We start from the raw sequence: 40,486 nt of genomic DNA, 5'->3' as shown, positions 1-40,486 counted from the left end.
GCTGAAGCTAGCCAAATAAAAGCGTAAGCGCATTGCTCATCGACGTACAAACTTTTGTGTTAAGGATGAACGGCTAAAGGCGCGCCGTCCTGGCGCAACGCCGTTCTGACCAACATCCTGTTGGCCCGAGATAAAGGAAACACGGCGAAGCATGAGCTGATGTTGACTTATCGTAGGAAGAAGCGTAGAAGTTTGCTAGTCGATATGCGCTGAAGCTAGCCAAATAAAAGCGTAAGGCGACGTTTAGCGACGTACAAACTTCTATGTTAAGGATGAACGGCTAAAAACGCGCCGTCCTGGCGCAACGCCGTTCTGACCAACATCCTGTTGGCCCGAGATAAAGGAAACACGGCGAGGCACGAGCCGATGTTGACTTATCGTAGGAAGAAGCTGAAAGTTTGCTAGTCGCTGGAGCCTGAAGCTAAACAAAAGAATAAAAGCTATCTAAGGCCGGTTGAAGAATGGATCAACCGGCCTTTTACGTTGTGATTATTCGACAAAATTCGGGGCGTGCCGGGCACTTAAAGCTTTTCCTTGGCCATTTTAATCATTTCTTTTACCATGTTACCACCAATAGGCCCACCGATTTTTCCGGCTTGTTCCGAGGTAAGCTTTCCATTGTATCCCTTTTGTAAGGGGATACCTTGCTCCTTCGCAATTTCATATTTCACATCATCTGGTTTGCTAGGGTTAACGTTATATCCCTTGTCCCTCATAACATTCACTTTAAGTTGATCAAGCTGAGCGCGTGCTTCAGGTACTAAGATTTTATTGTTTTTTCCCATTACGATTCCTCCCTTTCAAGAATAGGATTTGTTTAATTGATAAAATTCAATCGGGAATTTTATCCCATCCTTTAGACCTGCGGTAATATGTCAAGCACAAAATAATTAGTTATTTGGTTATCAAGGATCAAATATCTGAAAAAAGGCAGCACTAAACTAGACCAGTAAATTTTTGGTATTTACTGGAATTAGAGAAAGGATTTATTAGCGCATATGCGTCATATATTTACGCTCCTTTTCGGCGTGTAAATTTGGTGATTGCGTAGTAGCGCATCGACCAAACGTACAAATTTTCTTGCGGTTAGAACGAGTGCCCTTTTGTGCTGATGTTTCGGTACTTCTTTGTATTTCTTCGCGTAGTATTCTTGATACTCGGGAATGTGCCTTCTTACTGAGTTGGCGGCTTCAACTAAGTAATATCTTAGGTATTGATTTCCGTTGCGCGAAAGGGAAGTATCATCCGCAGTAAAACGTCCAGATTGATGTTTTCGCCAGTACAGACCTGCATATTTGGCTATTTTCGTTTCATCTTCAAAACGGTCAATTTGACCGATCTCAGCGATAATACCAGCTGTGAATACAGGTCCTACACCAGGGATGGATTGAAGGGTCTGAGTCTCTTCTAAGCCAGCCATGATGCGTTCAATGGCCTTTTCAATCTCCTTTACTTGCTTTTGAAGCGTTCTAATCACTTCAATGGATGTACCAAGGAGAACGTCGATTGAATCTTCGACTACCTTATCTAGGCGATACGAAGAACGGACGGCCCTTTGGATGGATTTCGCTACACATTCTGCGTCATTGAATCGGTTTTTTCCTTTTTCCTGAAGGAAACCGGCTAAATCTTCTAATGGCATTTGTGCTAGTTCATCTAGGCTAAATTTTTCTGAGAACATTTCCATCATGGCGTTCCCGAAAACGGACGAATCCACCTCTTGAGAAAAGGTATTACATTTAAAACTTAGGTGCTGTAAGAAATGTTGTTTCTCTTTCGTCACTTGATGGATGAGTTGGTAACGGGAACGAGTCAATTGTTGTAAGGCAATATACTGTTCTTCCTTTACCACGGACATGGAATTACGCCCAAAGCGAAGATAGTCAGCTATCACAAAAGCATCAATCTCATCTGTCTTATCCATATCCGTATAGCTTTTCTTAAAATTGGCAATCTGTTTGGGATTCATGACAAAAACCTTTGCGCCAAGACCTTTTAGTGATTCATCGTTATGCAAAAACATGGAAGGGTGAAAACTATAGACAGACGTAGATTCTAAACCGATTTTTAATGCTTGAATATTATTGTTTGTGGTGCAATCTAGAATACGGTCTCGTAGTTGTATGGCACCTGGAAGATCGTTAGAGACGGTAAAGGATGTAAGCTTTTCTCCTTCATCGCCTAAGATACAAACTTTTATATCAAAAGAACTAATATCTAAACCAACAAATAATTTCATGGGTTGTCCCCTCCTTTCAAATTAGAATCATTGGTATTATTCTTGGATGCCCTGAGATATCTCTAGTGTGAACGCCGACCAGCAACCTCGTGTATCAGAACTTACCCTGATTCGAAAGCCGCCCTAGAGCTACTATCCTCTAGGTTCGAGATTCAGGGAGAACAGCCTGCGAGTAGGAAGCACCGCACGTACACTGAGAAACAGTCTAAAAATGTGGTTAAACCCACAGGAGGAAAAAGAATTGTCCCAAATGATCCTATTCTCATTATCTAGAAATATCTCGGGACATCCAAGAAATTTGAATAAATTATTACAGGAAAAATAGGAAATTATGGGCTCTTAAAAAGGAGCCTAAACATAATATACGAGAAAGGAAAGAATAAGAAAAACTCTCTGTGAAAAAATAAGGAGGAGATTAGAATCGTAAAGGAGAGTAAAAATGAAAAAGGTTTCTGCCGCATTTATAGTTTGGCTACTTGTCTTTACGACTTTTCTAGGCCATTCATCTGTTCAAGCTAAAGAAGCACACGTAAAAAATGTGATTTTTATGATTCCTGATGGATTTTCTACAGCCTATGCAACAAGTTATCGATGGTATAAGGGAGAAAAATCGTTAATGGATGAAATGCTAGTTGGAATGCACCGAACCTATTCAGCTAATTCGGCCGTTACCGATTCTGCAGCTGGAGGAACAGCTATGGCAACCGGTCAAAAAACGAATAATGGGATGATCGCGACAGCACCGACTGGCGAAAAGTTACCGACCATCTTGCAAGCTGCAAGAGCAAATGGAAAAGGTACAGGCTTAGTAACAACGACAACAATTACTTACGCAACTCCCGCAGCATTTGCTTCTCATGTGAAAAAACGTACAGATGAGGCTAATATCGCTCCGCAACTAATTAGTAATAAAGTTGATGTCTTACTAGGGGGCGGAAAGAAGTTTTTCTCGGAATCCTTACTCAAAAAAGCCCAAGAAGAAGGTTATCAATTAGTAACAGATCAAAATATGCTCCGTAAGACAAAGGTAGAGAAAAAGATTCTCGGTCTTTTCTCTGAAGAAGCACTTTCACCTGAATTGGATCGCCATTATACAGATCAACCAAGCTTAGCGGATATGACAATGAGAGCGATCGATCATTTAAAGAAAAAGAAGAAAGGCTTTTTCTTGATGGTGGAGGGGGGACAAATCGATTGGGCAGGTCATGCGAATGATCCAGTCTGGGCAATGAAAGACATTGAAGCCTTTGAAGAAGCTGTTAAAGTTGCTAAGCAGTTTGCCGAGGAAGATCAGAATACATTAATTGTTATTGCCGGCGATCATGATACAGGTGGATTTTCAGTAGGTGGATATAATCGATATGCAGCAAATGTAAAAGTTCTTCGAAAGGTTAAGGCGACAGGTCAATTTATCGCAAACCAGTTGAATCAGGATCGGAGTAATAGTAAAGAAGTGATGAAAAAATATACAGGTTTGAATTTAACAGCGCAAGAAATGAAAGAGATTCAAACATCTGCACAAGCAAAATTAGCCGTTAATAAAATAATATCCAAAAGGGCTCTAATCGGTTGGACAACTCATGAACATACAGGCGTTGATGTCCCAGTCTATGCTTTTGGGCCAGGCTCAGAACAATTTAGAGGATTACAGGAAAACACTGATCTGCCAAGAATTATGGCTAAATTAATGAATTTATCATATCCCTTTGAAAAAAACTCTTAATCAAACGTTTGATTAAGAGTTTTTGTACGTCTCATATTTCTTCTTTTCTAGATTTTCCCTATATGATAGCATGTATTTAGGAGGTTTTTAGATGTTTTGGAAAAATTGGGAGCAATATTCTTATTATGAAAACGTAAAGCTAACAGTTATTGCGATAGTTATCTTTTTATTGTTTATTTTTTTAAGAAAGATTTTCGCAAAATATGTATTTGCGATTTTATTACGATTAACACAAAAAGCGCCTGGTGAATTATTTACCTCCATTGTAAAAGCATTTGAAAAACCGATGCAATGGCTCTTTATTATTATCGGTATTTATATTGCAGCAGGTTACTTTCCATACTTTGAGAAAAGCAGTTTGCTGTTTCTTCATCTAGTACGATCGTCAATTATCTTTTTAATAGGATGGGGATTATTTAATTTATCTAGTTCAACTTCTTTATTTTTTGAAAAAGTGAACGAGAAAACGAATGTTAATATTGATAAAATACTCATTCCAATCCTTTCAAAAGCGGTAAGAGTCATTATTGTTGTAATCATTGTTGGAATCATTGCAGATGAATTTAATTACAACATAAATGGATTTGTGGCTGGCCTTGGTTTGGGAGGATTAGCCTTTGCACTTGCAGCTCAAAATGTATTAACAAATTTATTAGGTGGAGTTGTCATCATTACTGAAAAGCCGTTTACGATTGGTGATTGGATTTCAACAACTGTAGTCGAAGGAACAGTGGAAGATATAACGTTCCGGAGTACGAAAGTCCGCACCTTTGATCAAGGTCTTGTAACAGTACCTAACTCAACTTTAGCTAATAATCCTATCACAAATTGGAGTAAAATGGGGAAACGTAGAGTATCCTTTAATGTACGTTTACCTCACGATACCGATGTAGATAAGGTTCAATTTGTTATCGGTCAGATTAAAGAAATGCTCCAGAACCATCCAGGAGTTCACCACGAAAAAATCTATGTCATTTTTGATCAATTTAAAGAAAACGATTTGGATGTAAAGTTGGACTTTTTCACGAAAACAACAGAATGGGAAGAATACTTAAAGGTGAAGGAAGATATTAATTTACAGACTTTAAATATTCTTCAAATTGAAGAAGCAAAACAACAAACCGAAGAATCGGCAGGGAATTAGAAGAAGTGTGGTTAGTCGCCACGCTTTTTTTGTCCAGCTCCAGCGCCTATCGACTAGCAAATATCTACGCTTCTTCCGTCGATAAGTCATCATCGATTCGCCTGAAGGCTCATCGTGATTCCTTTATCTCGGTCAGAAGCTTCGATATTTGTACGTCGATGGACAGGCGCTTGCGCTTTTCTTTATCGACTGGAGAAAAGGGGGGATGTTCCACATGTTATCCACGATTCTTGCTCATAAAATAATAGATGAGGCGAAAAAATTAATCGATAAAGACCTCATTATTGTGAAAACGGATGGTAAAATCATTGCCAGTTCAGAAGAAAGTCGAATGGGGAATTTCCATGAGGGCGCGAAGATTTGTGTACAAGAAGAAAGTAAAATCATCATTACAGATGAGGACGCTTTGACATTAGAAGGTGTAAGGGCAGGAATTAATTTACCGATCATGTTCCACGGCAAAGTTATCGGTGTAATTGGTATCACAGGGGAACCTAATCAAATATTGCCTTTTGGAGAGCTATTGAGGAAAATGACAGAGTTATTAATTAGCGAAAGTTACTTCTCTGAACAGATCCAATTACGAATGAGGATGGTTGAATCCTTTGTGTTGGACTGGATTCAAGGGAACGAGTGGACGGCCGAGTTTTTGGAACGTGCTCACGTGTTAAAAATTGATTTAACCGTAAAGCGTTGGCCAATTTTTATAAAAGTGAATCAACAGCCAGCTATGCTTTTTGATAGCCTTCGCCAATTAGAACTTGTTTGGGGACAATCATCGGAGAAGGATATGATAGTTCAATGGGGAGATGGTCGTTTTTTACTCCTGCCTGAATATCAGAGTGTGGAAAAGACGGAACTTTATCAAAAACTAAAACAGGTTAAATCTTATTTGAAACAAAGATGGGATCTATCTGTCCTCATCGGAGTGGGACAAATTGTTGAAGGCAAAGAGTTGGGAAAAGGAGTCTCCCTTGCTGAAAAGGCATTATTAGTTTCTAAAAAATCCAATAGCATCGTATTTGAGGAGGATTTACGTTGGGAAATTTGTTTACAAGAGGTAAGGAACTCAACTAAGGACGAGTTTATTAAAAGAGTCATACAAAAACTGCTTGATCAAGAGGAATTGCTTATAACGCTGAAAGCTTATTTTGCAAATGAACTCTCTATTAAGAAAACAGCAGCATTTTTGCATATACATATTAATACACTGCATTATCGTATCAAGAAAATTGAAGAAAATACTCAACTTGATTTAAAAGTTGTCGATGATCTATTTAATCTTTATTTAGCTCTGCAATTTTTGGATGAATATACAAAGGATGATTAAAAAGGCAGACTGATTTTATATGTAAATCTATAGTAATAACCCCGCCATTTTTTTATGATGAAAGGGAGAGAATATAGCTTAATTGAAAGGTTGTTATAAATGATTTCAGATATGTTAAAAGAAGCATTTTCCTCCATTGTCGGTCAAGAAAATGTAATTGATTCGCAGGCTGGAAGACTTGTATATTCATACGATGCGACGCCGAATTATCAGTCCATGCCAGATATAGTCCTTGCACCAAGATCGACACAAGAAGTTGTGGAAATTGTAAACGTTTGCCGAGAAAACAAGATTCCCATTGTTCCACGTGGTTCAGGATCTAACTTATGTGCGGGAACTGTCCCTGTTCAGGGAGGCATTGTACTTTTATTTAAACATATGAACGAGATACTTGAAGTGGATGAGGAAAATTTAACGGTCACTGTTCAGCCGGGATTGATTACTCAGGACTTAATTCAAGCTGTTGAAAAACAGGGATTATTTTATCCGCCTGACCCGAGCTCTATGAAAATCTCAACGATTGGTGGAAATATTAGTGAGAATTCTGGAGGATTACGCGGATTAAAGTATGGGGTGACCGCAGATTATGTGATGGGGTTGGAGGCGGTTTTAGCCAATGGCGAGGTAATCCGCACAGGCGGAAAGCTTGCGAAGGATGTTGCAGGTTATAATTTAACCCAGTTGTTGGTCGGATCAGAAGGTACACTGGCGATTGTGACAGAAGCGACACTCAAACTTATTCCGATGCCAGAAACAAAAAAGACGATGCTAGCTTTATATCAAAATATTGATGCCGCAGCCCGTTCTGTATCAAAAATAATTGCTAATAAGATCATTCCAGCGACATTGGAATTTTTAGATCAGCCAACATTAAAAGCAGTTGAGGATTTTTCACAAATCGGACTGCCAACCGATGTTGAGGCCGTTCTCCTGATTGAACAGGATGGACCAGCAGAAGTGGTAGTACGTGATATTGAAAAAATGGCTACAATTTGTAAAGAAGAAGGAGCGGTGTCTGTTCAAATTGCTGCATCGCAACAGGAAGCAGAGGCTTTAACAACTGCACGCAGAGCGGCTTTATCCGCTTTAGCGAGGCTGAAACCGACGACAATTTTAGAAGATGCAACAGTACCGAGGTCGGAAATTGCTAATATGGTGAAAGCGATCAACGAAATCGCCGAACGCCATCAAGTAGATATTTGTACATTTGGTCATGCAGGCGATGGGAATCTTCATCCAACATGTCCAACAGATGTACGTGATGCAGATGAAATGGAAAGAGTAGAAGCAGCATTTGCTGATATTTTTGATAAAGCGATCGAGCTTGGTGGAACGATCACGGGTGAACATGGAATAGGTATGGTGAAAGCACCATACTTAGAATGGAAAATTGGAGCGCAGGGGATGGCTGTTATGAAAGGAATTAAGCATGCCTTCGATCCCGATAGTATTTTGAACCCTGGTAAGGTTTTTACGGAGAATGTTCGTAAACGACTGGTGGTGGCAAAATAATGGAGATGACAGCACGGGAACGAGCAATTCAAAAGGACTTTAGCGAAAGAATGGATGAGTCTGAGCTACTTAACTGTATGCGCTGCGGTTTTTGTTTGCCTGCTTGTCCGACCTATATCGAGACAGGATTTGATGAAACCCATTCTCCCCGGGGTCGGATTGCTTTAATGAAGGCCGTTCATGATGGGTTAATTTCTCCTGATGACGAAGTGGAAAATTCATTGAATGTCTGCCTTGGTTGCAGGGCCTGTGAACCTGTTTGTCCTGCAGGAGTTCAGTATGGGCATTTACTAGAAGAAGCGCGAGATATATTTAATGAGCATACTCATCATTCAATGCCCGTGAAAGCTGTCCGTAAGACCGTATTCGATGACCTTTTTCCACATCATAATCGCATGGTTAATACAGTAGGAATGCTGCGGTTTTATCAAAAGAGCGGCTTGCAAAAAGTCGCTCGTACAATCGGGTTTATGAAACTCTTTCCGGAAAATTTACGTGAGATGGAACGGGCTTTGCCAGAGGTGCCTAACCGCCGTTCAATGAAGAATCGTCCAACGAGTGCCCCGGCAGTTGGAAAAGTAAAAGCAAAAGTCGCCTTTTTTTCAGGCTGTCTCATGGATACAATGTTTTTAGAAACAAATAATGCAACGATTAAATTGTTACAACGCGCTGGCTGTGAGATCGTTATACCAAAGGAACAAGGATGTTGCGGAGCGTTACACGGACATAGTGGTGAAAAAGAAAAGGCAAAGGCGTTAGCAAAAAGAAACATTGAAGCATTTGATCAGTCGGAAGCTGACTATATTATTGTCAATGCTGGTGGTTGTGGTGCATTTTTAGTAGATTACGGACACTTGTTGAAGGATGACCCTGAGTATGCGGAAAGAGCAAGGGTGTTTAGCGCTAAAATGAAAGATATTACACAAATTTTATATGAGTTAGATTTTCATAAGCAAATTCCTCTTAAGGTAGATCCGCAAATTATTACGTACCAAGATTCTTGTCATCTACGGAATGTGATGAAAACTGCTTCAGCCCCGCGTGTATTAATGCAGGCGATCGAAGGAGCAGAATACCGAGAGATGGAAAAAGCCGATAGCTGCTGCGGCTCTGCTGGTATTTATAATATCGTTCAACCGGAAATGTCTATGAAAATATTGGATCATAAAATGGAAAAGGTAGTTGCAACAGACGCTCATACGATCGTCACAGCCAATCCTGGTTGTTTATTGCAGATGAAGTTAGGTATCGAGCGGGAGGGTCTAGGAGACCATGTTCGCGCTGTGCATATTGTCGATTTATTACTGGAAGCTTCTGAGTAGCGTAGTTCGCGCCGATCGCCCGTGGTGATCGGCGCGAACGGGTTTAAAACATCGCTCCTATAAACTACGCCTTCGCTCGCTTCGGCCAAATAAAATTAGAAAGAGCAATCAGGAAGTCAATTCCTAAAATAAGCGACCATAATTTCCAAAATCCATCTAATACTTCAGTTCGAGGAGCATCCTTGATTAAGAAAATAAGTCCAAGTAAAAAAAAGCTTCCAATCACATAGGCCAGTACATGCTGTCCCCAGCTTTTAAAATAGTGCCTTGCATAGTCCATCCCGTATAGTTTAAGCGGTTTGGGTCCTTGCTTGACGATATAATAGCGAAATCGTTCATCTGCCCATCGAATCATACTTTTTCCAAATGCCAATGATACACCAATATAAATCGCTGCAATTCCATGTGCTGAGGTTGCAGTAGCCCCATTGTATAAATCAATACTTGTCGTAGCTAGTAAAATTAAGTCAATCACTGGGGTTAAAGTGAGAAAGAAAAAGCCGAGTTTTTCCCTTTTTAATAGATACCTAGTGACAAATCCTAATAAAATGACAATCCAAAATCCAATCTCAGCCGCAATAATCATCCAAGCAACAAAATTCATTTTCCAGCCCCATTTCAATACACCTGTACTAATTAGGGTTAAAATATAACATGATTTTTATTTTAATACAACTGTATTTTTAAAATTGTCTCAGCCTATTTTTCTTGATAAAATAGGACTATGCCTAAAATTGTTGATCATGAAAAAAGAAAGCAAAATATAGCAGAAGCGACTTGGAGAGTCATTCTAGAGCAAGGCATGGAAGGAGCAACTGTACGAAATATCGCCAAAAAAGCGGGCTTGTCATTAGGAGCCTTGCGTTATTACTTTTCCACTCAAGATGAGTTGTTTGTTTATGCGATGAAGTTGGTAAAGGAAAATGCAACAGCTCGCATCAATGAGATTGCTCTAAGTGATGTGCCTCCATATGAAAAAGTATTTAATATCCTATTGGAAATTGTTCCGATTAATAAGGAAACAATGGCGGAAATGGAAGTTTGGTTCGCCTACGTTTTTTATACGAGACATAAGGAAGATGTATTTGATGCCAAGAAGAATGAGCTTTTTAGAGGGATGGAAAAGCTTATCGAATATTTGGATCAACATCAGATCTTGCGACCCAGCCTTGACAAAGTGTTGGAAGCTGAGCGATTGTATGCACTTATTGATGGACTTGCCTTACATGCACTTTTAGAACCACAAAGAATGAGCAAGGAGCGGATCGTGAATTTAATCGAATACCATTTAAAAATGATTTGTGTGAGGGAATTAAATGAACCGAAGAACAAATGACTTGTTCTTCGGTTTCCATTAACCATTATTTTTTCTTCACAATAATATCCCCAGTAGTCGTTTCAAGCTGAAAAAGAATGCCAGAATCACTATTATTGATGAATTGTTTCTTTTGACCAAAGATTAAAATATCACCATTGCGAGTAGCTGTATTGAACTGAATGTCTTCGGGGAAATTCTTTGCTTGAACAAAAATATCTCCCGTTGTTGTTTCGCCAGTCATTGAACCTTTAATCTCATCATTCTGGAGAGTGAGATCCCCAGTCCGTGTTTTCGCTTGAATATCCCCTAAAACCTTTCTCAACAGAATATCGCCTGTTGTTGTTTTGGCATTAACCATTGAACCATCTATATTGGTTAGGACGACGTCACCTGTGCGTGCTTCTGCTGATGTGTCTCCTTTTACTTCATCTAAAAGGATATCTCCAGTCGTAACTTTTACAGCGAGCTCGTTAGATGTAATGTTTTTTGCGACAATATCCCCCGTCGTTGTCGTTAGTTTAATGTTTTTTCCAGCCAATTTTTGAACATAAGTATCCGCTGTAGTTGCAGTAACATGAATCGATTCGTACTCTTTTTCTGGAATGAATACTTTTATTTTCGGAGAGGGATTAAATCCGAAGGAAATCCATTTTCTTTTCTGCTTGTCAGCCTTAATGGTTAAAGTCTCACCTTGACGGTCGATCGTAATCTGTTCATTTGTCTTTTCAGCGTTACGTCCAACTACCTCAATCTTAGCTTGTTCCTGAACTGGAATAAGTTCGATATCTGTATTGGTCACATCGATTTGGATAGAAGTAAACGAAATATCGTCTATTTCAGTTGTAATCGCTGCCGACTTTTTAGTCGTAGTTGCAAAAGTTGCAATACTTCCGATCACTCCGATCACGATTAGTAATAGTGCGACAATCGAGATCTTTTTAATCATGCTCATTTCCCGCCTTTCACAACAGAGACATTATATTTTAAATAACGAAACGTTAGATTTTTAAAGTTAATTGTGACGTAGTACATCCCAATTGAGATGAAAAAACCAAGCCCGCAAAGAGCAAGTGACATAAATAAGTCAAACCATTCGAATGTTCCAGGATTAAATATGGCATTAACGAATACGAGTAACGGACTAAAAGTAAAAGAAACTCCAATCGCCCAGCCTCCGAATAAAAGACCAATCAAGGCAAGAAATGGACCAAGAACAAGGACTAAATTGACAAAACCTAGCCCAATAACAGACCATACGGCGCGAAAAATACTACCTGTAGATTTGGATGTTTCCATTTTATCGATATGATAATCCGCTAATATTTCTTTAGCTAATTGTTTTGGTGAGCCTAACGAAGCGGCGATTTCATCTTCTGATTTGCCTTCTTCCATTCCAAAATCAAAGTGATCTTCATAATCTTGCATAATATCGCCTTTTTCAATAGCAGTTAATGGCCGTAAATGGCGACTGAATTCTAATAAAAACTGTTCTTTAGTCATGAGCCATCCCCTCCTCGATAATCTGATCGACTCCTTTAGTAAATTGTTTCCATTCTTGTACAAGTTTGTATAAATACTCTCGACCTAGATCTGTTAACTTATAATATTTCCTTGATGGACCTTCAGTTGATTCACGTAAATATGTTGTAAAATATCCTTCTTTCGTCAATCGTCTCAGTAGAGGATAGACAGAGCCCTCCGATATCTCAATTTGATTAGAAATATTTTGAACAAGTTCATAGCCATAGCGATCTTGCTTGTCGAGTAATACAAGAACACAAAGCTCCAACACACCTTTTTTAAATTGAACATTCAAATGTCGTCACCCCATTTATATTATAATCACTACTGTTTAATGAACAGTACCTGTTGTAATATAATATAACATCAAGTACTGTTCATTGCAAGGTACTAAAAAACTTTTTTTACGGTGCGATCATTTGCTTGCTATACTATTAAGAAAAAGGAATGAGAAGGTGAATGCGTGAGTAATCAATTATCTGATCAAGTGCAGAGATGGGTGGAACAATCGATTCATCCCCAAGCAAAAATTAAATCGACTCAGCGGCTAAAAGGGGGGATGTCCTCTGTCATTCAACTGGTCAAATTAGATATTGCTGGGCACGAAAGGGAAGTAGTTTTAAGACAAGTTCATAATGAGGAATGGTTAGCTGAGGAGCCAGATCTTGCGGCTCATGAAGCGGAAAGTCTTCAGCACACTCAAAAAATTAGAATTCCAACTCCTGAAATAATCAATTTTGATATAAAAGGAGAGGAGTGTGGTATTCCGACTGTGTTAATGTCTAAGCTCGAAGGCTCCGTCGTCCTGCAGCCAACAAATCATGAAAAATGGATTGAAGGATTAGCGAGAACGTTAGCGGTGATTCATGAAGTTGAGCCTGCGGGGTTTCCTTGGTCTTACTACACATACAAAAATGTGGATAGTCTGGATATTCCTAACTGGTCTGCCTATCCGGGGAAGTGGCGGATAATAAACGAAATAGCAAGCGGACCTCGACCCACAGTGAAGGACCGTTTTATTCACCGAGATTACCATGCTGCTAATGTTTTATGGTCAGGAGATTCTGTCAGTGGTGTTGTAGACTGGGTAAATGCATGTCGAGGGCCAGCAGGCATTGACGTAGGCCATTGTCGAGTTGATTTGGCTCAACTTTACGGATTGGAAGCTGCAGATGCATTCCTATCCGCTTATCAAAAGTTTGCTGGAGTAAATTTCCAGTATGATCCATATTGGGATGTTATTTCACTTGTAGATATTCTTTTTGGACAGCCCCAAGTATACACGGGATGGACGGATCTAGGCATGACTGGATTAACGAACCAATTAATGGAAATGCGGTTAGACGCTTATATGAATAGCTTGGTTGAAAAAATTTAATAAGATGCTGGGATTATCCAGCATCTTATTACGAGGAAAGTGGCGTCCGAATGATATTCTTTTTTAAAAACATGGCTAAAGACACTAAGACGAGTAATACACCTGTGAATAAAAAGCCGCCATTGGCAGTTAAGTTTAGTAATCCAGTTACCCCTGAGCCTAAAACAACGCCAATTGAGAAGAATGCGTAAAAATATCCATAGGCTTTTCCACGATAAGATTGATCTGTCGCTTCAATCAGTAGTGAGTTAAGGGATGGGAATAAAAAGGCAAAGCCAATTCCGTACAGCCCCATAACGAAATAGAGTTGAGGTATATTTTGTCCTATACTAATTAGGAGTAAACTGAGCCCCATTATACATAAACCGAAAATGGCTGTTTTTAATGGCTGAATTTTATCAAATAAATTATTAGTTGGCAGTACAAATACGAGAATCGCCACTATGCCGAACGTACTTAATAATAATCCACTTGTTTGCGTATCCCCTCCAAGATCAGTTACTTTGAGCGGAAGCATATAAGCAACAACGCCTTGGGAAAACATTAAGAATAAAGCTCCTATAAAAGCTTTTAATGTTAAAGGATTTTGAAAGAACATCCGAACAGAAACAGGCTCTTTTTTCTCTTTTGTTTTCGAGAGGACGATTTTTGTTCGGAGAAAAATAAATGAACAGATTCCAAGAAGAAACATGAAAATAGCTGTAACCATCAATACTGTCACTTCATTTGTTTTACTAGCAATAATTCCGCTAAAGGCTGGTCCGATTACAGCAGCTAACCCGACAAATGCTCCTGAAAGTGCAGCTCCTTTTCCTTTCTTTTCATTAGTCGTAGAGTTGGCTAAGTAAGTAAAGGCTGCTGGTACGATTAATCCTCCCGCTAATCCATGAAAGAAACGTATAAATAATAATATCCATGCATCAAAGGCAAAATAATAACAGAGAAGCATGGCACCTGTTAATAAAAGTCCTGTCACCAAGATATAAAAGGGCCCTTTTTTGTCAGTCAAAAATCCAGATGCGACATTCCCGATTGTATTCGAAAAAGAGTACATTCCTACTACAAGTCCGGTTAAAAAGGGAGCTGCACCCAATGATGTGGCAAAGGGGGTCATGATTGGAAGTTGTGTAAACAAATCAAAGAAGGAAAAAAATACAATCATATAGACAAAAGCTCTCATAAAGAATCAATACCTCCATACAATAGGCTAACCCTATCATCTCTTTTTCTCTCAAAATCCGCAAGTGAATGTGCTTAATTTCACAGAGTGAAACATCTTATATCTTATAGTTATGAATATTTTTAGAGGAATATGGTACAAACTAAATTTATTCTTGACAAGTAAAAACAAACACAATATATTGTAATTAACTACTTGGCATTGTCAGGTAGTTAATTATTCGTTAGCTATTTTGCTTTGCAAGGTAGCCTTTTTTAAAAATGCTATCTTGCAAAGCAAGTTAGTTTTTAAGCGAGGGAAAAGTATATGTCGATTAGAAGCCAATTATTAAAGGGGATTTTAGATGGGTGTGTAATGGCTGTGATTGAAAAGGAACCTGTTTATGGATACGAACTTTCTAAAAAGCTCCAAGATATTGGCCTCCACGATGTAAGTGAAGGAACAATTTATCCAGTTTTATTGAGGCTTCAGAAAAATGGTTTGATTCGAGGCGAAATGAGGCCATCTGATGTGGGACCAAATCGAAAGTATTATTTTTTAACGGTCGAAGGAGAAGAAGCACTCGCCACAGTTGCAGAAGAATGGGAACAGATTTCTGAGCCTGTTAACAAACTTTTAAAAGGAGGGAGTGGAGGTAATTGATGCTAAAAAGCTAATCGAAGAAAATAATCGGAAAAGGGAACTGCTAACGGAAGAAAATGAAAAATACTATAGTGATTTGATGTTATATATTCGAGTTCAATCCATCCTTTGGACCTTCCTTTGAATTTACTTGGTGGGCTTCAGCTGTTATAGGTGCAGGGGGTTAATTGCTTTTATTGTAAAAAGGAAATTCATGTGAAGGAGGATATTATGTTATCTAAAAAAAGTGAAAGTTTCATAGAGAATCTTCGTATGTACTTAATGACTTCCGGGAAAAACGAACAGGAAGTAAAGGAACTGACGGAAGAATTAACCGTACATTTGTTGGAAGCTGAAAAGAGTGGAAAAAGCATCGACCACATTATTCACGGCAGTCCAGAAGAATATATGGAATCCTTACGTGCAGAAATGACAACTGACTATCGAAAGTGGATGAAAATGATTCCTATTTTTCTTCTCGGAACGATGGCCTATCTCTTCATGGGACCGGCGATTCGCGGGGAATTCGAGTTGAATGTGCTCCAAATCATTGGGTTCCCGATCGCCGTCTTCCTTGGTTTAATAGTCTATATTGTTGGGTTACGTCGCGCCGGAAAGAAACAATATTCTTTAAAGAAGCTCTTCATCTTCGCAATGGTCGCATCTATTACAACAACGACTTTATTCATCGTTGTCCTATTAGGAAGTACTCTGCTCGTTGATCCGTTTTTTCAGGCGAGCCCTTTCGTAAACGGATTGATGATTGTGGCTTGTGCATTAATTTTTATCGGATTGGCCCTTTGGAGCAAAACATGGTTTTCCATTTGGATTCCAGGCATATTATTTATACCTGATATTGTCTTACGCTTTTCCAATATGGACGCCATTCAACTCATCATTCTTAGCGCAGGCTCCTTCATTCTTCTGTTCGTACTTATGATTGCGGGCCTTATTATCAAAGGAAAGAGGAGCGCAGCTGGCCGTTGAAAGGCCTGCGCTCCTAAACCCGTTCGCGATGAATTAAACCCGTTCGCGATGAAAAAGCCGTCCTTTAATAGCTTGCTAAAATTGATTTGATAGGTTCGGTTTCGTTTGCCGCCACTCCCTATGAGATCTATACTTTGTAAAATACGAGTGGCCGTTTTCATGTCGACATGCAAGAATTCGCGACAATCTTTATTTGTCATCGTATCTCCCATGATTAAAAACCACTCCATCATTGTTTGAATATGAGCGAATCGATCACGATGTTCGCATTTTAAGCAATGCCAGCCTCTCAATACTTTCTCCATACCAAGAAAATCGCATGAGCTACATCTTACCCCTGTCATAATGTCACTTTTCGGAATATCGTAGGCCAGACAAATTGGCCGGGGAATATAGGGTTCATTGCTATCTCTTAGTTCAAGTGCAAGTTGATGAAGACTCTCTTCGGATAAAATCGGCTTTTGGGGAAGCTTCCGAATAAAAGAAGAAATCTGGCTGGGGAATAGTACTTTCGTTTTCTTTGGAGCAAGTTCGACAATCTGTTTTGGATAGGCCAAAACGACGACTCCGTATACAGGAAGATAAATATTTTTGCTTGCGTACCATTCTTGCAATAATTCGCAATTTCGCCTAACTTGAGCAGCGGGACATTCGAACGCATCGATTTGACCGTTCTCCCTTATCCGAACCAACTGATCTGGGTTTTCCTGAAATCGCAACTTCCCACTAATATTTTTTGTCTCCAAAACTAATGAATAAGACAAAGTTGAAAAAATATGATCCATTTGAAAAGTTTGTGAGGTTTTGAGGGTTAGATCGTGGAGTACTCGGTAGTTCATTGGAAACGCATGACGATTAAGTACAGACTCAACCTTTTGTTCTCCTGAAATTCCGGCTTCAAGGCTCAAACTTTTAGAGGCTAAAATTGGCTGGGCATAGTGATGGGATTTTAATCGAGATGCTGAGGCCTTCACCCCGATCAATGATAATGCTGGACTTCTTTCATTCATAACGATTTAACACACCTCCGATTTTTTTCTATAAAAATCTCAGCCTTCCATCCACTCCCAATCAACATCAGCAGGATGCCATTGATAAGTGGCAAGATCAACTTTTCCATCTCGCACTAATTCCACTCCTTCCTCTTCAAGCAAAAACTTCTGCTCCTCGGCAATGTCCGGGGCTGCGATCACAATTTCTCCTTTTGCATTGACGACACGATGCCATGGCAACTGATATTTTCGGCTCATGGAATGAAGAATTCTTGACACTTGCCTTGCTCCTCTGGAGTTCCCGGCAAGACGTGCGATTTGTCCATAAGTAGCGACACGGCCATCTGGGATAGAGCGAATCACTTCTACTACTTTTTCTGTAAAAAGGTGCATCTTATTTGCCTCCAATCCTATAATAACAAGTATAATGGGTTACAAAGATGATTGAAAGAAAGAGGGATGACAATTGGAACTAATCAATGCTAAGGACCAACAACAGTTCGATGAAAATCGCTTTACGAAAATCAATCTTTTTCAAAAAGGGAAAAGTACCGCGTTTCTGCTTAACTTTTTACCTGGGCAAACCCTTCCCGCACATCCACATCCTAATGCTCATGTTTACTTGTATGTTCTTGAGGGGACAGGGATTTGTAAAATTGATGATGAAGTACAACCAATCGGGCCAAATGATGTTATTCATGCCGAAAATGAACAAATAGTAAGCATTGAGAACAATGGTAAAGAACGATTAAGTATTTATGTAGTGTTAGCAAAAGAGTAATAAAGAAGGAAGAGACAATATGGCCAAAATTATGATTGTTGAAGATGATCCAAAAATCGCTGAACTTTTACATAATAATATTGGAAAATACGGGTTTCAGGTGACATTGGTTGAAGACTTTGATCATATCATCGGCCATTTTAAAAAGGAAAGTCCTGATCTTGTATTACTTGATATTAATTTACCAAGTTATGACGGCTTTTATTGGTGCAGACAGATTCGGGCCATTTCCACATGCCCGATTCTGTTTATTTCCGCACGTGCAGGGAAAATGGATCAAGTGATGGCCCTTGAAAATGGCGGGGATGACTTTATTACAAAGCCATTCGATTACGAAGTTGTACTTGCAAAAATACGGAGCAGCCTTCGAAGGGCATATGGAGAATATGCTCCGAAAATGGAAGAACGAATCGTTGAATTAGCAGGACTCTGTTTATACTTAGAGCGGATGGAATTACATAGAGATCAACAAATTATTTCATTGACTCAAAAAGAGGCGGTATTGCTGGAAATATTAATGACCCGGTCCCCAAAACTAGCTGCACGTGAAGTTATTCTTGAGAAGTTGTGGGATGATCAATCGTTTGTCGATGAAAATACGCTGAATGTCAATGTCACACGAGTTCGAAAAAAGCTTCAAGAATTAGGTATCAGAAATGCGATTGAAACGGTACGAGGAGCGGGATACCGTCTCATTCCCAATTGGGAGCCTCATGTATGAAGTTATTTTTTCGCGAACATATCCCATTGATCATTATAAATGGGTTGCAAATGGTTATAATGATCCTCGTCTTTTGGTTGGATGGATATCGTAAAACATCATTAGTATTTTATGGACTTTTTCTAGGTAGTTTATTGCTTACGGCGTATTTAGTTTTTCGTTATCAAACACATAAAAATTACTATAAAAGATTGACAGATTCTATCGGAAACTTAGATGAGGCAATCGCAACATTAGATGCAGTACCGCTATCTGTTGCCCTTTCTAAAACTCTTAAATCCCAGCATACTCTTTATCTTAACGAACTTCATTATCAAGAAAAGCGTCGTAACGATCACTTAACTTTTATTAATCAATGGGTACATCAAATGAAAACACCATTGTCGGTGATTGAATTGATTACTCAAGAAGATGATGATGAACATATGCTTAGTATTCGAGAGGAAACAGATAAGCTGGAAAAAGGTTTGGAAATGGTTTTGTATGCGGCAAGGCTTGAAACTTTCGAACATGACTTCCATGTACAACCTGTCTCTCTTCGAAAAGTTGCGGAACAAGCGATTCGAGAAAATAAGCGCCTTTTTATAAAAAATGAAGTATATCCAGAAGTGAAGATTCAAGAAACAATCGTGGAGTCAGACGAAAAATGGCTCATCTTTATAATTAATCAATTAGTGACGAATGCTGTAAAATATTCGGCGGGAAAATCCCGTAAAGTTATCATCACAGAAACGAAAACGGAGCATGACATTACACTTATTGTCCAAGACTTTGGAATTGGCATCCCGAAAACGGATGTAAAGCGTGTTTTTAATCCCTTTTATACGGGAGACAATGGCAGACTCTATCGCGAATCGACGGGAATGGGATTATATTTAGTGAAAGAGGTTTGCGAGAAGCTAGGACACCAAATTGAAATTGAATCGACCGAAGGAGAAGGAACTATTGTAAAATTACTCTTTCACCAAGCGTGATGAAACCTTACAAATATGTAAGGTAATTGAAAGCTGAACAAATGGTTAAAAACACCCCTTTTCACCTACAATAATGATAGTTGAGAAAGGGGTTTTTTCAGTGGAAATTTTAAAAATTAAAAATCTAAGTAAAGTATACGGGGGAAAAGTCGCTTATAAAGCATTAGCTGATATAGATTTAACGATTGAAGAGGGTGAATTCGTTGGTATTATGGGACCATCAGGGAGTGGTAAATCAACTCTTTTAAATATGGTTGCTACAATCGATCAACCGACATCCGGGTCGATCATGGTCGATGGCAAGGATCCATTAAGGATGAAACATAATGAATTGGCTTTATTTAGACGCCGGCAATTAGGCTTTATTTTCCAAGACTTTAACTTACTTCCAACGTTAACAGTTGAGGAAAATATCGTACTTCCGTTGACATTGGACGGTGTAAGTGTAAAAGAGATGGATAAACGCGTTGCGGATGTTGCTGAAAAGTTGGGAATCACTGCGATTCTTAAAAAACGGATCTATGAAATATCCGGTGGACAGGCGCAAAGAACAGCGATTGCTCGCGCGATTATTCATAATCCGAAAATGGTTTTGGCTGATGAGCCGACAGGAAACTTAGATTCGAAAGCATCTAAGGCTGCAATGGAAATGATGGAAAAGGTGAATAAAGAAGATCAGACAACGATGATGATGGTCACACATGACCCAATCGCTGCAAGTTATACGGAACGGGTTGTCTTTATTAAAGACGGAACATTGTTTAATGAAATCCATCGTGGTGACAATCGTCAAGCGTTTTTCCAGAAAATCATCGATGTGCTTTCGCTGTTGGGAGGGGACTCAAATGACCTTTCGTCAATTCGCGTTTAATAATGTTTTTAGGAATAAGCGAATCTACGCAGCTTATTTCCTTAGTAGCCTTTTTTCTGTCTTAGTATTTTTTGTTTATGCTATTTTTGCTTTTCATCCTAACTTGTCAAAAGTAAATCCGAATGTAGCTGTTGGATTACATTTTGCTGAAGGCATTATTTACGTGTTTTCGTTTATTTTCGTCCTCGTTTCCATGAGTGCCTTCTTAAAGTCACGCAAAAAAGAGTTTGGCTTAATGGTTATGCTTGGGATGACGAATAAACAACTGAGACGAATGGTTTTCATTGAAAATGTTCTAATTGGCTTTTTTGCGACAGTTTCTGGAATAGCAGTCGGCCTAGTCTTTGCCAAACTCATATTAATGGCAGCTAAAAGTATCCTAAGCTTAGAGGAATCATTGCCCTTTTACTTGCCATGGCAAGCGATCATTTTAACATTTAGCGCTTTTTTACTTTTATTTATTGTTATTTCTTTCTTTACAGTTTCTATCCTTAAAGGAAATAAGCTAATCGATTTAATAAAAGGGAGTACAGCACCGAAAAAGGAACCAAAGGCATCGATCGTCCTTTCTATATTAGCAGCTCTTTTATTAGCAGCTGGATATGTGATTGCTTTAGTCGTTCGAGAAATGCAAGTGGTGGTGGCGATGATTCCTGTTACGATTCTCGTGATCATCGGTACCTACTTCCTTTTCACACAATTAAGTGTGTTTACGATCAATCACTTGAAAGGGCAAAAGAAATTGTTCTGGAAGAAAACGAATCTTGTTCTATTCTCAGACCTTGCCTATCGAATGAAAGACAATGCCCGTGCCTTTTTCTTCGTGGCGATCGTTTCAACTGTAGCCTTTTCTGCGATTGGCTCGCTTGTCGGATTTCGCTATATGTTTACAACTGCTATAGCAGCAGATAGGCCATTTGCGTTTGAATATGCGTCGAACGCTGGGAATGAGAACGAACAAAAGCATATTCAATTAATTGAAAGCAAACTAGACTCGTTTACTTATGAAAAAGGAGAAGTCCATGTAAAGAAAATATCTATTCCTAGCTTAGCTACAAAGCATATTCCGTTAATTGGTCTCATTTCTGAATCCGAATTTAATCAGTTAGCGAAAGTTGCTGGGGAATTGGATAAACAAGTTAAACTTAAAGATAATGAAACGGTTTATCTTTACTTCCAAAGCTCGGTAGGAGGTGGGACTGAACGTGACCTTGTAGAGAAAAGGACCCTTGAATTTGCTGGAGGAAAACTAAACCAAATCGCCACTTTAGGATCTAACATAATGGGTACGTATGATAATTATCTTGTGGTTAGTGACACATTTTATGATGGTATAAAAGAGTTTGAACCAGAGACTTATTACGGTTTTCAAATTCAAAATTGGAAAGATACCGCGAAGATTGGAGAAGGTCTTTTAAAAGAAATGGGAGTAAGTCAAACAGGAGGGTATAGTAAGAACTTTCACTTTTCTACCCTTGGATACGATTGGAATGGGACGAATCAAGGGTTTGGAGCCGTTCTTTTTATCGGCCTCTTTATCGGTGCAGTCTTCTTTGTTGCGGCTGGAAGCTTTCTATATTTTCGTCTTTATGCTGATTTAGAAGATGAGACACGAAAGTTTTCCGCGATTAATAAGTTGGGGTTAACAGATAAGGAACTATCGAAAATTTTAACGGTACAATTGGGTCTGTTGTTCTTTGTACCCATTATTGTAGCGCTGATTCATGGGGCAGTAGCTCTAACTGCTTTACAACATATGTTTGACTTTAATTTGTTTAAGAGCTCTGCATTGGTACTCGGGACATTCACCGCCATCCAACTAGTTTACTTCCTATTTATTCGATTTAATTATATTCGCAAAATCAAAAGTGCTATGTAGCAGAAAAGACGCATTTCTTTTAGAAGTGCGTCTTTTTTTTTTGAAACTTTTCATTACCTTCAACGTATTAACTATGAGTGGGGAAAGGGGTTATGGAATGGAACCAATTTTAACGATAGAGGGTTTAGGAAAGTCGTTTAAGCAGACTCGAATACTTAAAAATATTACCTTTGAAGTGCGTAAAGGAGAAATAATGGCCATTCTTGGGCCGAATGGTGCCGGAAAGTCGACAACGATCCGTAATATTATGGGAATCATGTATCCGGATGAGGGAACTGTTCAATTTCACAATCATCCAACTGGTGAAATTCCTCGTCATAAGATTGGCTATTTGCCAGAAGAACGTGGATTATATAAAAACGTTAAAGTGATGGATATGATTTTGTATTTGGCAGAATTGAAAGATTACCCGTTAAAAAAGGCGAAAAAGCGGGCTCTTGAATATTTGGCTAAGCTTGGATTAGAAGGGAAGGAAAATGTCTCTGTTGAGGAATTATCCAAAGGAATGGGACAAAAAGTCCAGTTTATTGGTTCGATTATTCATGAGCCGGAATTACTTATTTTAGATGAGCCCTTTTCAGGCTTAGATCCTGTGAGCCAAGAAGTTTTTAAAAAGGAAATTCAAGAATTGGCGAATGCAGGGACTGCTATTCTACTATCCTCTCACCAAATGAATATGGTTGAAGAGATTTGTGATCGATTGTTCATGATTAACCGCGGCCAAAAAGTTATTTATGGCCCGTTAGAAAATGTAAAAAATCAATATGCCAATTTCAAATGCACGATTCGTGGTAAAAATGATATTGGCTTGTTAGAACGTCTCTCTAACGTACAGCGCGTTGAGCAAAATGGAGATGTATCTGTCGTTTATTTAGCGCAGGATGTAGTGGTTCCACAATGGTTAAGACAACTTCCTGAAGAGTTGAATATTCAGGAACTATCTATTGACCGAATTTCACTTCATGAAATCTTTATCGATGTGGCAACAGGTCGCCATTCAGGGCAAGAAGGAGGCGAAGTTCATGCGAAATAGTTGGAAAGTCGCGAAATGGGAAATTAAGCGCAATATGAAAAATAAGTCCTTTATTATTTCATTAGTCATTACACCGATTATTTTTATGCTGTTTGCATTTATTCCAACACTTTTTGATTCTGATAAAGACGCAACGCAAGTTTTTATTTTAGATGAACTTAATGTCTATCAACAAGTCGAGGAAATTGTTACTGCGTCCGAATTGAATTGGGAATTGCATCAAACCGATTTAGATGAAGCGACAATGGCGAAAGAAGCGGTTGAAAATGAAAATTCGGCTTATATTGCGTTAACTGAAAAAGGGATAGAGGAAGGAGAAATCCCAGTCTATCTAAATGAGGAAGTTAGTGATGAATTTGTCTTTGAAGCATCTGTATTAGAACATCCAGTCCGGCAAATTCAGTTGACACGCATGGATTTAACAGATCAGCAAATGGAGCAAATCGGCAAGGGGGTTTCCTTGAAAGCGATCGAAACTTCGGAAGATTCTTCAGAAGGGCCAGCAAGTGAAAGCGAAGAAGCAACGGATGACATCTTTAGGCATCTTATTCCTGGAGTTGCTGCAGGGATTATCCTTTTCTCGATCGTCATTACAGGAATGATGATATTTACTTCTGCCTCACAGGAAAAGAAGGAGAAAGTAGCAGAAATTATCCTTTCTTCGATCACGCCAACTGATTTAATGCAAGGAAAAATCATTGGATATTTTGTCCTTGGAATCACTCAGGTCGCGGTTTGGCTAGCATTTCTCGTACCGATTGCTTTATGGAAAATTGATTTCCCAATATTGGAATATCTATTTGTACCGGAATTAGCTGTTATGATTGTCATTGCCTTAGCTGGATACCTTCTGTTTTCGGCTATTTTCGTCGGCATGGGTGCAACGGTCGAAGATATGTCATCGACTAGTAATTTTCAAGGGATTGTCATGATGCTTCCCTTTATACCATTTATGTTTATGGGACCTATCATCATGGATCCGAGTGGTATCATCGCAAAAGTCATGACCTTTATACCTTTTACAGCTCCAGGTGTTTTGTTAATTCGTCTCTCGATGCTAGAAGAGTGGCCGTGGGTTGAAATCATCATCGCACTTGCCGTTTTATTTGTTGCCATTTGGTTAGCTATGAAGGCAGCTGGAAAAATCTTTAAAGTTGGTATTCTCATGTACGGTAAAAATGCGACACCGAAAGAAATTTGGAAATGGTTATGGACATAATCAAGGGGGCTCCCAGCTGGAATGGCTGGGAGCTCTTTTTCTGATCTTGAATAGTGTGATGTCGCGGAATACTCTCATATGGAGGAAAATACTCTCACATAGCGTGAAATACTCTCGTATAGAGAAAAATACTCTCACATGGCAAGAAATACTCTCGTATAGAGAAAAATACTCTCACATAGCAGGAAATACTCTCGTATGAAGAAAAAACTTCTGCGTAGCTACATTTAATCCTTTATATGCTTCGAAAAGTCAATCTGATATCTCCGATCCTTAAATGTGCCGGTGCTTTTAAGGTTCATACTTTTAAATATACGTGTAGCGACGTTCCTATCATCAATATGGAGAAACTCTCGACAATCTTGATTACTCATTTCCCTCCCCATTAGTAAAAACCAATCCAGTACAGCTTGTTTATATGCTAAAGGGTCGTTGTTCTTACACTTAGGACAGTGCCAAGTTCGTGGTATTTTTATCATACCTATATAACCACACGTGGGACAAATGACTCCTGTTTTGAAATCTTCCTTCGAAATGGAAAAACTTTCACTAATGGGTTTAGGAATATATTCCTGATGACTATTTAAAAGTTCGTCTGTCAATAAATTAAGTGTATGAATATCGATTTTATTTGGAAGATGTAAAAGGCCTCTAATATAAAGCGGTATCATATTGGGGAACAAAACTTTGATGTTTTTCGGGGGAACCTTGATAATCTGTTTTGGATACGCTATCACAACGATTCCGATGACTGGGATATGTATATTCCGTTGATGGAGCCAATCTTTCATCAGCTCTACGTTCTGTTCGACCTGGGCAGCTGGGCAATTAAAACTTTCGATTTCACCAGTGAACTTTTCACGAATTAACTGAGGAGGATTTTCTTTAAAAGTCAAGACCCCGGATATGTTTTTAGTTTCAAAGACGAGAGAAAAGGCTTGGGAGAAGAAAACATGATCTAATTGAAAGGTTGTGCTCGTTTTGAGGGACAAGTCATGGAAAATACGGTTTTCAGTAGGGAATGAATGGTTGCGAAAAATAGTTTCTACTCTTTTTTCACCTGCTATTCCTGCTGCCTTAGATTGATGTTTACTTAGAATAGTAGGATACATAGAATGGTTGATTGCAAGCCGATAAAGAGCAGCATCCAGTGCTTTTAGAATAAGTGACTCTGACGGAAATTTTACATTAATTTTAAAACACCTCCTTATATTAGTCTAACATAACGAACGAATGTTATCCAGAACATTTCGACTTTAGTTTATAACGATATTTGGCGGTCTATTTTAATAGTTCTAAAACAAAATTTGCATAATCTTCCAATCTATTGTATATTAATGCCAATCACATAAATGTCCGTCCGGGTGCTTGAGGAATCAGGCTGAGATTGTAGCTATTATCCGCTACTGACCGTTAATCTGATCTGGGTAATGCCAGCGTAGAGAGTGATGAGTAACGACTTATCATAGGGGCCCTTCTCGTCGTCTGCGCATTTTGAGGCGGCTTTTTGTGTTTTGCAAAAAATAAAGGGATGTGGACAGATGAAAAGTTTGAAATTTACGGATTTGCTTATTACGGTGATGGTTGGTGTAGTATTTGGGATAACGATGAAATTCTGGGATGATTTATATACGGTGATTAAACCGATGCTTCCAGTTGCACGTCAATTAATTTATGGAATGTGGTTCATGGTCGGGCCATTTGCTTTTTTACTTATTCGCAAGCCTGGTGTGGCTCTGCTATCAAGTGTTGCAGCAGCAGGCCTTTCAGCGTTTATTGGGCATGGTATTGAAGTGTTAATTTATGGTTTTGTCCAAGGACTAGGGGCGGAATTGTTGTTTGCGGCGTTTCGTTACAAGCGTTTTGGCATTATTGTAGCAGGCTTAGCAGGTATTATGTCCTGTGCAGCTGGCTTTTTTCTAGATTTGTTCTACGGATATGCAGAGTTAGAAGTGTGGGCCCTCATAGTAAAATACAGCTTGCGTGTCATTAGTGCTTTCGTGTTTACGGGTGTTTTCGCTTATTATATTGTGCGTGCTTTAGAAGCTACTGGTGTAACCAATTTAATACGTCCCGTTTCCAGTGAAGATTACAAATCTCTAGATCAATAGGAGGGAGGGTGCCCAGTGAAACCAATTGAGGTAACGAATCTCCGTTTGAAATTTCCAAAGGAATCAGCCTTTATTTTTAAGGACTTTTCCTTTTCAGTTTTACCAGGTGAAAAAGTGTTATTTCTGGGACCAAGCGGCTGTGGAAAGTCAACTTTGCTTCAGGTTTTGAGTGGTATCATTCCTGATTCTATTGAAGTACCGCTCAAATATGATGCTATTCGGCGGCCAGATTCATGGGGATTTGTTTTCCAAGACCCTGATACACAATTTTGTATGCCATATGTAGATGAAGAACTAGCTTTTGTATTGGAAAACTTGAGTGTGCCGAGAAATGAAATGGATGTGCGTATTAAGGAGGTCCTTGCTACTGTTGGTTTGCAAGGACTTCCTATTCGTACACCGATCCATGATTTATCGCAAGGTATGAAACAGAGACTAGCGTTAGCTTCAATCTTATTGCTTCAACCAGACTTTTTATTTTTAGATGAGCCTTCTGCTTTGCTTGATCCTGATGGTGTTTTCCAAATCTGGAAGGCTGTTAAGGAGATTGCAGCTAATAAAACGGTCATCATTGTTGAACATAAAATTGATTATATTGTTGACTGGGTTGACCGTGTCGTACTCTTCAATCATGAAGGGGAGGTCATCGCGGATGATGTACCAGAAGTGATTTTTCTTCGACATCGACAAGCATTAATTGAATATGGAATTTGGTATCCCCATGTTTGGGATGACTACTTAGCTTCAACAGATTATGCAAAAATTGTTTATGGGAGAGCAGAGAAAGTCAAACAGCATGAGCCTCTGCTTTATCTCGAACAATTTAGCGGATATCGGGGAAGGGTGGAAAAAATTCATATTCCAAAAGCACATATCAAACCAGGAAGTTGGATTTCCATTCTTGGGGAAAATGGGGCAGGTAAGAGCACGTTTCTATTGTCCTTAATGCAATTATTACGTACAACGGGTCAATTTAAGGTCGAAGGGAAAATGATAGAGTGGAAAAAACGTAATCATACACTTCCGAAAGAGCTCACTCTCGTTTTCCAAAATCCCGAACTTCAATTTGTAGCGAATTCTATTCATGATGAATTGGCCTTTTCCCCAAAATTAAAAGGGAAAACAGATATTGATGTTAGAAGATGGTTGCAAATATTTCAACTTCCAATGAATGAAATGCGCCATCCTTACCAATTATCGATTGGACAGAAACGTCGATTAAGTGTAGCAACAGCTTTTACGACTGGTGCAAAAATACTATTATTGGATGAACCGACTTTTGGACAAGATGCGCGAAATACATTCATGATGCTGGAGCAATTAGAGCATTTGCGAAAAGAAGGAATAGCCATTGTTATGGTGACGCATGATCTGAAAATCGCAGAAAATTTCGCAACAGAAGTGTGGACGATTGACAACGGAAATTTAGTAGAGATGAGGGAAAAGGAGAGTGCCTATGCAGGAACTATTCACTCCACTTAGAGAGACTTGGCTATATCGTGTCAATCCTGCTTTAAAATTTGCCCTCTTTTTCACTTTATTGCTCATTGTACTATTTAGCCGTAATCTAGCTTTCATCTTTCATCTGACTATATTATATGGAATAGTATTGTATGGTTTTAGTGGTTACCCATGGCGGAAATTATTGCTCTTTTCAATTCCAATGCTGCTTTCTTTTATATCCTCAGCGGTAACGATGATTCTATTTGGAAAAGGGGTTCATGTTTGGTGGTCGTGGGGACTGATTAAAATCTCAGAAGAAAGCTTCTATTATGGATTATTATTAGGTTGTAAAACTCTAACTTTTGGCTTAATTAGTTTAAGCATTTTGTTAACGACACGTCCCATTTTACTCTTTTATGCGTTAATGCAGCAATTCAAATTGTCACCTAAATACGCTTATAGTTTTATCGCTTCCATTCGTTTGCTACCACTAATTGTCGAGGAATTACGAACACGCTCAGATGCGCTCAAAGTACGAGGGATTCATTTTAAAAAAGGGATAAAAGGTTTCTATGAACGATTGCAGCTTTTTACCGTTCCCCTTTTTGCTCAAAGTATTCGAAGAGCACAAAGGGTTGCCGTTGCAATGGAAGCCAAAAGGTTTCAGATGAATGCTAAAAGAACGTACTATTACCAAACCTATTATACAAAAATGGATATCGTGTTTATCATTGTCATTGTAATCTCGTTTGCAGGGGCGTTTTGGTTGGGGGAAGTCATTCCGTATAAGAGACTAAGCGAACAATAAGAATCTGCTTAGAAGAAAATACTCTCGTATAGCGTGAAATACTCTCGCATAGCGTGAAATACTCTCGCATAGAGTGAAATACTCTCGCATAGCGTGAGATACTCTCGTATAGAGTGAAATACTCTCGTATAGAGAAAAATACTCTCACATAGCGTGAAATACTCTATGAATAGGACCCCCTCTTTTAAGAAAATCACATTTTTAACTCTTAAATACAGCCATTTATAAACCTAGTATATGCTATAATGATATTTATGAATTTAAAAGAGGAGATTTAAAACGTATGGAATGGAAAAATCTACTGCGTGGTTTTATCATGGGGACAACCGATTTAATTCCGGGTGTCAGTGGTGGAACAGTCGCGTTTGTTCTTGGCATTTATGATAGATTATTAGCATCGATTAGTGGATTTTTTAGTCGTGATTGGAAAAAGCATATTGGCTTTTTATTCCCACTTGCTCTTGGAATGGGAGTAGCTTTGGTTCTCCTAAGTAAAGGGATCGATTACTTACTTGAATATCATGAGAAGCCAACACAGTTTTTTTTCATGGGGTTAGTGATCGGAGTACTTCCTTTTATTATGAAACAGGCTGATGTCAAAAGAAACTTCTCTGCTAGACATTACATAGCCTTAATCATCATTGCTATTTTACTAGCTTCATTAGGTTTTCTACAAACGAATGAGAATGCTGACCCGATTACTACACTAAACATCGCAACAATCATCGGATTATTTTTCTCCGGTTGGTTAGCAAGTATGGCGATGCTTCTGCCAGGAATTAGTGGTTCCTTTGTATTGTTATTGCTTGGTGTGTATTCGACAGCGATTAATGCATTATCAACTATGAATATACCGGTGATTTTAACGATTGGTGCCGGTGTTATCGTTGGATTTGTTGTAAGTAGTAAAGCGATCCAATATTTGTTATCACACTTTCAACACCTAACTTATGCTTTGATTATTGGCTTGATTATTGGTTCTATATTTGTGATTTATCCTGGGATACCGAGTGGAAGGGGAATTATTCTAAGCCTCATTACATTCTTAATTGGATTAATTCTTTCTTATTCCATTAGCTTAATAAAAAAGCCAACCGATCATTAGAACGACAAAGACACCTGGGATTCTAGGTGTCTTTCCTATTAATCAAACGTTTGTTTAATAATGATCAAGTAACTTTTTCTTGCCGTTTTCGTCTATTTGGAAAAGGGGGAAAAGTACTTGAAAAGAACAATGCTAGTAGTTGTGTCAGTCTCACTGTTACTAATATTGCTTATAAGTTGTACATCTAAAGAAAGTAATAGCATAATAAATGAACCATCCAAAGAAGGGTTTTACGTGATTAGAAAACACGGAGAGCATTCCGTAACAATCGTAGCGGCAAAAGCAGAGAATCTCAGTGCTACTGGAGGTTCAAGTGAATTTTATGACTTATATACTTATTCAGATGTACCAGACTCTTTGGAAATTGGCCAAAGAGTGATGATTGAACCAGATGGTCCGGTTATGGAATCCTTTCCCTATCAGGCAAAGGCGAAGCAAGTTAAGATCCTTCCTGCTTATCAACCTGATCAAGCCGACTTAAATGAATTTCAGGTCGTCCGAATGGCGCTGGAAACTATAGAACAGTCTGGAGAATGGCCGGCAATCTCGGATGTTAAATATGATCTAACGAATGACAGGTGGATCGTTAGTGTTAAATTAGGGGAAGAAAAATCTGAAATGGAAATTCCTGATCAACCGAATGATTAATAAAAAATCCGCTCATTTCAGCGGATTTTCTCATTGGATTAAAAATTAAAATCAACCTGCTTCTGCTCCTGCTCTTCAACGCCTTTCATATAGTTGATTCGGCGCTGAGCAGCTGCCTGACTGACTTGTTCATCAGCATGGTAAGAAGAACGGACAAGCGGTCCAGACTCACAATGGCTAAAGCCTTTGGATATAGCAATTTCCTTTAATTCCAAAAATTCATCAGGGTGATAATAACGGACAACTTTCAAATGTTTCTTTGTTGGCTGTAAATATTGGCCAATTGTCATAATATCAACATTGTGGGCTAACAAGTCATCCATAGCTTGAATAATTTCCTCTTTCGTTTCTCCAAGCCCAACCATAATACTAGATTTTGTCGGTGTATTTGGTGCAACTTCCTTAACCCTTTGTAGAAGTTGTAATGACCGGCGGTATGTCGCTTTCGCACGAACTCTTGGTGTCAAGCGTTCAACGGTTTCGATATTATGGTTAAAAATATCAGGTCCACTAGCCATCAGCATTTTTAAACTTTCATAATCGCCTTTCATATCAGAAGGCAAAATCTCAATTGTACAACCAGGATTTTTGCGACGAATAGCTTTTACAGTTTCCGCGAAAACAGCGGCCCCGCCATCATTTAAATCATCACGGGCAACTGCAGTGACAACCACATGTTTAAGACCCATAATTTGAACGGAATCAGCAACTCTTTCAGGTTCGCCCCAATCAAGTTCGGTTGGAAGGCCGGTTTTAACGGCGCAAAAGCGGCATCCTCGTGTACAAATATCTCCAAGAATCATGAATGTGGCTGTTTTCCTTTCACTCCAGCATTCGTGAATATTCGGACAACGAGCTTCCTCACAGACCGTATTTAACCGTTGACCACGCATTAGTTTCTTTAATCCCATATAGGATTCATTCGTGTTAATTTTCGTTTTCAGCCATTCGGGTTTTCTTATGTACTCGTTTTTATCAACTGCCATTATGAATGCACCTTCTTTTGAAATTTTAAATTCCATTCATCTGAGCGATATTTCGATTCCGCAAGGGCATGTACTTCTTCCCACTGTTCCTCTGTTAATTCAAATGGTGTAAACTCAAGATCTAATCCCATTTGAAATCCCTTTGTAAAAGCTGCTACTGCCTCATCGTAGCAAATAGTTCGCCCAGCTGCCTCGTTCATAGAGATAGCTTTGCTTGAAAAGGCCTCGCGTTTTCGTGTCCGTAACTCTTCACTGGAAAAGGCAAATAAATCAAAGAGCATATGCTTGTCGATTGTAAACGGTAGGGAGCCGTGTTGAAGGAGAACACCCATTTTCCTCGTTTGTGCATGTCCCGAAATCTTTTTCCCGTCGATAAGCATCTCATAATCAGATGGTCTTTCAAAACAAACTGCAGAACGCTCTTTTGTAAAGTGCTCCTCAGGCATCGAAAATTGCGCATCGATTCCCAACTCTTTAAATCCAGCAAAAATGCCTTGGGCAAGAGTATGATATGCTTTGCGGATTGAATCATCTATATATGGCTTTTCCTCTGAAACAACAAGACTGTACGTTAGTTCATCATCATGCAGTACAGCACTTCCTCCAGTAAGCCGTCTGACAAATTGGCAGTTATGACGCTCGATACCTTCGAAATCAATTGTTCTTTCCTTCTGGAAATGGCCGATAGATAAAGTTGGCTTGGACCAGCCGTAGAAACGGAGTACGGGAGGAATTTTCCTAGCACTATGCCAAAGAAGCAGGCACTCATCTAGAGCCATATTGACAGCAGCGTCTTGATGACCTGTATGTAATAATCCCCAAGTGTCTCTCATTTAGTTCAACTCCTCGGTTAGACAAATAAAAAAACTGCACCCTCATAGAGCGCAGTTTGGTTGTATGAAAAGTGGCAATATTCATAGCGACCATACTTTTTCACAGCAGCACATGAGGTTAAATACATTATATGGGCTCTAAAAAATATGGTAACAAATGACAAAGGAAAAGTACAATTTTGATAATCGGGATGACAGGAATCGAACCTGCGACCCCTAGCACCCCATGCTAGTGCTCTACCAAGCTGAGCTACATCCCGATACACTCATTATAGTAGATGCACTTTGGAATGACAATCTCTAGTCTACCTTCTTCTCCTTAAATTCTAGAAAATTCTGTTTATATTGTTCTACTGCTTTTGGCAAGATATTAGAAAAGGTATCTGAATTTAAAAATGACAAAATATCATTGTCTTCATTTTCCTTTTTAATCGAGGATACTTCCTTATGAAGCCACTCCATCTTTCTGTCTAGTTCAGCTGCTACAAAGGCAGTCTTTTGTAATTCTTCTTGCATATGTTTCGGGATTTCTTTGTCGTACTTATAATAAATTTTATGTTCTAAACTTGCCCAAAAGTCCATGGCAATTGTGCGAATTTGAATTTCTACGTAAGTGTTTATTGTACGATCCGTCATAAAAATCGGGATTTGAACAATCAAATGCAAACTTTGATAGCCATTTGGTTTTGGGTTCTCAATGTAATCTTTATATTCGACAACAGTAATGTCCTTTTGCTTCCCAAGCATCTCAGCCAATACGTAAATGTCAGAAATAAAGGAACAAGTAATCCTTACTCCCGCGATATCTCTAATATTTTCTTTAATGGATTCGAGTGAAAACTCATACCCTTTTCTTAAAATTTTGTTGAAAATACTTTCGGGAGATTTAACACGAGATTTCACATGTTCAATAGGATTATAGTCATGAAGATAATTAAACTCATCTGATAATATATTGATTTTTGTATTCATTTCATCACAAGCAAATTGATAGGCCATCATAAAGCGGGTAAGTTCCACTTTCATATCTTTTAATTGTTGCATGTCGAAAACTTTATTTAAGTCCATTAAGGATCTTCCTTTCTGGCATTTCTATAACCCTTTAAGTTTATCACAATTCATCTTTGTTTTTTAGTACAAGCATTTTTTGCTTGTTTTGGAATAATATTTAATATATACTACGTTACAACAGTAATGCACTACATTTGAGAGGGGGTTCCTAATGATTGCTGGTCAAGATGGTTCCAAACCTATTTACGTTCAAATTGCTGATTGGTTGGAAAATGAAATAATTGCTGACACATTTAAAAGTGATGAAAAGGTTTATTCGCAATATCAATTGGCGGAAATGTTTAATATCAATCCAGCTACTGCTGCAAAGGGATTAAATATATTAGTTGATCAAGGAATTTTATATAAAAAACGTGGTCTTGGTATGTTCGTTGCAAGTGGAGCAAAAGAAAAAATTCTAAGCAAAAGGAAGAGTGAGACATTGAGAAGCTTAGTAGAGGAGTTAGTCTTGGAGGCGGCGCGGTTAGGGATTTCGGAGTCAGACTTAATTACAATGATCCAAGCATCCATTAGGGAGAAAGGGAGTGAAGATAAATGAATGTGATTGCTTGTAATCAATTAGTAAAAGATTATGGACGTCATCATGTATTGGACCAATTAACGTTTGCGATCGGAGAAAAGAAAATTACAGGTCTAATTGGACGAAACGGTGTTGGGAAAACAACGTTGCTAAAAATTATCGCTGGTTTTATCCATGAGACAGCAGGTGATGTAAATGTTTTTGGGAAAAAGCCGTTTAATAGTCTATTTGTTTCAGCTAACAGTGTCATGATTGATGATCAGATGACATTCCCTCCAACTTTGAATCTTATGGAGATTTTTGATCAAGCTGAAAAGTTTTATCCTAATTTTGATCCAGAGTTAGCTAAAGGGTTGCTAGAGTATTTTTCACTTCCTGCATATCGAGGGCATCATCAATTATCAAAAGGAATGAAAAGTACGTTTAATATGATCTTTGGGCTTTCGTCGCGATGTGCTCTGACCATTTACGATGAACCGACAACTGGAATGGATGCTGCTGTTAGGAAGGACTTTTACCGGGCGTTATTAAAGGATTATGTTGCTCATCCACGGTCGATAATTCTTTCAAGTCATCACTTAGATGAGATTGAAGACTTACTAGAAGATGTTTTACTTATTCATGAAGGAAAGGTCCGCTTGCATCTACCAATTTCTGATTTAAAGGAATGGGCAATTAGTGTCCAAGGTAAAAAGTCAGTACTGAAACGTTGGACTGAGGACAAGGAATTGATTCATGAAAAAGAGGTCGGGCCTGGTCTTGAATATGTGGCGTTCAGGAATATATGTAATAAGGATGAAATTCAGCGGATGAGGCAGGATGGCTTACAAGTAGCCCCCGTATCTGCAAATGATCTCTGCATTTATTTGACCAATCGTCGTAAAGGGGGAATCGATGATGTCTTTCAACGAAGTGAGCTTATCTGATGTCGTTCAAAAGCAATATTCATTTAAATTAAAAGCCTTCCTTGGCGCACTAGGATCGCTAGCAATTTTACAATTATTGGGATTGCTTTTCTCATTGGGCGGCAGCATGGGGTCAGCTGGATTTTTCGGTGGAAATATTGAAATTGAAATATCCTATCTATCAGGAAATACAGTAATCTTTTTTACGATATTATGGGCATTTGTAACAGCTATTAATATTACAACTAGAGCAGCTCGTTATGATGATTTCTCCTTCGTGACGAATCGATTAAGTAGTAATATCGCGAACCTGTTATATATTGCAACTGCAAGCCTCATCGGTGGAGTTTCCGCGATTCTTTGCGGGTATATTTTAAGAGTGATTGGATTTTTTATTTATGATATGAAATTAGGTCCAACGATCATGGATGTACCAGCCGAGTTTTTTCTAGCTATCGGGGCTGTCACGCTATATGTCCTCCTCTTTGGAGCTTTAGGCTATTTAGTAGGGATGCTCGTGCAGATTAGTCGGATTTTTATTGTTCTATTACCTGCAGCTCTGATTGGAGCAATGATGGCAGGGGTTATGAGTGGATACGAAAGCCAAGTAAAAGCTGTATTTGACTTTATTTTCATGGAGTCCAATTTTGGGTTATTTTTTATAAAAACAATCGTGCTTTCCAGTCTATTTTTCTTAGTAGCCTTTACGCTTTCAAATAAGCTGGAGGTGAGGAAATGAATATCCTTATGGGATTATTGCCACTTATTTTGTTAATAGCTATTCCAATTATATTCTTATCCAAAAGAAAAGCAGGCTCCTTTGGAAATAAAAAAGTAGTAAAAACTCTGCTTATCTTATATGCAGCCATCTTAATTCTATCTGTCTTTATCTTTGAATTACTTCCACTGAAAGAGGAAGGGATTCCTCGCGTCCGTGACGAACGAAAGACACATGAACTAGAGCAAGCTATTTTCGATGGACGACTCGAAGTGGTAGATCCAATGATGATTCGTGACGAATGGAAAAAGGACTATCAAGGAAAGAAACTTACGATCACAGTCGATAGCAATGGTGATTATTATTTTCCTATTATAGTCGAAAGAAAGCCAGAAAACGATGGAGTGATTGAAGGTAAGTTTATTGTTAGTTTTCAGTATAACGGGCTCGATTTTACGGAAAGGATCAATCCTGTGGAAGTCGTTTTGAATGGAGATCGGTTGCACGTTATGGGAGCAGGAACTTACGTTTCAATTAAAGCGGCTACGTATCAAAAAGAGTTTGTTCTCTCTCAATTTAGTGAAAAAAGAGGATCAATGTTTGAGAATGATCATTTCCATATCCGCTCTCTTTATTTGCGCATTCCTCAAGATGTCGAGATTGAGGGAAATGATGATCTTTTTCTAAATTATACTGGTGAAGTGACGGTAGAAGAATAAAGAAATTAGCCTCCTATGTTTAAAACAAATCCAATTGGCAATCATGCTAAGGATTTTAAACATTAGGAGGTTTTGTGATGAAAAAAATAGCGATGATCTTACTAGCGGGGGCAATGATTTTAGGTGCTTGCAATTTGCAAGAAGAATCGACGCCCGATGTTGATCAAGTTGAAGCTGTAGAAGTAGCAGGGCAAACTCCACTAGAAACAGAGATGATTAATACAAAGGGCGAAAAAATTGGTACAGCTACATTAACTGAAACATCTGAAGGAGTTAAAATCCATTTGCAAGCTAAAGGATTGGAAACCGGAACAAAAGCGATACATATTCACGAAACTGGAGTATGTGAAGCACCAGAATTTACGTCAGCAGGTGCCCACTTCAATCCAGGAGGCAAACAGCACGGATTTCAAAACCCGAAAGGCTTTCATGCCGGAGATCTTCCAAATATCAAAGTAGCAGAGGATGGCACGGTGAATGTCGAAATTATCGCTTCTAATGTAACGATGAAAAAGGGTGAAAAAAACTCGTTGCTTGATGCTGATGGCAGTGCCCTTGTCATTCACGAAAAAGCCGATGATTATAAGACAGATCCTGCTGGAAATGCTGGGGAGCGGATTGCCTGCGGTGTCATTGGTGAAAAAATGAAAAAGTAAATGGAAGAGGGAGCCGCTTTTTGAAACGGCTCCCTTTTAGTAGATTGTAGCATTCTATTATCGATCTCCACCAAGAATATTGAACAGCCCGCCAATTCCACCTTCACCACGGGATTCTCCGCCACCTTGTGGAGCTGCTGCAAAGACACGGCTGGCAAGTCTAGAGAATGGCAATGACTGAATCCAAACAGTTCCCGGTCCGCGTAAAGTTGCAAAAAAGAGACCTTCCCCACCAAACAAAGCAGTCTTTATTCCTTTGACCATCTCGATATTGTAATCAATATTGGATGTCATCGCAACGAGACAACCAGTATCGATTTTGACAACTTCTCCAGCTTGGAGTTTTTTTTGATAGAGGGTGCCGCCGGCGTGTACGAAGGCCATTCCATCACCTTCAAGCTTTTGCATAATAAAGCCTTCCCCGCCGAAAAAGCCTGTCCCTAACTTTCGCTGGAATTCTATTCCGACTGATACGCCTTTCGCTGCGGCAAGAAAGGCATCCTTTTGACAAATGATCTTACCACCTAATTCACTCAAATCGAGAGGTATAATTTTTCCAGGATAAGGAGCAGCAAAGGAAACATGTTTCTTTCCTGAACCTTCATTTGTAAATGTTGTCATAAATAGACTTTCTCCAGTAATCAATCGTTTTCCGGCACCCATCAGCTTGCCCATGAGGCCACCGCTACCTTGTCCTGACCCATCGCCGAAAATAGTTTCCATTCGAATAGTATCATCCATCATCATCAGACTGCCTGCTTCCGCAACAACCGTTTCACTTGGGTCTAGCTCAACTTGAACAAATTGCATATCATCTCCGAAAATTTCATAATCTATTTCATGATTATTCAATATAAACACCGTCCTTTTAAGATAAAATACGAATAGGCAATAAATAAGGTTTCATATATTCTTAATAGAAGTTGCCCTATTGAGAGCAATTTGAGTCAAATATTTTACAGAAAAGAGCATGTTTAGATAATGTAAAAGAAGGAGAATCCGTTTAATATTATAAGTAAGCCCTTTCATGCCGATTGGGTACCTGAGGTGTATATATGGAAAAATGGCTAACTTCTAACTATCGAATGAAGACATTAGGTGACCATCCATATGATTTTCATTCCCATGCTCATTATGAAATTTACTATTTTCATAGGGGTGACTGCAAATACTTAATTCATAATACAATTTATGAATTGCAGCCAGAGGATATCATTATTATGGATGGCTTAACCGCACACAGGGCAAATCCATCTAAATTTGAACCTTACGTGAGGAGCGTCGTTCATTTTTCATCAAGTTGGATTGATCCAGTTATTGAAGCACTTCCGTTTTCAGAATTGCTAGCTCCCTTCAAGGAAATGAATAATTGCCTTTTAAGAGGGCAAGACGATGGAGAAAGAATGATCATATTAAATTGCATGAAGGATATGGCTCAACTACTGACGGATGAATCGTTCCACATGCAAGATCAGTCTTCACAAAAACCGGAAGTGGAGGCAGAGTTAAAAGTTTTACTGCTTACAATGCTTGTCCAAATCTTTAAATTAAGTAAGAAGGAAAATGAGCAACTAGCTAAACAAAAAAGTGAAAAAGTTGTACATGTCGAGAATATTGCCACGTTTATTCAGGGGAATTTTAAAGAAAAAATATCGTTAGATGATATCTCATCGAAATTGAATTTAAGCAAATTCTACTTATCTCGTATTTTTAAAGAAGTAACAGGAACAACTGTAATGGATTATGTAATGGCTTGTCGGTTAAACCAAGTGAAATATGATTTGGAAATGAATTTGGATAAAACGCTACATGAAGTAGCAGTAGATTGTGGGTTTGAGAGTCCAGCCCACTTTAGTCGCTTTTTTAAAAAGAGTTTAGGTATGACACCTTCAGAATATCGTAAAAGCAAACAACAATAAATAGAATGGGAGATATGAAAAATGGAGAAAAAATTTGCTGCACAACTATTTACGCTTCGTGAGGAAGTAGCTAGCATGGGGATTGCACCTGTTTTTCGTGAGTTGAAAAAAATGGGCTGGGCTGGTGTTCAAATCTCGGGACTACCGCAAGGTCATGATCCGCAAGAAGTTGCCGATGCCTTGAAGGAGACAGGACTTGGAACAGCAGGTATGCATATTTCACTTGATCGTCTTGAAAATGATCTTGACAATGTTATTAAAGAAGCCGATTTATACGGTACGAAAGATATCGTCTGCCCTTATTTACCGCCACAATATCATAGTGTTGAAGGTTACCAGAAAGTAAGATCGATTCTAAACGATATCGCTAAGAAAGTGCCTAATTACCGCATAAGCTACCATAATCATGCTTTTGAATTTGATACAACCATTAATGGGGTTTCAGCACTTGAGTATTTATTAGAGCCTGTTGAAGATAATCTTGTATTGGCTGAGGTTGATGTCTATTGGGTGAAAAAAGGCGGAAAAGACCCAGTCAAGTTTATTACTCCATACGTAAACAGAATGCCAATTATCCATCTAAAAGATATGACAAATGATGAGCAAGAGACTTTTGCTGAAGTTGGTACTGGAAAGATTGATTTTGTTCCAATCCTGGAATGGTGTGAAAAGTCAGGTGTTGAATGGTATGCCGTTGAGCAAGATCATTGCCCTGGAAACCCATTTGATAGTTTGCAAATCAGTTTAAACAATCTAAGGAAATTACAAGAGCAAGTAAAAGTGAGTCAATAACCTTATAGGAGGTCCATCTTAATGGCAGAAGTAAAGGTAGGCATTATCGGTCTAGGGAATATGGGAACTGCCCATGCTACCGCACTTAAAGGCGGTAAAGTCAAAGGAGCTAGATTAGCGGCTGTTTGTGACCCGCGTACAGATCGCTTGGACTGGATACGCGAGGAGTTTGGCAGTCAGGTACAATGTTTTGAATCAGTGGATGAATTTTTCGAGAAAGCGGATATTGACGGAGTAACGATCGCGACTCCTCATTATGACCATCCAGACTTAGCTATCCGTGCCTTTGAGAAAGATCTGCATGTCCTATGTGAAAAACCTGCTGGTGTTTACACGAAAAACGTACGCTTAATGAATGAAGCAGGCTTAAAAAGCGGGAAAGTATTTAGTATGATGTTTAATCAACGAACAAACCCGCTTTATAAAAAAATGCGCGAACTGATTCACTCAGGAGAGCTAGGAGAAATTAAACGGACAAATTGGATTATCACAGATTGGTATCGCCCA

General features: G+C 38.8%; 44 protein-coding genes and 1 tRNA gene (1 of these 45 running past the window's edge). 30 read left to right on the top strand and 15 right to left on the bottom strand.

The window, feature by feature from the left end; translation table 11 throughout:
• Nucleotides 1-521: 521 nt before the first annotated feature.
• Together BN1243_RS12255 and BN1243_RS12250 are read right to left on the bottom strand one after the other, a co-directional pair.
• Complete coding sequence (locus BN1243_RS12255; protein WP_062107219.1) at nt 522-785, bottom strand: alpha/beta-type small acid-soluble spore protein; 264 nt, start codon at nt 783-785, stop codon at nt 522-524.
• Between the two features lie 218 nt (nt 786-1,003).
• Nucleotides 1,004-2,239 (bottom strand): IS110 family RNA-guided transposase, encoded by a 1,236-nt coding sequence (locus BN1243_RS12250; protein ID WP_062104226.1) that lies wholly within the window; start codon nt 2,237-2,239, stop codon nt 1,004-1,006.
• Between the two features lie 439 nt (nt 2,240-2,678).
• Between BN1243_RS12250 and BN1243_RS12245 the strand changes: the two genes are divergently transcribed.
• The 5 genes from BN1243_RS12245 to BN1243_RS12225 all read left to right on the top strand — a co-directional run bounded on the left by BN1243_RS12245 (nt 2,679) and on the right by BN1243_RS12225 (nt 9,270).
• Entirely contained in the window at nt 2,679-3,962 is a 1,284-nt protein-coding gene (locus tag BN1243_RS12245; RefSeq protein WP_062107217.1) for an alkaline phosphatase, read from the top strand.
• 91 nt (nt 3,963-4,053) lie between these two features.
• Nucleotides 4,054-5,106, top strand: a complete 1,053-nt coding sequence (locus tag BN1243_RS12240; RefSeq protein WP_062107215.1) for a mechanosensitive ion channel family protein — start codon at nt 4,054-4,056, stop codon at nt 5,104-5,106.
• A 214-nt stretch (nt 5,107-5,320) separates the two neighbouring features.
• The gene (locus BN1243_RS12235; protein WP_062107214.1) at nt 5,321-6,436 is read left to right on the top strand and encodes a CdaR family transcriptional regulator; all 1,116 of its coding nucleotides are present in this window, start codon (nt 5,321-5,323) and stop codon (nt 6,434-6,436) included.
• A gap of 99 nt (nt 6,437-6,535) precedes the next feature.
• The gene (gene glcD, locus BN1243_RS12230; protein WP_062107211.1) at nt 6,536-7,948 is read left to right on the top strand and encodes a glycolate oxidase subunit GlcD; all 1,413 of its coding nucleotides are present in this window, start codon (nt 6,536-6,538) and stop codon (nt 7,946-7,948) included.
• A complete protein-coding gene (locus tag BN1243_RS12225) occupies nt 7,948-9,270 on the top strand; it encodes a (Fe-S)-binding protein (protein WP_062107210.1) in 1,323 nt (440 codons plus the stop codon). Before glcD ends, BN1243_RS12225 begins: the two co-directional genes overlap by 1 nt.
• Nucleotides 9,271-9,334: 64 nt before the next feature.
• On the opposite strand, the gene BN1243_RS12220 is transcribed toward BN1243_RS12225, so the two are convergent.
• Nucleotides 9,335-9,874, bottom strand: coding sequence for a hypothetical protein (locus tag BN1243_RS12220; RefSeq protein ID WP_062107206.1), 540 nt, complete (start codon nt 9,872-9,874; stop codon nt 9,335-9,337).
• A 120-nt stretch (nt 9,875-9,994) separates the two neighbouring features.
• Here BN1243_RS12220 and BN1243_RS12215 point away from each other — a divergent pair, with 120 nt between their 5' ends.
• A complete protein-coding gene (locus tag BN1243_RS12215) occupies nt 9,995-10,606 on the top strand; it encodes a TetR/AcrR family transcriptional regulator (RefSeq protein WP_062107201.1) in 612 nt (203 codons plus the stop codon).
• A 25-nt stretch (nt 10,607-10,631) separates the two neighbouring features.
• On the opposite strand, the gene BN1243_RS12210 is transcribed toward BN1243_RS12215, so the two are convergent.
• The 3 genes from BN1243_RS12210 to BN1243_RS12200 are packed head-to-tail and all read right to left on the bottom strand — an operon-like array spanning nt 10,632 to nt 12,404.
• Nucleotides 10,632-11,534 (bottom strand): DUF4097 family beta strand repeat-containing protein, encoded by a 903-nt coding sequence (locus BN1243_RS12210; RefSeq protein ID WP_062107193.1) that lies wholly within the window; start codon nt 11,532-11,534, stop codon nt 10,632-10,634.
• A gap of 2 nt (nt 11,535-11,536) precedes the next feature.
• Nucleotides 11,537-12,088, bottom strand: coding sequence for a DUF1700 domain-containing protein (locus BN1243_RS12205; RefSeq protein ID WP_062107191.1), 552 nt, complete (start codon nt 12,086-12,088; stop codon nt 11,537-11,539).
• A complete protein-coding gene (locus tag BN1243_RS12200) occupies nt 12,081-12,404 on the bottom strand; it encodes a PadR family transcriptional regulator (protein ID WP_062107189.1) in 324 nt (107 codons plus the stop codon). Before BN1243_RS12200 ends, BN1243_RS12205 begins: the two co-directional genes overlap by 8 nt.
• Before the next feature lie 168 nt (nt 12,405-12,572).
• Between BN1243_RS12200 and BN1243_RS12195 the strand changes: the two genes are divergently transcribed.
• On the top strand, nt 12,573-13,487 hold the full coding sequence (locus tag BN1243_RS12195) for an aminoglycoside phosphotransferase family protein (RefSeq protein WP_062107187.1): 915 nt from the start codon (nt 12,573-12,575) through the stop codon (nt 13,485-13,487).
• 28 nt (nt 13,488-13,515) lie between these two features.
• Here the strand turns inward: BN1243_RS12195 and BN1243_RS12190 are convergent, their stop codons facing one another.
• A complete protein-coding gene (locus BN1243_RS12190) occupies nt 13,516-14,667 on the bottom strand; it encodes an MFS transporter (protein WP_062107185.1) in 1,152 nt (383 codons plus the stop codon).
• A 306-nt stretch (nt 14,668-14,973) separates the two neighbouring features.
• Here BN1243_RS12190 and BN1243_RS12185 point away from each other — a divergent pair, with 306 nt between their 5' ends.
• From BN1243_RS12185 to BN1243_RS12180, 3 genes are all read left to right on the top strand, one after another.
• Nucleotides 14,974-15,309: a PadR family transcriptional regulator gene (locus BN1243_RS12185; protein ID WP_062107183.1), complete on the top strand. Its 336-nt coding sequence runs from the start codon at nt 14,974-14,976 to the stop codon at nt 15,307-15,309.
• Entirely contained in the window at nt 15,296-15,433 is a 138-nt protein-coding gene (locus tag BN1243_RS22110) for a hypothetical protein (protein WP_407638856.1), read from the top strand. Before BN1243_RS12185 ends, BN1243_RS22110 begins: the two co-directional genes overlap by 14 nt.
• Before the next feature lie 86 nt (nt 15,434-15,519).
• Nucleotides 15,520-16,275 carry a DUF1129 family protein gene (locus BN1243_RS12180; protein WP_062107181.1) on the top strand — a complete coding sequence of 252 codons (756 nt, stop codon included), beginning with the start codon at nt 15,520-15,522 and terminating at the stop codon, nt 16,273-16,275.
• On the opposite strand, the gene BN1243_RS12175 is transcribed toward BN1243_RS12180, so the two are convergent.
• Entirely contained in the window at nt 16,176-17,285 is a 1,110-nt protein-coding gene (locus BN1243_RS12175; RefSeq protein ID WP_062107179.1) for a nuclease-related domain-containing protein, read from the bottom strand. The two genes, BN1243_RS12180 and BN1243_RS12175, sit on opposite strands and share 100 nt — an antisense overlap.
• A gap of 39 nt (nt 17,286-17,324) precedes the next feature.
• Entirely contained in the window at nt 17,325-17,660 is a 336-nt protein-coding gene (locus BN1243_RS12170) for an MGMT family protein (protein ID WP_062107178.1), read from the bottom strand.
• Between the two features lie 73 nt (nt 17,661-17,733).
• Here BN1243_RS12170 and BN1243_RS12165 point away from each other — a divergent pair, with 73 nt between their 5' ends.
• From BN1243_RS12165 to BN1243_RS12135, 7 genes are all read left to right on the top strand, one after another.
• Nucleotides 17,734-18,048: a cupin domain-containing protein gene (locus BN1243_RS12165; RefSeq protein ID WP_062107176.1), complete on the top strand. Its 315-nt coding sequence runs from the start codon at nt 17,734-17,736 to the stop codon at nt 18,046-18,048.
• 19 nt (nt 18,049-18,067) lie between these two features.
• Nucleotides 18,068-18,769, top strand: coding sequence for a response regulator transcription factor (locus BN1243_RS12160; protein ID WP_062107174.1), 702 nt, complete (start codon nt 18,068-18,070; stop codon nt 18,767-18,769).
• Nucleotides 18,766-19,743 carry a sensor histidine kinase gene (locus BN1243_RS12155; protein WP_062107172.1) on the top strand — a complete coding sequence of 326 codons (978 nt, stop codon included), beginning with the start codon at nt 18,766-18,768 and terminating at the stop codon, nt 19,741-19,743. Before BN1243_RS12160 ends, BN1243_RS12155 begins: the two co-directional genes overlap by 4 nt.
• A gap of 100 nt (nt 19,744-19,843) precedes the next feature.
• A complete protein-coding gene (locus BN1243_RS12150) occupies nt 19,844-20,614 on the top strand; it encodes an ABC transporter ATP-binding protein (RefSeq protein WP_230200190.1) in 771 nt (256 codons plus the stop codon).
• A complete protein-coding gene (locus BN1243_RS12145) occupies nt 20,589-22,493 on the top strand; it encodes an ABC transporter permease (protein ID WP_062107170.1) in 1,905 nt (634 codons plus the stop codon). The genes BN1243_RS12150 and BN1243_RS12145 overlap by 26 nt, the downstream gene beginning before the upstream one ends.
• Before the next feature lie 97 nt (nt 22,494-22,590).
• On the top strand, nt 22,591-23,526 hold the full coding sequence (locus BN1243_RS12140; RefSeq protein WP_062107168.1) for an ABC transporter ATP-binding protein: 936 nt from the start codon (nt 22,591-22,593) through the stop codon (nt 23,524-23,526).
• Entirely contained in the window at nt 23,516-24,745 is a 1,230-nt protein-coding gene (locus tag BN1243_RS12135) for an ABC transporter permease (RefSeq protein ID WP_062107166.1), read from the top strand. The genes BN1243_RS12140 and BN1243_RS12135 overlap by 11 nt, the downstream gene beginning before the upstream one ends.
• A gap of 227 nt (nt 24,746-24,972) precedes the next feature.
• Here BN1243_RS12135 and BN1243_RS12130 read toward each other — a convergent pair whose 3' ends face one another.
• Nucleotides 24,973-25,857: a nuclease-related domain-containing protein gene (locus BN1243_RS12130; RefSeq protein ID WP_062107164.1), complete on the bottom strand. Its 885-nt coding sequence runs from the start codon at nt 25,855-25,857 to the stop codon at nt 24,973-24,975.
• Nucleotides 25,858-26,286: 429 nt separating this feature from the next.
• On the opposite strand from BN1243_RS12130, the gene BN1243_RS12125 reads away from it, so the two are divergent.
• The 5 genes from BN1243_RS12125 to BN1243_RS12105 all read left to right on the top strand — a co-directional run bounded on the left by BN1243_RS12125 (nt 26,287) and on the right by BN1243_RS12105 (nt 30,860).
• Complete coding sequence (locus tag BN1243_RS12125; RefSeq protein WP_062107162.1) at nt 26,287-26,856, top strand: ECF transporter S component; 570 nt, start codon at nt 26,287-26,289, stop codon at nt 26,854-26,856.
• Nucleotides 26,857-26,871: 15 nt separating this feature from the next.
• A complete protein-coding gene (locus tag BN1243_RS12120) occupies nt 26,872-28,338 on the top strand; it encodes an ABC transporter ATP-binding protein (RefSeq protein ID WP_062107160.1) in 1,467 nt (488 codons plus the stop codon).
• Nucleotides 28,313-29,107, top strand: coding sequence for an energy-coupling factor transporter transmembrane component T family protein (locus BN1243_RS12115; protein WP_062107157.1), 795 nt, complete (start codon nt 28,313-28,315; stop codon nt 29,105-29,107). Before BN1243_RS12120 ends, BN1243_RS12115 begins: the two co-directional genes overlap by 26 nt.
• Nucleotides 29,108-29,390: 283 nt before the next feature.
• Nucleotides 29,391-30,212, top strand: a complete 822-nt coding sequence (locus BN1243_RS12110) for a DUF368 domain-containing protein (protein WP_062107156.1) — start codon at nt 29,391-29,393, stop codon at nt 30,210-30,212.
• Nucleotides 30,213-30,329: 117 nt separating this feature from the next.
• Entirely contained in the window at nt 30,330-30,860 is a 531-nt protein-coding gene (locus tag BN1243_RS12105; RefSeq protein WP_062107153.1) for a DUF3221 domain-containing protein, read from the top strand.
• A 38-nt stretch (nt 30,861-30,898) separates the two neighbouring features.
• On the opposite strand, the gene lipA is transcribed toward BN1243_RS12105, so the two are convergent.
• The 4 genes from lipA to BN1243_RS12085 form a co-directional block, all read right to left on the bottom strand.
• Complete coding sequence (lipA, locus tag BN1243_RS12100) at nt 30,899-31,846, bottom strand: lipoyl synthase (protein WP_062107151.1); 948 nt, start codon at nt 31,844-31,846, stop codon at nt 30,899-30,901.
• Complete coding sequence (locus BN1243_RS12095; RefSeq protein WP_062107149.1) at nt 31,846-32,679, bottom strand: lipoate--protein ligase family protein; 834 nt, start codon at nt 32,677-32,679, stop codon at nt 31,846-31,848. The genes lipA and BN1243_RS12095 overlap by 1 nt, the downstream gene beginning before the upstream one ends.
• A gap of 186 nt (nt 32,680-32,865) precedes the next feature.
• Nucleotides 32,866-32,939, bottom strand: a tRNA-Pro gene (locus tag BN1243_RS12090).
• A 40-nt stretch (nt 32,940-32,979) separates the two neighbouring features.
• A complete protein-coding gene (locus tag BN1243_RS12085; RefSeq protein ID WP_062107148.1) occupies nt 32,980-33,747 on the bottom strand; it encodes a GTP pyrophosphokinase in 768 nt (255 codons plus the stop codon).
• A gap of 154 nt (nt 33,748-33,901) precedes the next feature.
• On the opposite strand from BN1243_RS12085, the gene BN1243_RS12080 reads away from it, so the two are divergent.
• From BN1243_RS12080 to BN1243_RS12060, 5 genes are all read left to right on the top strand, one after another.
• Nucleotides 33,902-34,288 (top strand): GntR family transcriptional regulator, encoded by a 387-nt coding sequence (locus BN1243_RS12080; RefSeq protein WP_062107146.1) that lies wholly within the window; start codon nt 33,902-33,904, stop codon nt 34,286-34,288.
• Nucleotides 34,285-35,196 carry an ATP-binding cassette domain-containing protein gene (locus tag BN1243_RS12075; RefSeq protein WP_062107144.1) on the top strand — a complete coding sequence of 304 codons (912 nt, stop codon included), beginning with the start codon at nt 34,285-34,287 and terminating at the stop codon, nt 35,194-35,196. Before BN1243_RS12080 ends, BN1243_RS12075 begins: the two co-directional genes overlap by 4 nt.
• Nucleotides 35,168-35,914 (top strand): hypothetical protein, encoded by a 747-nt coding sequence (locus BN1243_RS12070; protein ID WP_062107142.1) that lies wholly within the window; start codon nt 35,168-35,170, stop codon nt 35,912-35,914. Before BN1243_RS12075 ends, BN1243_RS12070 begins: the two co-directional genes overlap by 29 nt.
• Complete coding sequence (locus tag BN1243_RS12065) at nt 35,911-36,612, top strand: hypothetical protein (RefSeq protein ID WP_062107140.1); 702 nt, start codon at nt 35,911-35,913, stop codon at nt 36,610-36,612. The genes BN1243_RS12070 and BN1243_RS12065 overlap by 4 nt, the downstream gene beginning before the upstream one ends.
• A gap of 77 nt (nt 36,613-36,689) precedes the next feature.
• Nucleotides 36,690-37,268 (top strand): superoxide dismutase family protein, encoded by a 579-nt coding sequence (locus BN1243_RS12060; RefSeq protein ID WP_062107139.1) that lies wholly within the window; start codon nt 36,690-36,692, stop codon nt 37,266-37,268.
• A 57-nt stretch (nt 37,269-37,325) separates the two neighbouring features.
• On the opposite strand, the gene BN1243_RS12055 is transcribed toward BN1243_RS12060, so the two are convergent.
• On the bottom strand, nt 37,326-38,120 hold the full coding sequence (locus BN1243_RS12055; protein ID WP_062107137.1) for a TIGR00266 family protein: 795 nt from the start codon (nt 38,118-38,120) through the stop codon (nt 37,326-37,328).
• Nucleotides 38,121-38,323: 203 nt separating this feature from the next.
• Between BN1243_RS12055 and BN1243_RS12050 the strand changes: the two genes are divergently transcribed.
• The 3 genes in view from BN1243_RS12050 to BN1243_RS12040 are tightly spaced (at most 21 nt apart) and all read left to right on the top strand, a layout consistent with a single transcriptional unit that may run on beyond the window.
• The gene (locus BN1243_RS12050) at nt 38,324-39,187 is read left to right on the top strand and encodes an AraC family transcriptional regulator (RefSeq protein ID WP_062107134.1); all 864 of its coding nucleotides are present in this window, start codon (nt 38,324-38,326) and stop codon (nt 39,185-39,187) included.
• A 21-nt stretch (nt 39,188-39,208) separates the two neighbouring features.
• Entirely contained in the window at nt 39,209-39,979 is a 771-nt protein-coding gene (locus BN1243_RS12045; RefSeq protein WP_062107132.1) for a sugar phosphate isomerase/epimerase family protein, read from the top strand.
• A gap of 21 nt (nt 39,980-40,000) precedes the next feature.
• Nucleotides 40,001-40,486 carry the beginning of a Gfo/Idh/MocA family protein gene (locus tag BN1243_RS12040; RefSeq protein WP_062107130.1) on the top strand. 678 nt of this gene lie beyond the right edge of the window, so 486 of the gene's 1,164 nt are visible here — the first part of the coding sequence; it begins with the start codon at nt 40,001-40,003; its stop codon lies beyond the right edge, outside the window.

The sequence above is a fragment of the Bacillus niameyensis genome, from assembly GCF_001375535.1.
Lineage (GTDB): Bacteria > Bacillota > Bacilli > Bacillales > Bacillaceae_C > Lederbergia > Lederbergia niameyensis.
This window is presented reverse-complemented; position numbering and strand designations above follow the sequence as displayed.

What these genes read in the sequence shown, in the direction of transcription:
- BN1243_RS12095 (WP_062107149.1), bottom strand. Translation starts at nt 32,679, where the DNA reads ATGAGAGACACTTGGGGATTATTACATACAGGTCATCAAGACGCTGCT.
- BN1243_RS12155 (WP_062107172.1), top strand. Translation starts at nt 18,766, where the DNA reads ATGAAGTTATTTTTTCGCGAACATATCCCATTGATCATTATAAATGGG.
- BN1243_RS12130 (WP_062107164.1), bottom strand. Translation starts at nt 25,857, where the DNA reads ATGTATCCTACTATTCTAAGTAAACATCAATCTAAGGCAGCAGGAATA.
- BN1243_RS12065 (WP_062107140.1), top strand. Translation starts at nt 35,911, where the DNA reads ATGAATATCCTTATGGGATTATTGCCACTTATTTTGTTAATAGCTATT.
- BN1243_RS12085 (WP_062107148.1), bottom strand. Translation starts at nt 33,747, where the DNA reads ATGGACTTAAATAAAGTTTTCGACATGCAACAATTAAAAGATATGAAA.
- BN1243_RS12080 (WP_062107146.1), top strand. Translation starts at nt 33,902, where the DNA reads ATGATTGCTGGTCAAGATGGTTCCAAACCTATTTACGTTCAAATTGCT.
- BN1243_RS12255 (WP_062107219.1), bottom strand. Translation starts at nt 785, where the DNA reads ATGGGAAAAAACAATAAAATCTTAGTACCTGAAGCACGCGCTCAGCTT.
- BN1243_RS12250 (WP_062104226.1), bottom strand. Translation starts at nt 2,239, where the DNA reads ATGAAATTATTTGTTGGTTTAGATATTAGTTCTTTTGATATAAAAGTT.
- BN1243_RS12210 (WP_062107193.1), bottom strand. Translation starts at nt 11,534, where the DNA reads ATGATTAAAAAGATCTCGATTGTCGCACTATTACTAATCGTGATCGGA.
- BN1243_RS12070 (WP_062107142.1), top strand. Translation starts at nt 35,168, where the DNA reads ATGTCTTTCAACGAAGTGAGCTTATCTGATGTCGTTCAAAAGCAATAT.
- BN1243_RS12185 (WP_062107183.1), top strand. Translation starts at nt 14,974, where the DNA reads ATGTCGATTAGAAGCCAATTATTAAAGGGGATTTTAGATGGGTGTGTA.
- BN1243_RS12115 (WP_062107157.1), top strand. Translation starts at nt 28,313, where the DNA reads ATGCAGGAACTATTCACTCCACTTAGAGAGACTTGGCTATATCGTGTC.
- BN1243_RS12220 (WP_062107206.1), bottom strand. Translation starts at nt 9,874, where the DNA reads ATGAATTTTGTTGCTTGGATGATTATTGCGGCTGAGATTGGATTTTGG.
- BN1243_RS12180 (WP_062107181.1), top strand. Translation starts at nt 15,520, where the DNA reads ATGTTATCTAAAAAAAGTGAAAGTTTCATAGAGAATCTTCGTATGTAC.
- BN1243_RS12175 (WP_062107179.1), bottom strand. Translation starts at nt 17,285, where the DNA reads ATGAATGAAAGAAGTCCAGCATTATCATTGATCGGGGTGAAGGCCTCA.
- BN1243_RS12110 (WP_062107156.1), top strand. Translation starts at nt 29,391, where the DNA reads ATGGAATGGAAAAATCTACTGCGTGGTTTTATCATGGGGACAACCGAT.
- BN1243_RS12170 (WP_062107178.1), bottom strand. Translation starts at nt 17,660, where the DNA reads ATGCACCTTTTTACAGAAAAAGTAGTAGAAGTGATTCGCTCTATCCCA.
- BN1243_RS12240 (WP_062107215.1), top strand. Translation starts at nt 4,054, where the DNA reads ATGTTTTGGAAAAATTGGGAGCAATATTCTTATTATGAAAACGTAAAG.
- BN1243_RS12045 (WP_062107132.1), top strand. Translation starts at nt 39,209, where the DNA reads ATGGAGAAAAAATTTGCTGCACAACTATTTACGCTTCGTGAGGAAGTA.
- BN1243_RS12140 (WP_062107168.1), top strand. Translation starts at nt 22,591, where the DNA reads ATGGAACCAATTTTAACGATAGAGGGTTTAGGAAAGTCGTTTAAGCAG.
- BN1243_RS12245 (WP_062107217.1), top strand. Translation starts at nt 2,679, where the DNA reads ATGAAAAAGGTTTCTGCCGCATTTATAGTTTGGCTACTTGTCTTTACG.
- BN1243_RS12235 (WP_062107214.1), top strand. Translation starts at nt 5,321, where the DNA reads ATGTTATCCACGATTCTTGCTCATAAAATAATAGATGAGGCGAAAAAA.
- BN1243_RS12050 (WP_062107134.1), top strand. Translation starts at nt 38,324, where the DNA reads ATGGAAAAATGGCTAACTTCTAACTATCGAATGAAGACATTAGGTGAC.
- BN1243_RS12125 (WP_062107162.1), top strand. Translation starts at nt 26,287, where the DNA reads ATGAAAAGTTTGAAATTTACGGATTTGCTTATTACGGTGATGGTTGGT.
- BN1243_RS12205 (WP_062107191.1), bottom strand. Translation starts at nt 12,088, where the DNA reads ATGACTAAAGAACAGTTTTTATTAGAATTCAGTCGCCATTTACGGCCA.
- BN1243_RS12135 (WP_062107166.1), top strand. Translation starts at nt 23,516, where the DNA reads ATGCGAAATAGTTGGAAAGTCGCGAAATGGGAAATTAAGCGCAATATG.
- glcD (WP_062107211.1), top strand. Translation starts at nt 6,536, where the DNA reads ATGATTTCAGATATGTTAAAAGAAGCATTTTCCTCCATTGTCGGTCAA.
- BN1243_RS12145 (WP_062107170.1), top strand. Translation starts at nt 20,589, where the DNA reads ATGACCTTTCGTCAATTCGCGTTTAATAATGTTTTTAGGAATAAGCGA.
- BN1243_RS12190 (WP_062107185.1), bottom strand. Translation starts at nt 14,667, where the DNA reads ATGAGAGCTTTTGTCTATATGATTGTATTTTTTTCCTTCTTTGATTTG.
- BN1243_RS12225 (WP_062107210.1), top strand. Translation starts at nt 7,948, where the DNA reads ATGGAGATGACAGCACGGGAACGAGCAATTCAAAAGGACTTTAGCGAA.
- BN1243_RS12075 (WP_062107144.1), top strand. Translation starts at nt 34,285, where the DNA reads ATGAATGTGATTGCTTGTAATCAATTAGTAAAAGATTATGGACGTCAT.
- BN1243_RS12215 (WP_062107201.1), top strand. Translation starts at nt 9,995, where the DNA reads ATGCCTAAAATTGTTGATCATGAAAAAAGAAAGCAAAATATAGCAGAA.
- BN1243_RS12160 (WP_062107174.1), top strand. Translation starts at nt 18,068, where the DNA reads ATGGCCAAAATTATGATTGTTGAAGATGATCCAAAAATCGCTGAACTT.
- lipA (WP_062107151.1), bottom strand. Translation starts at nt 31,846, where the DNA reads ATGGCAGTTGATAAAAACGAGTACATAAGAAAACCCGAATGGCTGAAA.
- BN1243_RS12060 (WP_062107139.1), top strand. Translation starts at nt 36,690, where the DNA reads ATGAAAAAAATAGCGATGATCTTACTAGCGGGGGCAATGATTTTAGGT.